Origin of the sequence: Streptomyces endophyticus, assembly GCF_035798155.1 — a bacterium.
GTDB lineage: Bacteria > Actinomycetota > Actinomycetes > Streptomycetales > Streptomycetaceae > Streptomyces > Streptomyces endophyticus.
Map to the genome: position 1 here is coordinate 1 of NZ_JAOZYC010000160.1, position 56,458 is coordinate 56,458.

At 71.6% G+C, this 56,458-nt stretch carries 51 protein-coding genes (1 of these 51 cut by a window edge); 29 read left to right on the forward strand and 22 right to left on the reverse strand.

Translation table 11 applies throughout. The features are described 5' to 3' along the window. From OKJ99_RS32260 to OKJ99_RS32280, 5 genes are all read left to right on the forward strand, one after another. A partial coding sequence (locus tag OKJ99_RS32260) for a helix-turn-helix transcriptional regulator (protein ID WP_326021542.1) occupies nt 1-1,895 on the forward strand: 1,895 nt, incomplete at its 5' end. Between the two features lie 98 nt (nt 1,896-1,993). Next, nucleotides 1,994-2,818 (forward strand): alpha/beta fold hydrolase, encoded by an 825-nt coding sequence (locus tag OKJ99_RS32265; RefSeq protein ID WP_326021543.1) that lies wholly within the window; start codon nt 1,994-1,996, stop codon nt 2,816-2,818. Nucleotides 2,819-2,899: 81 nt separating this feature from the next. Then, nucleotides 2,900-3,733 carry an alpha/beta fold hydrolase gene (locus OKJ99_RS32270; protein WP_326021545.1) on the forward strand — a complete coding sequence of 278 codons (834 nt, stop codon included), beginning with the start codon at nt 2,900-2,902 and terminating at the stop codon, nt 3,731-3,733. Nucleotides 3,734-3,768: 35 nt separating this feature from the next. Next, nucleotides 3,769-4,566 (forward strand): alpha/beta hydrolase, encoded by a 798-nt coding sequence (locus tag OKJ99_RS32275; protein ID WP_326021547.1) that lies wholly within the window; start codon nt 3,769-3,771, stop codon nt 4,564-4,566. Nucleotides 4,567-4,629: 63 nt separating this feature from the next. Then, nucleotides 4,630-6,180, forward strand: a complete 1,551-nt coding sequence (locus OKJ99_RS32280) for an acyl-CoA synthetase (RefSeq protein ID WP_326021548.1) — start codon at nt 4,630-4,632, stop codon at nt 6,178-6,180. Here the strand turns inward: OKJ99_RS32280 and OKJ99_RS32285 are convergent. From OKJ99_RS32285 to OKJ99_RS32295, 3 genes are all read right to left on the reverse strand, one after another. Continuing rightward, a complete protein-coding gene (locus tag OKJ99_RS32285; protein ID WP_326021550.1) occupies nt 6,170-6,565 on the reverse strand; it encodes a group I truncated hemoglobin in 396 nt (131 codons plus the stop codon). The two genes, OKJ99_RS32280 and OKJ99_RS32285, sit on opposite strands and share 11 nt — an antisense overlap. A 91-nt stretch (nt 6,566-6,656) precedes the next feature. Continuing rightward, nucleotides 6,657-7,958 carry a phenylacetate--CoA ligase PaaK gene (gene paaK / locus OKJ99_RS32290; protein ID WP_326021552.1) on the reverse strand — a complete coding sequence of 434 codons (1,302 nt, stop codon included), beginning with the start codon at nt 7,956-7,958 and terminating at the stop codon, nt 6,657-6,659. A gap of 108 nt (nt 7,959-8,066) precedes the next feature. Beyond that, a complete protein-coding gene (locus OKJ99_RS32295; protein WP_326021554.1) occupies nt 8,067-8,855 on the reverse strand; it encodes a GNAT family N-acetyltransferase in 789 nt (262 codons plus the stop codon). An 82-nt stretch (nt 8,856-8,937) separates the two neighbouring features. On the opposite strand from OKJ99_RS32295, the gene OKJ99_RS32300 reads away from it, so the two are divergent. After that, nucleotides 8,938-9,327 (forward strand): VOC family protein, encoded by a 390-nt coding sequence (locus tag OKJ99_RS32300; protein ID WP_326021555.1) that lies wholly within the window; start codon nt 8,938-8,940, stop codon nt 9,325-9,327. Nucleotides 9,328-9,382: 55 nt separating this feature from the next. On the opposite strand, the gene OKJ99_RS32305 is transcribed toward OKJ99_RS32300, so the two are convergent. Then, nucleotides 9,383-11,002: an acyl-CoA synthetase gene (locus tag OKJ99_RS32305; protein WP_326021556.1), complete on the reverse strand. Its 1,620-nt coding sequence runs from the start codon at nt 11,000-11,002 to the stop codon at nt 9,383-9,385. A gap of 199 nt (nt 11,003-11,201) precedes the next feature. Between OKJ99_RS32305 and OKJ99_RS32310 the strand changes: the two genes are divergently transcribed. The 6 genes from OKJ99_RS32310 (at nt 11,202) to OKJ99_RS32335 (ending at nt 16,652) form a co-directional block, all read left to right on the forward strand. Then, nucleotides 11,202-12,002, forward strand: coding sequence for a crotonase/enoyl-CoA hydratase family protein (locus tag OKJ99_RS32310; RefSeq protein WP_326021557.1), 801 nt, complete (start codon nt 11,202-11,204; stop codon nt 12,000-12,002). 52 nt (nt 12,003-12,054) lie between these two features. After that, the gene (locus tag OKJ99_RS32315; protein WP_326021558.1) at nt 12,055-13,017 is read left to right on the forward strand and encodes a Zn-ribbon domain-containing OB-fold protein; all 963 of its coding nucleotides are present in this window, start codon (nt 12,055-12,057) and stop codon (nt 13,015-13,017) included. Next, a complete protein-coding gene (locus tag OKJ99_RS32320; RefSeq protein ID WP_326021560.1) occupies nt 13,017-14,075 on the forward strand; it encodes a thiolase domain-containing protein in 1,059 nt (352 codons plus the stop codon). Before OKJ99_RS32315 ends, OKJ99_RS32320 begins: the two co-directional genes overlap by 1 nt. Next, complete coding sequence (locus OKJ99_RS32325) at nt 14,075-15,256, forward strand: thiolase domain-containing protein (protein ID WP_326021561.1); 1,182 nt, start codon at nt 14,075-14,077, stop codon at nt 15,254-15,256. The genes OKJ99_RS32320 and OKJ99_RS32325 overlap by 1 nt, the downstream gene beginning before the upstream one ends. Nucleotides 15,257-15,350: 94 nt before the next feature. Then, nucleotides 15,351-15,593 carry a DUF397 domain-containing protein gene (locus OKJ99_RS32330; protein ID WP_326021563.1) on the forward strand — a complete coding sequence of 81 codons (243 nt, stop codon included), beginning with the start codon at nt 15,351-15,353 and terminating at the stop codon, nt 15,591-15,593. Between the two features lie 144 nt (nt 15,594-15,737). Beyond that, nucleotides 15,738-16,652, forward strand: coding sequence for a universal stress protein (locus tag OKJ99_RS32335; protein ID WP_326021564.1), 915 nt, complete (start codon nt 15,738-15,740; stop codon nt 16,650-16,652). Between the two features lie 5 nt (nt 16,653-16,657). On the opposite strand, the gene OKJ99_RS32340 is transcribed toward OKJ99_RS32335, so the two are convergent. Further along, nucleotides 16,658-17,380 carry a leucine-rich repeat domain-containing protein gene (locus OKJ99_RS32340; protein WP_326021565.1) on the reverse strand — a complete coding sequence of 241 codons (723 nt, stop codon included), beginning with the start codon at nt 17,378-17,380 and terminating at the stop codon, nt 16,658-16,660. A gap of 130 nt (nt 17,381-17,510) precedes the next feature. On the opposite strand from OKJ99_RS32340, the gene OKJ99_RS32345 reads away from it, so the two are divergent. Then, on the forward strand, nt 17,511-20,393 hold the full coding sequence (locus tag OKJ99_RS32345; RefSeq protein ID WP_326021567.1) for an ATP-binding protein: 2,883 nt from the start codon (nt 17,511-17,513) through the stop codon (nt 20,391-20,393). Between the two features lie 99 nt (nt 20,394-20,492). After that, nucleotides 20,493-20,990 carry a hypothetical protein gene (locus tag OKJ99_RS32350; RefSeq protein WP_326021568.1) on the forward strand — a complete coding sequence of 166 codons (498 nt, stop codon included), beginning with the start codon at nt 20,493-20,495 and terminating at the stop codon, nt 20,988-20,990. A gap of 26 nt (nt 20,991-21,016) precedes the next feature. Here OKJ99_RS32350 and OKJ99_RS32355 read toward each other — a convergent pair whose 3' ends face one another. After that, nucleotides 21,017-22,990: an N-acetylmuramoyl-L-alanine amidase gene (locus tag OKJ99_RS32355; protein WP_407700811.1), complete on the reverse strand. Its 1,974-nt coding sequence runs from the start codon at nt 22,988-22,990 to the stop codon at nt 21,017-21,019. Nucleotides 22,991-23,201: 211 nt separating this feature from the next. Next, nucleotides 23,202-24,356: an aminoglycoside phosphotransferase family protein gene (locus OKJ99_RS32360; protein ID WP_326021569.1), complete on the reverse strand. Its 1,155-nt coding sequence runs from the start codon at nt 24,354-24,356 to the stop codon at nt 23,202-23,204. A 234-nt stretch (nt 24,357-24,590) separates the two neighbouring features. Between OKJ99_RS32360 and OKJ99_RS32365 the strand changes: the two genes are divergently transcribed. Then, nucleotides 24,591-26,090 (forward strand): DNA-binding protein NsdB, encoded by a 1,500-nt coding sequence (locus OKJ99_RS32365; RefSeq protein ID WP_326021570.1) that lies wholly within the window; start codon nt 24,591-24,593, stop codon nt 26,088-26,090. 13 nt (nt 26,091-26,103) lie between these two features. On the opposite strand, the gene OKJ99_RS32370 is transcribed toward OKJ99_RS32365, so the two are convergent. The 7 genes from OKJ99_RS32370 to OKJ99_RS32400 form a co-directional block, all read right to left on the reverse strand. After that, nucleotides 26,104-27,522 carry a PP2C family protein-serine/threonine phosphatase gene (locus OKJ99_RS32370; protein ID WP_326021572.1) on the reverse strand — a complete coding sequence of 473 codons (1,419 nt, stop codon included), beginning with the start codon at nt 27,520-27,522 and terminating at the stop codon, nt 26,104-26,106. 242 nt (nt 27,523-27,764) lie between these two features. Further along, nucleotides 27,765-29,351, reverse strand: coding sequence for a glycoside hydrolase family 13 protein (locus tag OKJ99_RS32375; protein ID WP_326021573.1), 1,587 nt, complete (start codon nt 29,349-29,351; stop codon nt 27,765-27,767). A gap of 48 nt (nt 29,352-29,399) precedes the next feature. Then, entirely contained in the window at nt 29,400-30,275 is an 876-nt protein-coding gene (locus tag OKJ99_RS32380) for a carbohydrate ABC transporter permease (RefSeq protein WP_326021614.1), read from the reverse strand. A 28-nt stretch (nt 30,276-30,303) separates the two neighbouring features. Then, on the reverse strand, nt 30,304-31,257 hold the full coding sequence (locus tag OKJ99_RS32385; RefSeq protein ID WP_326021575.1) for a carbohydrate ABC transporter permease: 954 nt from the start codon (nt 31,255-31,257) through the stop codon (nt 30,304-30,306). Nucleotides 31,258-31,294: 37 nt separating this feature from the next. Beyond that, complete coding sequence (locus OKJ99_RS32390; protein WP_326021577.1) at nt 31,295-32,707, reverse strand: ABC transporter substrate-binding protein; 1,413 nt, start codon at nt 32,705-32,707, stop codon at nt 31,295-31,297. Between the two features lie 183 nt (nt 32,708-32,890). Then, on the reverse strand, nt 32,891-33,892 hold the full coding sequence (locus OKJ99_RS32395; RefSeq protein ID WP_326021578.1) for a LacI family DNA-binding transcriptional regulator: 1,002 nt from the start codon (nt 33,890-33,892) through the stop codon (nt 32,891-32,893). Between the two features lie 41 nt (nt 33,893-33,933). Further along, nucleotides 33,934-34,791: a universal stress protein gene (locus tag OKJ99_RS32400; protein WP_326021580.1), complete on the reverse strand. Its 858-nt coding sequence runs from the start codon at nt 34,789-34,791 to the stop codon at nt 33,934-33,936. Between the two features lie 245 nt (nt 34,792-35,036). On the opposite strand from OKJ99_RS32400, the gene OKJ99_RS32405 reads away from it, so the two are divergent. From OKJ99_RS32405 to OKJ99_RS32415, 3 genes are all read left to right on the forward strand, one after another. Next, complete coding sequence (locus OKJ99_RS32405; protein ID WP_326021581.1) at nt 35,037-35,624, forward strand: Rv1733c family protein; 588 nt, start codon at nt 35,037-35,039, stop codon at nt 35,622-35,624. Nucleotides 35,625-35,881: 257 nt separating this feature from the next. Continuing rightward, entirely contained in the window at nt 35,882-36,340 is a 459-nt protein-coding gene (locus OKJ99_RS32410) for a Crp/Fnr family transcriptional regulator (RefSeq protein ID WP_326021582.1), read from the forward strand. A 128-nt stretch (nt 36,341-36,468) separates the two neighbouring features. Then, nucleotides 36,469-37,182 carry a response regulator transcription factor gene (locus OKJ99_RS32415; protein WP_326021583.1) on the forward strand — a complete coding sequence of 238 codons (714 nt, stop codon included), beginning with the start codon at nt 36,469-36,471 and terminating at the stop codon, nt 37,180-37,182. An 11-nt stretch (nt 37,183-37,193) separates the two neighbouring features. Here OKJ99_RS32415 and OKJ99_RS32420 read toward each other — a convergent pair whose 3' ends face one another. Then, the gene (locus OKJ99_RS32420) at nt 37,194-38,933 is read right to left on the reverse strand and encodes a sensor histidine kinase (RefSeq protein ID WP_326021585.1); all 1,740 of its coding nucleotides are present in this window, start codon (nt 38,931-38,933) and stop codon (nt 37,194-37,196) included. 77 nt (nt 38,934-39,010) lie between these two features. Then, nucleotides 39,011-41,362, reverse strand: a complete 2,352-nt coding sequence (locus OKJ99_RS32425; protein ID WP_326021586.1) for a helix-turn-helix transcriptional regulator — start codon at nt 41,360-41,362, stop codon at nt 39,011-39,013. A 284-nt stretch (nt 41,363-41,646) separates the two neighbouring features. On the opposite strand from OKJ99_RS32425, the gene OKJ99_RS32430 reads away from it, so the two are divergent. Further along, on the forward strand, nt 41,647-42,375 hold the full coding sequence (locus OKJ99_RS32430) for a PP2C family protein-serine/threonine phosphatase (protein ID WP_326021587.1): 729 nt from the start codon (nt 41,647-41,649) through the stop codon (nt 42,373-42,375). Nucleotides 42,376-42,488: 113 nt separating this feature from the next. Further along, the gene (locus tag OKJ99_RS32435; RefSeq protein WP_326021589.1) at nt 42,489-42,752 is read left to right on the forward strand and encodes a DUF5133 domain-containing protein; all 264 of its coding nucleotides are present in this window, start codon (nt 42,489-42,491) and stop codon (nt 42,750-42,752) included. 10 nt (nt 42,753-42,762) lie between these two features. Here OKJ99_RS32435 and OKJ99_RS32440 read toward each other — a convergent pair whose 3' ends face one another. Then, complete coding sequence (locus OKJ99_RS32440; protein ID WP_326021590.1) at nt 42,763-43,332, reverse strand: DUF4232 domain-containing protein; 570 nt, start codon at nt 43,330-43,332, stop codon at nt 42,763-42,765. A gap of 171 nt (nt 43,333-43,503) precedes the next feature. Between OKJ99_RS32440 and OKJ99_RS32445 the strand changes: the two genes are divergently transcribed. Both OKJ99_RS32445 and OKJ99_RS32450 read left to right on the forward strand, forming a co-directional pair. Continuing rightward, nucleotides 43,504-44,151, forward strand: coding sequence for a TetR/AcrR family transcriptional regulator (locus tag OKJ99_RS32445; RefSeq protein ID WP_326021592.1), 648 nt, complete (start codon nt 43,504-43,506; stop codon nt 44,149-44,151). Nucleotides 44,152-44,325: 174 nt separating this feature from the next. Further along, nucleotides 44,326-45,966 (forward strand): MDR family MFS transporter, encoded by a 1,641-nt coding sequence (locus OKJ99_RS32450; protein ID WP_326021593.1) that lies wholly within the window; start codon nt 44,326-44,328, stop codon nt 45,964-45,966. Nucleotides 45,967-46,037: 71 nt separating this feature from the next. Here the strand turns inward: OKJ99_RS32450 and OKJ99_RS32455 are convergent, their stop codons facing one another. After that, nucleotides 46,038-46,505: a pyridoxamine 5'-phosphate oxidase family protein gene (locus OKJ99_RS32455; RefSeq protein ID WP_326021594.1), complete on the reverse strand. Its 468-nt coding sequence runs from the start codon at nt 46,503-46,505 to the stop codon at nt 46,038-46,040. A gap of 84 nt (nt 46,506-46,589) precedes the next feature. Further along, on the reverse strand, nt 46,590-47,171 hold the full coding sequence (locus tag OKJ99_RS32460; protein ID WP_326021595.1) for a GNAT family N-acetyltransferase: 582 nt from the start codon (nt 47,169-47,171) through the stop codon (nt 46,590-46,592). Between the two features lie 98 nt (nt 47,172-47,269). On the opposite strand from OKJ99_RS32460, the gene OKJ99_RS32465 reads away from it, so the two are divergent. The 5 genes from OKJ99_RS32465 to OKJ99_RS32485 all read left to right on the forward strand — a co-directional run bounded on the left by OKJ99_RS32465 (nt 47,270) and on the right by OKJ99_RS32485 (nt 52,727). Further along, the gene (locus OKJ99_RS32465) at nt 47,270-47,947 is read left to right on the forward strand and encodes a maleylpyruvate isomerase N-terminal domain-containing protein (protein WP_326021596.1); all 678 of its coding nucleotides are present in this window, start codon (nt 47,270-47,272) and stop codon (nt 47,945-47,947) included. Nucleotides 47,948-48,132: 185 nt separating this feature from the next. Further along, nucleotides 48,133-49,449 carry an ABC transporter substrate-binding protein gene (locus tag OKJ99_RS32470; RefSeq protein ID WP_326021598.1) on the forward strand — a complete coding sequence of 439 codons (1,317 nt, stop codon included), beginning with the start codon at nt 48,133-48,135 and terminating at the stop codon, nt 49,447-49,449. Nucleotides 49,450-49,460: 11 nt separating this feature from the next. After that, complete coding sequence (locus tag OKJ99_RS32475) at nt 49,461-50,459, forward strand: carbohydrate ABC transporter permease (protein ID WP_326021599.1); 999 nt, start codon at nt 49,461-49,463, stop codon at nt 50,457-50,459. Next, nucleotides 50,452-51,333, forward strand: a complete 882-nt coding sequence (locus OKJ99_RS32480) for a carbohydrate ABC transporter permease (protein ID WP_326021600.1) — start codon at nt 50,452-50,454, stop codon at nt 51,331-51,333. Before OKJ99_RS32475 ends, OKJ99_RS32480 begins: the two co-directional genes overlap by 8 nt. A gap of 20 nt (nt 51,334-51,353) precedes the next feature. Continuing rightward, the gene (locus OKJ99_RS32485; RefSeq protein WP_326021601.1) at nt 51,354-52,727 is read left to right on the forward strand and encodes a GH1 family beta-glucosidase; all 1,374 of its coding nucleotides are present in this window, start codon (nt 51,354-51,356) and stop codon (nt 52,725-52,727) included. A gap of 10 nt (nt 52,728-52,737) precedes the next feature. On the opposite strand, the gene OKJ99_RS32490 is transcribed toward OKJ99_RS32485, so the two are convergent. After that, a complete protein-coding gene (locus tag OKJ99_RS32490) occupies nt 52,738-53,649 on the reverse strand; it encodes a LysR family transcriptional regulator (RefSeq protein WP_326021602.1) in 912 nt (303 codons plus the stop codon). Between the two features lie 82 nt (nt 53,650-53,731). On the opposite strand from OKJ99_RS32490, the gene OKJ99_RS32495 reads away from it, so the two are divergent. After that, nucleotides 53,732-54,676 (forward strand): DMT family transporter, encoded by a 945-nt coding sequence (locus OKJ99_RS32495; RefSeq protein ID WP_326021603.1) that lies wholly within the window; start codon nt 53,732-53,734, stop codon nt 54,674-54,676. Here OKJ99_RS32495 and OKJ99_RS32500 read toward each other — a convergent pair. Together OKJ99_RS32500 and OKJ99_RS32505 are read right to left on the reverse strand one after the other, a co-directional pair. Continuing rightward, nucleotides 54,633-54,905 carry a metal-sensitive transcriptional regulator gene (locus OKJ99_RS32500; protein WP_326021604.1) on the reverse strand — a complete coding sequence of 91 codons (273 nt, stop codon included), beginning with the start codon at nt 54,903-54,905 and terminating at the stop codon, nt 54,633-54,635. The two genes, OKJ99_RS32495 and OKJ99_RS32500, sit on opposite strands and share 44 nt — an antisense overlap. Beyond that, nucleotides 54,902-55,468, reverse strand: a complete 567-nt coding sequence (locus tag OKJ99_RS32505; RefSeq protein WP_326021605.1) for a rhodanese-like domain-containing protein — start codon at nt 55,466-55,468, stop codon at nt 54,902-54,904. Before OKJ99_RS32505 ends, OKJ99_RS32500 begins: the two co-directional genes overlap by 4 nt. Before the next feature lie 232 nt (nt 55,469-55,700). Between OKJ99_RS32505 and OKJ99_RS32510 the strand changes: the two genes are divergently transcribed. After that, nucleotides 55,701-56,458, forward strand: partial view of an SDR family oxidoreductase gene (locus OKJ99_RS32510; protein WP_326021607.1) — the 5' portion only. It continues 163 nt past the right edge of the window; only the first 758 of its 921 coding nucleotides appear in the window; the start codon lies at nt 55,701-55,703; its stop codon lies beyond the right edge, outside the window.

Here is a 56,458-nt window from a genome sequence, read left to right on the forward strand (position 1 = left end):
CCGCCGCGACCCTCGGGATCGGCGCGGACGCCTCAGGACCGGCCGAGGCGGCCCGGCTCGTGGTGCTGCGCGCAGGCGTCGAGTTCCGCCACCCGCTGGTGCGTTCAGCGGTGTACGCGGGCGCCACCAGCGTCGACCGGCGCCGTGCGCACCGCGCGCTCGCCGAGGTCACCGACCGCCCGGACGACAGCGACCGGCGCGCCTGGCACCGCGCCGCGGCCGCGCCCGGACCGGACGCCGCCGTCGCCGACCAGGTGGAGCGGGCGGCCGACCTGGCGGGTGCGCGCGGCGGCCACGCGGCCCGTGCCACCTTCCTGACCCGGGCGGCCGAGCTGACCCCGCAGGACGGCACACGCGCCGGAAGGCTGCTCGCCGCGGCCGAGGCCGCCTTCACGGCGGGCGCGCCGCTCCAGACGAAGGTGCTGCTGGACGCCGTCGACTTGGGCCTGTTGGACGGTGTGGCCCAGGGCCGCGCCCTTCTGGTGCGCGCCGGAGCCCTCAACGGCCTGGGCGAACCCGACTCGCACGCCAGGGCGGCGGCGCTGTGCCTGTCCGCGTCGGCGGCTGTCGGAACACGGGATCCGGAGCTGACCCGCGAGGCCCTGCTGCGGGCGGCCCAGTGGACGCTGACCGCGCGGCACCGGGCGCGGGCGACGACGGCCGCCGAGATCGCGAAGGCGGTACTGACACGTGCCCCGGAGCCCGGCCCCGCGGCGCCGTTGGACCTTCTCCTGAACGGATTCGCCGCCCTCGCCTGCGACGGCTACGAGCGGGCCGTTCCCCGACTGCGCGAGGCCCTCGACGCGCTGTTGGTACCCGACACCCCCGACGAAGTGGTCCTGCGCGGCTACCAGTTGGGAGTCTGGTACTCCACCCTCGTGTGGGACCACGAGGCCCGCAGCCGATTACTCCGGCGTGCCGACGCCGTCGCCCGCCGCAGCGGAGCCCTGTGGCACCTCGACGGCATCCTGTTGTGCGCCGCCATGGCCGAGACCACACTCGGCCACCTCGCCGCGGCCGACAGCCTGGTGGCCGAGAACCAGCAGATCCGCAGGGCGATGGGCCTGAGCGTCGCCCAGGGGCAGATCTGCCGGAACCCGGAGCTGCTCGCCTGGCACGCCGAGGACGAGACGGTCGACGACGAGCTGCGTCGGTCGCTGAGGACGGCGGGCGCCCTCGGCAACGGCGCGATGGAGTCCCTGGCGCAGAGCGGAGCGGTGGTCCTGGCGCTCGGCAGCGGCGACTACGCCAAGGCCCGGCCCGTCGCGCACGAGCTGGTCAGGAACGACGCGCTCGGGCTGCACTCCCGGCTCCTGCCGTCCGTGATCGAGGTGGGCGTCCGCAGCGGTGACCGGGCACTCGCCGCCACGACGCTGCGCACGCTCACGGACCGCGCCACGGCGGCCGGCACTCCCTGGGCGCTCGGTGTCCTGGCGCGCTCCAGGGCCCTGCTCGCTCCGGCGGACGGCGCTGAGCCGTCGTACCGCCGGGCCGTCGAGCTGCTGTGCGGTGCCGGCACCGAAGCGGACCTCGCCGTCGCGCATCTGCTGTACGGGGAGTGGCTGCGCCGGCGAAGGCGCCGCAAGGACGCGCGCGAGCAACTGCGGGCCGCCCTGGCCCTGTTCCGTGAGATGCGCGCCGCGGCCTACGCGGCCCGCGCCGCCCGGGAACTGGAGGCCACCGGAGAGCGCGTCGGTCCGCCGCGGGCCGGGGCCGCGAACCCGCTGACCCCGCAGGAACGGGCCATCGCCCGGCTCGCCGGAGACGGCGCGACCAACGCCGAGATCGCCGCCCAGCTGTTCATCAGCGCGAACACGGTCGACTACCACCTGCGCAAGGTGTTCCGGAAGCTGGACGTGACCTCCCGGCGGCAGCTCGGCCGGGCGCGCCCTTGAGGAACAGGCTCAGGACTACGCGCCGTTCGTGGTTCGCGTGGCCCTCCCGCCGGTGAACGATCGGGCTCCCGCACATCCCCTGCGATCGGGAGCCTCACATGCCATTCGTCACCGCAGCGGACGGAACCCGGATCCACTACAAGGACTGGGGCACGGGCCGTCCGGTCGTCCTGAGCCACGGCTGGCCGCTGAACGCCGACAGCTGGGAGTCGCAGCAACTGTTCCTGGCCACCCACGGATTCCGTGCCATCGCCCACGACCGGCGCGGCCACGGCCGCTCCGACCAGCCGTGGCACGGAAACGAGATGAACACCTACGCCGACGACCTCGCCACCCTCGTCGACACCCTCGATCTGCGTGACATCACCGTCGTCGGATTCTCCACCGGCGGCGGCGAGGTGGCGCGCTACATCGCACGGCACGGCACCGCCCGCCTCGCACAGCTCGTGCTGATCTCCGCGGTGCCGCCCTTCATGCTCAAGACCGCGGACAACCCGGGCGGGGTCCCGGTCGAGGTGTTCGACGCGATGCGCGCCGGCTCCCTCGCCGACCGCTCACAGCTGTACCGCGACCTGGCCGACGGGCCGTTCTTCGGCAACAACCGGCCCGGCGCCGACGTCTCCCAGGGTATCCGCGACGCGTTCTGGCGCCAGGGCCTGCAGGCCGGTCACCGGGGCGCCTACGAGTGCATCGCCGCCTTCTCCGCCACCGACTTCCGCGCCGACCTGGACGCCGTGGACGTACCCACCCTCGTCATCCACGGCGACGACGACCAGGTCGTGCCGTTCGAGGTGGGCGGCAAGGCCTCGGCGGCCCGGATCAAGAGCGCGACGCTGAAGGTCTACCCGGGTGCTCCGCACGGCATCACGGACACGCACAAGGAGCAACTGAACGCCGACCTCCTCGACTTCCTCAACTCGTGAGTCATGAATCCTGACTTCGGGCCCGGGGCACCGCGCTCCCGACCTCCGACTCCGGACCCCAGACCTCGAAAGGAACAACGGATGATCCCCGGACACCCTCCCCGCCGCCGTGTCCTCGGCGGGCTGTTCGCGGCCGGCGGCGCCCTCACCCTCGGCGCCGCGGCCACCCCCGCGCCGGCCGCCGCGGGCAAGGACACCGGCACCAGGCCGACCGTCGTCCTCGTCCACGGCGTGTTCGCCGACGCCTCCGGCTGGAACGCCGTCACCGCCCGGCTGCTGCGGGCCGGCTTTCCGGTCATCGCCCCCGCCAACCCCCTGCGGGACCTGGCAGGCGACGCGGCGTACGTCCGCAGCGTGCTCGACACGATCCCCGGCCCTTTGATCCTCGTCGGCCACTCCTATGGCGGGGAGGTCATCACCAACGCCGCCCGCGGCCACGCGGGCGTCAAGGCTCTCGTCTACGTCGCCGCCTTCGCACCCGACGAGGGCGAGAGCGCGCTGGACCTGGCCGCAAAGTTCCCCGGCAGCCGGTTGGAGAGCGCCCTCGTGCCCCGGCCCTACCCGATCCCCGGTGCGGAGCCCGGCGTGGACGGCTACATCGACCCCGCGAAGTTCCACGACGTGTTCGCCCAGGACCTGCCGCGCGCGCAGACCGACGTCATGGCGACGGCCCAACGTCCGGGCAGCATCGGCGGGTTGGGCGGGCCGAGCGGTGTACCGGCATGGAAGTCCCTGCCGTCCTGGTACGTCGTCGCGAGCGCCGACCGAGTCATCCCGCCCGCCGTGCAGCGCTTCATGGCCGAACGCGCCAAGAGCACGGTCGTCGAGGTCAAGAACGCCTCGCACGTCGTGATGATGTCCCGCCCGGACGTCGTCGTCCGCCACATCGAGGCCGCACACCGCGCCACCCGCTGACCTGTGCCACCCGCCGAACTGCGCCTGGAGGAGCCATGAGTGGCCCCGACACCATCGTCCTGATCCACGGCTTCTGGGTGACCCCGAGGAGCTGGGAGCACTGGATCGCCCACTACGAGAAGCGCGGATTCCGCGTCCTCGCACCCGCCTACCCCGGCTTCGAGGCGGAGGTCGAATCCCTCAACGCCGACACCGAGCCGATCGAGAAGGTCACCGTCCCGCAGATCGTCGAGAGCCTGGAAACCCTGGTCAGCGGCCTCGACAAGCCACCTGTCCTCATCGGCCACTCCGCCGGGGGCGTGTTCGTGCAGCTGTTGCTCGACCGGGGCCACGGCGCCGCGGGCGTGGCCATCTGCTCCGCGCCGACGGAAGGCGTCGCGGTGCTGCCGCTGAGCCAGCTCAAGTCCGCCTTCCCGGTGCTGAAGAACCCGGCCAACCGGCACCGCGCGGTCGGCCTGACCTTCGAGCAGTGGCACTACGCCTTCACCAACACGCTCCCGGAGGAGGAGTCCAGGGCGCTGTACGAGCGGTACGCGGTCCCCGCCTCCGGTGGCATCTTCTGGGACAGCGCACTGGCCACGCTGCGCCCCGGCCACCAGAGCACACACGTCGACTACCACAACGCCGCGCGCGCCCCGCTGCTGTTCCTGTCCGCGGAGATGGACCATCTGATGCCTCCCAAGGTGCAGCAGTCCAACGCCCGCCACTACAAGTCGACCGCGCTCACGGAGATCGAGGAGTTCCCCGGCATGCCGCACCTGGTGCCCGCCGCGCCCGGCTGGGAGGCCATCGCCGACCACGCCCTCGACTGGGCCGTCACGCACGCCCGGTAGAACCCGGTGCCGGGGCGGCGCGACCACCTTGACCCGGCGCCCGTCACCGCACAGGATCACGCCATGACGAGGTCACTTTTCCCCAAGCTCTCGGCTCCGCTCGAGCAGGGGAGGCCCCATTCCGAGGCCGCCAGCAGCACCGTCGACGGAGTCCTGCGCCGCAGCGCGCGCCGCACCCCGGTGCGCGTCGCCCTGCGGTACGGGCCGCGCTCATGGACGTACGAGGAACTGGACGACGCCGTGTCCCGCGCGGCCGGGGCCCTGCGCGCCGAGGGCCTCGCGCCGGGTGACCGGGTCGGTGCCTATGGGCACAACTCGGACGCGTACCTGATCGGGTTCCTGGCCTGCGCCCGCGCGGGGCTCGTGCACGTCCCCGTCAACCAGAACCTGACCGGTGACGACCTCGCGTACATCGTGCGCCAGTCCGGCGCCTCGCTCGTCCTCGCCGACCCAGACATCGCGGACCGGCTCCCCGGTGACGTGCCGGTGCTGCCGCTGCGCGACGCGGACGACACGCTGCTCACGCGGCTCGCGGCGAGCGCGCCGTACGACGGGGAGTCGCCGGGCGCCGACGAACTGGCGCAACTGCTCTACACGTCGGGGACCACCGCGCTGCCCAAGGGCGCCCGGATGACGCACCGCGCGCTCGTCCACGAGTACGTGAGCGCCATCCACGCGCTCGACCTCAAGGACACGGACCGTCCGGTGCACGCGCTGCCGCTGTACCACTCGGCGCAGATGCACGTGTTCCTGCTGCCGTACCTGGCGGTGGGCGCCACCAACACGATCCTCGACGCGCCGGCCGCCGACCGGGTCTTCGACCTCGTGGAGGCGGGGGAGGCGGACAGCCTGTTCGCGCCGCCGACGGTGTGGATCGGGCTCTCCCAGCACCCCGAGTTCGCCGCCCGCGACCTGAGCGGGCTGCGCAAGGCGTACTACGGAGCCTCGATCATGCCGGTCCCGGTCCTGGAGCGGCTGCGTGCGCGGCTGCCGGGGCTCGCCTTCTACAACTGCTTCGGGCAGAGCGAGATCGGGCCGCTCGCCACCGTCCTCGGGCCCGATGAGCACGAGGGGCGGATGGACTCGTGCGGGCGGCCGGTGCTGTTCGTCGAGGCGAAGGTCGTCGACGACGAGGGCAAGGACGTGCCCGACGGCACACCCGGCGAGGTCGTCTACCGCTCCCCGCAGCTGTGCGACGGCTACTGGGACAAGCCGGAGGAGACCGAACAGGCCTTCCGGGACGGCTGGTTCAGGTCGGGAGACCTCGCGGTGCGCGACAGTGAGGGCTACTTCACGGTCGTCGACCGGGTGAAGGACGTCATCAACTCCGGCGGCGTCCTCGTCGCTTCACGCCAGGTCGAGGACGCCCTCTACACCCACCCGGCCGTCGCCGAGACCGCCGTGGTCGGCCTGCCCGACGAGCGCTGGATCGAGGCGGTCACGGCGGTCGTGGTGCGCACCGCGGACGTCACCGAGGAGGATCTCATCGCCCACGCGCGCGAGCGGCTCGCCCACTTCAAGGCGCCCAAGAGGGTCGTCTTCGTGGACGAGCTGCCGCGGAACGCCTCCGGCAAGATCCTCAAACGGGAGCTGCGGGACCGGTTCAGGCGGTGACGATGTCCTTCCGTAACGGGCTCAGCGACGTGGCGATCGTGCCGATCGTGTCCTCGTCGACCCCGGCCTCGGCGAGCGCCGCCCCGAGGTGCTCGATGACGAGGTCGAAGGCGGTGTCCGTGACGGACACATACGCGTGGGCGTCGGCCAGGGTGCGCCCGCTGTAGGGCTCGGTGGAGCCCAAGGCCTGACCGATGAAGAGCCGTTGGTGGTCCTTGAGCCCCTCCAGGCCGATGTCCGTGAAGTAGTGCGCGAGTTCGGGGTCGGCGAGGACCTTGTCGTAGAAGAGATCCACGACGGCGCTGACCGCTTCATCGCCACCGATCTGCTCAAAAATGTTCGAACTTCCTTTGCCCATGGGTGAGTTGGGTGAAAGTTGAGTCATGTTGCTGAGCGTAAGAGGCGGTGGGCGCCGGGTCACCGGATTCGTGCGAACGACTGTGTGAACCTTCATACGGCGTGTGGTGTAGACCGCATCAACGCTTCCGCTCGTCCACAATCCGCTTGATCTTCCCCACCGACCGCTCCAGCGACTCCGGTTCGACGATCTCCACGCCCACCGTCACCCCCACCCCGTCCTTCATCCCCGCCGCGATGGCGCGCGCCGCCGCCTCCCGCTCCTGCGGCGTCGCGTCGGGCCGGGCCTCGGCGCGCACGGTGAGTGCGTCCATGCGGCCCTCGCGGGTGAGGCGGAGCTGGAAGTGCGGAGCGACGCCCGGCGTGCGCAGCACGATCTCCTCGACCTGCGTGGGGAACAGATTCACGCCCCGCAGGATCACCATGTCGTCGCTGCGCCCGGTGATCTTCTCCATGCGCCGGAAGGCGGGACGGGCCGTCCCCGGCAGCAGCCGCGTCAGGTCCCGCGTCCGGTACCGGACGATCGGCAGCGCCTGCTTGGTCAGCGACGTGAAGACCAGCTCGCCGTGCTCACCCTCCGGCAACACCTCACCCGTGATCGGGTCGACGACCTCCGGATAGAACTGGTCCTCCCAGATGTGCAGCCCGTCCTTGGTCTCCACGCACTCCTGGGCCACACCAGGACCCATGACCTCCGACAGGCCGTAGATGTCGACCGCGTCGATCCCCGCCCGCTCCTCGATCTCGCGCCGCATCTCCTCGGTCCACGGCTCCGCGCCGAAGATGCCGACCTTCAGGGAGCTGGTGCGCGCATCGACGCCCTGGCGCTCGAACTCGTCGAGGAGCGTGAGCATGTACGAGGGCGTCACCATGATGATCTCGGGCTTCAGGTCCAGGATCAACCGCACCTGCCGCGACGTCATGCCGCCGGACGCCGGAATCACCGTGCACCCGAGCCGCTCCGCCCCGTAGTGCGCGCCGAGCCCGCCGGTGAACAGGCCGTACCCGTACGCCACATGGACCTTGTGCCCCGGCCTGCCGCCCGCCGCGCGGATCGCCCGCGCCACCATGTCCGACCACATCGACAGGTCGGCCTCGGTGTACCCGACGACCGTGGGCAGCCCCGTCGTGCCGCTCGACGCGTGCAGACGCCGCACCTCGGACTGCTCCACGGCGAACATCCCGAAGGGATAGTTGTCCCGCAGGTCCGCCTTGGTCGTGAAGGGGAAGCGCCCCAGGTCCGCCAGGGTGCGGCAGTCCTCGGGCCGCACGCCCGCCTTGTCGAAGGCCTCGCGGTAGAACGGCACCCACTCGTACACTCGCTGCAGCGTCCAGCGCAGCCGCTCCAGTTGCAGCGCCCGCAGCTCGTCCGCGCCCAGCCGCTCGCCCTCGTCCCGCCAGTCCGTCGCCATCGACGCCATCGCACGCTCTCCCGAAACTCCCGACCGATCATTCGGTTGCCCTGCTGTCGATCAGTAATTCAAGGAGTGACCGCAGTCGTCAAGACATACGACGCGCCGGTTCCGGTGTCAGCGGGTGACCTGGGGTTCCCAGACGTACGGCGTGGTGGTCCCGAGCGCCACGAACCCCAGGCGTTCCAGGATCGGCCGGCTGTACGAGGACGCGTCCACCTGGACGTAGGCGAATCCGTGCTCGGCGGCGATGCGGACGCGGAAGGCGACGAGCGAGCGGTAGATCCCGCGGCCCCGCCACTCGGGGACAGTGCCGCCGCCCCACAGGCTCGCGAACGCCGTCCCCGGGTGCAGCTCCATACGGGCGGCGCTCACCGGCTCGTCGCCGTGCAGCGCCACGACCGCGGGGACCGTGGCCGGGTCCTGGGCGAGCTGGGCGCGGAGCTGGTGGCCGATGGCCGAGCGGCCGGAGTCGAAGGCCAGCTCGTGCACCCGCTCCACCAGCCCCACCTGCGCCTCATCGGTGACCGGGAGCAGCCGGATCCCTTCAGGCGGTGCGGTGTCGAGGGGCAGCGCGGCCGTCTCCGCGACGAGCAGCGTCTCCGGGTCCTCCGGTACGAACCCGGCGGCCTTGAGCCGGTCGGCAAGGTCGGCCGGCGCATCGTGCGCGTACGTCTTCCACTCGAAGGTGCGGCCCAACCCGCCGAAGAACCGGACCTGTTCGGCGATCGCCGCGCCGGCGGACCGCTCGTGGAGCCCCGACCACAGCACCCCGTTCCAGCCCGCCGCCGGGCCGACGTGGCACACCACGTCGCCGACCCGCTCGACCCGCGCCCCGGCCTCGTCGGGCCGCGCCTCGCACCGCATCTGCCGGTCGAACAGGGCCAGCACTGCATCGTGATCCATCCGGTCACTTCAGCACCGGGGAAGGGGCCAGGCAACCGAAAATTCCTGCCGCGAAACAGAACACCATTGCTAGGGTGCGCCGATGACCACGATCAAGAAGGTCCAGATCACCTTCGACTGCGCGCAGCCCGTGCGGGTCGCCCGCTTCTGGTGCGAGGTGCTCGGTTACGTCATGCCGCCCGGGGCCGACGAGGACGAGGCCTGGTCCGCCGCAGCCGACCCCAAGGGCGAGGGGCCGCGCCTGTACTTCCAGCGCGTCCCCGAGGGGAAGGTCGTCAAGAACCGGGTGCACATCGACGTACGGGCCGGCATCGGACTCGTCGGCGACGAGCGGCTCGCGGTGCTCGAAGCCGAGGCGGAGCGCCTGTACGCGCTCGGCGCGACGCATGTACTGACGCAGCGCGCCGACGACGAGAACGAGTCCTGCATCACGCTGCAGGACGTCGAGGGCAACGAGTTCTGCCTCGACTGAACCCGTTCTGAACTCGCTGCCTGAACCCGCTGCCTGAACCTGCTGCGGAGGGGGCCTACGCGTCGCCCTCCGCAGCCACCTGCCGCGCCCACCGGTAGTCCGCCTTGCCGCTCGGGGAGCGCTGGATGCTGTCCGTCACCACCAGCTGGCGGGGGATCTTGTAGCCGGCGAGGTGGCTGCGACAGTGCGTCTGGACGGTGTCCAGGGTCAGCCCGTCCGCGCCGTCCATGAGCTGGACGACCGCAGCCACATGGTTGCCCCACTTCTCGTCCGGCACACCGGCCACCAGCGCGTCGTAGATGTCCGGGTGGGACTTGAGGGCCTGCTCGACCTCCTCCGGGTACACCTTCTCGCCGCCCGTGTTGATGCACTGCGAGCCGCGCCCGAGGACCGTGACGATGCCCTGCTCGTCGACCGTCGCCATGTCACCGAGCAACACCCAGCGCTCGTCACCCTTCTGGAAGAACGTCTCGGCGGTTTTCGCGGGGTCGTTGTAGTAGCCGAGCGGGACATGGCCGCGCTGCGCGATCCGCCCCACCTCACCGACCGCCACCGGCTCGTACGTCGCCGGGTCCACCACCTGCGTACGGGAGTTGACCCGGACGTGGAAGCCGGAGCCCGCGCCCGAGTCGGCCGTCGCCGTGCCGTTGAAGCCGGACTCGGACGAGCCGAAGTTGTTGAGCAGCATGGTGTTCGGGACCAGCTCCTGGAACTGGGCGCGCACCGTGTCCGACATGATCGCGCCCGAGGACGAGACACTGAACATCGACGAGCAGTCCGTGCCCTTCAGCGGCCCCCTCAGCGCGTCGATGAGCGGGCGCAACATCGCGTCGCCCACCAGGGACATGCTGGTCACCTTCTCCTTCTCGATGGTGCGCAGCACCTCCTCAGGAGCGAACTTGCGGTGGATGACCACGCGCTGGCCGAAGTTGAAGCCGATGAACGCCGTGAGCGTCGAGGTGCCGTGCATCAGCGGGGGAGTGGGGAAGAACGTGATGCCGTCACCGCCCGCCGCCACCCGCTCGGCCAGCTCCTCGGGCCGTGACACCGGCTCACCCGTGGGCGCCCCGCCGCCCAACCCGGCGAAGAACAGGTCCTCCTGACGCCACATCACACCCTTCGGCATGCCCGTGGTGCCGCCGGTGTAGATGATGAACTGGTCGTCGGGAGAGCGCGGCGCGAAGCCGCGTTCGGGGGAGGACTGCGCGGTCGCCTCCTCGAAGTCCACCGCCTTCAGCGCCGGCGCGTCCGCCTCGGGGGCGCCCACCCGCACCAGGTGGCGCAGCTTCTCCGCGCGCGGAAGCGCCGCCGCCACGCGCGGCGTGAACTCCGTGTCGAAGACGAGCGCCGCGAGATCCGCGTCCTGGTAGAGGTAGGCCAACTCCTCCTCCACGTACCGGTAGTTCACGTTCACCGGGACGACCCGCGCCTTGAGGCAGCCGAGCGCCGTCTGCAGGTACTCGACGCTGTTGTAGAGGTGCAGCCCCAGGTGCTCGCCGGGGCGTATCCCGGCCGCGATCAAGTGGTGTGCGACCCGGTTGGCCGCCGTGTCCAGCTGGGCGTATGTGAGCCGGCGTTCCGCGCCCGTACCGGGATGATCCACGTAGACGAGCGCCTCGCGGTCCGGGACCACGTCGACGACCGACTCGAACAGGTCGGCAAGGTTGTACTCCACCGCGCTCCTCCTGATCCAGATGATCCAGGGCCGGATGTCTCCCGGGCGCCTCCTGGCCGTCATCAGAACAGAACGGGGGGTAAGGGGGAAGGGGCCCCGCACAAGAAAACTGACTGAGTGTCAGAAAACTCTTGAACTGGCACGTGCCCTACTGCAACCTGTTCCAGGTCCGAGGCTGCGGCTGACTGGAGGACCCCTCATGGGTGGGACCGAACATCTCGACGTCCGGCGCGAGGGCGCCACGCTCGTACTCACGCTCAACAGGCCGGAGGCCAAGAACGCGCTGTCCCTGCCGATGCTCGTCGGCCTCTACGACGGGTGGGTGGAGGCCGACGCGGACGACTCGATCCGCTCCATCGTGCTCACGGGGGCGGGTGGTGTGTTCTGCGCGGGCATGGACCTCAAGGCCCTCGCGGGCAAGGGGATGGAGGGCGAGCACTACCGGGACCGCCTCAAGGCCGACCCCGAGCTGCACTGGAAGGCGATGCTGCGCCACCACCGGCCGCGCAAGCCCGTCATCGCGGCGGTCGAGGGGCACTGCGTCGCGGGCGGCACCGAGATCCTCCAGGGCACGGACATCCGGGTGGCGGGGGAGTCGGCCACCTTCGGGCTCTTCGAGGTCAAGCGCGGCCTCTTCCCCATCGGCGGCTCGACGGTGCGGCTGCCGCGCCAGGTGCCCCGTACCCACGCCCTGGAGATGCTGCTGACCGGTCGGCCCTACCCGGCCCCGGAGGCCGCGGCGATCGGGCTCGTCGGCCGCGTGGTGCCCGACGGAACGGCGCTCGACGCGGCGCTGGAGATCGCCGAACAGATCAACGCGTGCGGCCCGTTGGCCGTCGAGGCGGTCAAGGCGTCCGTCTACGAGACCGCCGAGATGACCGAAACGGACGGCCTCGCCTCGGAGTTGAAGCGCGGCTGGCCCATCTTCGACACCGCCGACGCGAAGGAGGGCGCCCGCGCGTTCGCGGAGAAGCGGCCCGCCGAGTTCCGGCGCGAGTGAGGCCCGCAGCCGTGCCATTCCGTCCCGTACGCCCATCCGTCAAGGAGGCCTCATGACATCCACCGCCCAACCGGAGGTGCTGCGCGCGCCGTTGGTCGTGGAGTTCCCCTTCACCCGCTCCCTCGGCCCCGTCCAGTCCGCCTTCCTCAGCGGTCTGCGCGACCGCACCGTCCTCGGCGTGCGGACCGGCGACGGGAAGGTCATGGTGCCGCCGGTCGAGTACGACCCCGTGACCGCCGAGGAGATCCGCGACCTCGTCGAGGTCGGCGCCACCGGCACCGTCACCACCTGGGCCTGGAACCCCGAGCCGCGGCGCGGCCAGCCCCTCGACACCCCCTTCGCCTGGGTCCTGGTCACCCTGGACGGCGCCGACACCGGACTGCTGCACGCGCTCGACGCCCCGGGCCCCGACGCCGTGCACTCCGGCATGCGCGTCCGCGTCCGCTGGGCCGAGGAACGCGAGGGCGCCATCACGGACATCGCGTGCTTCGAACCCTACGAGGGTGACTCACCGCAGACCCAACCGGCCCCGCACAGCGGCGAGTTCGAGGACGCCGTCACCGGCATCGTCGCCCCCGCCCGCCTCGACTACACCTACAGCCCGGGCGGCGCCCAGACCCGCTACATCAACGCCCTCGCCGAGCGCCGCACCGTGGGAGAGCGCTGCCCCTCCTGCCACAAGGTGTACATCCCGCCCCGCGGCGCCTGCCCGACCTGCGGCGTCGCCACCACGGACCAGGTCGAGGTCGGTCCCGGCGGCACCGTCACCACGTACTGCATCGTGAACATCAAGGCGAAGAACCTCGACATCGAAGTCCCGTACGTCTACGCCCACATCGCCCTCGACGGCGCCGACCTCGCCCTGCACGGCCGCATCGGAGGCATCCCGTACGACCAGGTCCGGATGGGCCTGCGCGTCGAACCCGTGTGGACGGAGGGCGGGCGCTACCCCGACCACTACCGGCCCACCGGTGAACCCGACGCCGACTACGAGACGTACAAGGAGATGGTCTGATGCGGCCGCCGATCCGGGACATCGCCGTCGTCGCCTTCGGGCAGACCGACCACACACGTACCTCCGACGAACAGTCGGAGGTCGAGATGCTGATGCCCGTCCTGCACCAGGTCCTCGACGCCACGGGCCTGAAGACCAGTGACATCGGGTTCACCTGCTCGGGATCGAGCGACTACCTCGCCGGGCGCGCCTTCTCGTTCACCATGGCGCTCGACGGCGTCGGCGCCTGGCCGCCGATCTCCGAGTCGCACGTCGAGATGGACGGCGCGTGGGCCCTGTACGAGGCGTGGACCAAGCTGCTGACCGGCGAGGCCGACACCGCGCTCGTCTACGCGTACGGGAAGTCCTCGCCGGGCTCCGTACGCGACGTCCTGACGCGTCAGCTCGACCCGTATTACGTCGCCCCGCTGTGGCCCGACTCCGTCGCGCTCGCCGCCCTCCAGGCGCAGGCGCTGATCGACGAGGGGCACACCGACGAACCCGCGCTCGCCGGCGTCGCCGCCCGCAGCCGCGAGTCCGCCACGGGAAATCCGCACGCCCAGCTGCGGGGGAGCGTGCCGCACGGCGATTACGTCGTAAATCCGCTGCGCACCGGGGACTGCCCGCCGATCGGGGACGGCGCCGCGGCCGTGATCCTCGCCGCGGGCGACCGCGCCAGGGAACTGTGCGAGCGGCCCGCCTGGATCCGTGGCATCGACCACCGCATCGAGGCGCACAGCCTCGGGGTGCGCGACCTCACCGACTCGCCCTCCACCCGGCTCGCCGCCGAGCGCGCCGGAGCCTTCGAACGGCCCGTGGACACCGCCGAGTTGCACGCCCCGTTCACCTCGCAGGAGGTCGTCCTGCGCCGCGCCCTGAGCCTCGGCGACGACGTCGCCGTGAACCCCTCCGGAGGCGCGCTCGCCGCCAACCCGGTGATGGCCGCCGGGCTCATCCGCATCGGCGAGGCCGCCGCCCGCATCCACGCCGGGGGCTCCGACCGCGCTCTCGCCCACGCCACCTCCGGGCCCTGCCTCCAGCAGAACCTGGTCGCCGTACTCGAAGGGGAGGACCAGTGATGTCCAAGGCCGTGTCCCACAAAGAGCCGGTAGCCGTCGTCGGCATCGGGCAGACCAAGCACGTCGCCGCCCGCCGGGACGTGTCGATCGCCGGGCTCGTCCGCGAAGCGGCCCAACGAGCCCTGGAAGACGCCGAGTTGACCTGGGCCGACATCGACGCCATCGTCATCGGCAAGGCGCCCGACTTCTTCGAGGGCGTCATGATGCCGGAGCTGTACCTCGCCGACGCGCTCGGCGCCGTCGGCAAGCCGATGCTCCGCGTGCACACCGCCGGATCCGTGGGCGGCTCCACGGCGCTCGTCGCCGCCAACCTCGTCGCCGCCCGCGTCCACGGCACCGTACTTACCCTCGCCTTCGAAAAGCAGTCCGAGTCGAACGCGATGTGGGGCCTCTCGCTGCCCATCCCGTTCCAGCAGCCACTGCTCGCCGGAGCCGGCGGCTTCTTCGCACCGCACGTGCGCGCGTACATGCGCAGGACCGGCGCCCCCGACACCGTGGGCTCGGTCGTCGCCTACAAGGACCGCCGCAACGCGCTGAAGAACCCCTACGCCCACCTCCACGAGCACGACATCACCCTGGAGAAGGTCCAGGCGGCGCCCATGCTCTGGGACCCCATCCGCTACTCCGAGACCTGCCCCTCCTCCGACGGCGCCTGCGCGATGATCCTCACCGACCGCGCGGGGGCGGACCGCTCGCCGAAGCCGCCCGCCTGGATGCACGGCGGCGCCATGCGCAGCGAACCGACCCTCCATGCGGGCAAGGACTTCGTCTCCCCGCAGGCCGGCAAGGACTGCGCCGCCGACGTGTACCGGCAGGCCGGGATCGCCGACCCGCGCCGCGAGATCGACGCCGTCGAGATGTACGTGCCGTTCTCCTGGTACGAGCCGATGTGGCTGGAGAACCTCGGCTTCGCGGACGAGGGAGAGGGCTGGAAGCTCACCGAAGCGGGCGTCACAGAACTCGACGGGGACCTCCCCGTCAACATGTCGGGCGGCGTCCTGTCCACCAACCCCATCGGCGCCTCCGGGATGATCCGCTTCGCCGAAGCGGCGCTCCAGGTGCGCGGACAGGCCGGAGAACACCAGGTCGACGGCGCGCGGAAGGTCCTCGGGCACGCCTATGGAGGCGGCTCGCAGTTCTTCTCCATGTGGCTCGTCGGCTCCGAACCACCCACCCGATGAACGCGCGTTGACCTTCAACCCCTTCGCGGCCTGTGCGCGGCACGGGCCGATCGCTAGGCTGGCGCACGGACGACGAACCGGGAGGAGCACGGACGTGGCCGAGAGCACCATCGACCAGCACCCGCTCATGGGGTGGCAGAAGCCGGACCTGGACCTCAGCAAAGCGGATTGGCGGTCCAGCAGCGGAGGACAGGGCGATGTCCAGATCGCCTTTGTCGAGGGCTTCATCGCGATGCGCAACGGCGGACACCCAGAGAGCCCGTCCCTGATCTTCACGCCGGCCGAGTGGGGGGCGTTCGTGAGCGGTGCCCGAGGGGGCGAGTTCGACCTCACGTAGCCGCTTTCGAGACTCTTTGCTTACGTAGTTCCGACACAGGACCAACGGCCCTGTCCTGTGGCCCCGGCATTTGCGAGCCTGGCCACAGGAACAGCCGGTCAATGAGGGCGCGGCGACGCGCCCAGCGTCGGAGGCGAAGAGATCATGCCCACCCCGCACCACCTGCCCGTCCTCGCCGCGGTAGACGGCTCCGACGACAGCCTCCGCGCCCTGGAGTGGGCGCTCGCCGAGGCGGACCGGCGCGGCGCCGAGCTGCGCGTCGTACATGTGCAGCAGTACGCGCCGTTCCTCCAGGCCGAAGTGCTCGTGGCGGACTTCGACGAGGGGCCCGAGAACGACACCGTGCTCGCGGAGCTGCGCAAGGATCTGGAGGCGCGCGAGGGGCTGCCGCCGCTCGAGTTCATCAGCCGGATCGGGCTGCCGGCCGTGGTGCTGTCCGAGATGAGCGCCGAGGCCCAGCTCCTCGTCGTCGGCTCGCGCGGGCGCGGCGGCTTCGCGGGCCTCGTGCTCGGCTCGAACAGCGTGTCGGCGGCGCGCGACGCGGCCTGCCCGGTCGTCGTCGTGCCGCGGCCGGGGCGCGAGGTGCACGGTGACGCGGCGGTGCCGCAGGGGCCGCGCGTCGCGGTCGGGCTCAAGGCGGACGCGCCGGACCACGCGACGCTGGCCTTCGCGTTCGCGCACGCGGCCCGTACGGGTGCCCGGCTGCAGGTCGTCGTCGCCTATCCGTGGCCGGTCCTGGCGTGGACGGCGTACGGGGACTTCACGCCCACGGCCGTCGACCAGGAGGCGACCGAGCGCGACACGCTTCGAGTGGCCGATGAGACCCTCGCGGAATTGCGGGACTCTCACCCTAAAGTCGAGGTTGAGATTTTGGTGGTGCCGGGGGACGCGGCGGGCCATCTCGTCGAGAACTCGCGCGACGCGGAACTGGTCGTCGTCGGCCGCCACCGCCGCCGCCTGACCCGCCCCGCCCCCATGCTCGGCTCGGTCACCCACGCGGCCCTGCTGCACGCGGCGAGCCCGGTGGCGGTGGTCCCGCCGGAGCCGGACGCGGACTGAGCCGCTCAGCGCAGCACGACACAGCCCCGCCCGGCCAGCTCGTCGAGCAGGCCGGGCGCGAGGCGCACGTCGTTCCAGCGCAGGTCGAGCTTCTCCAGTCCGGGCAGTTCCGCGACCCATCCCGGCACCTCGCGGAGCCGATTGCCGCGCAGGTCGAGCCGGCGCAGGCGGGGCAGCCCGCGCAGCGCCTCGGGCACGTCGGCGAACGCGTTGTCCCGCAGCTCCACCTCCCGCAGCTCCGCCAGCTCCCGTACGGACGCGGGAAGCGCGGAGAGGTGGTTGCCCCGCAGCCACAGCTCCCGGAGCGCCGTGAGCCCGCCGATCCCGTCCGGCAGCGCATCGAGGCGGTTGTGCTGAGCGCGCAGCTCCACGAGGCCGGTCATCGCGCCGAGCGTGGAATGCAGCCCCGTCAGCCGGTTCTCGCCGACATTCAGATACGCGAGCCGGTCGAGGGAACCCAGCGAATCCGGCAGCCCGGTGAGCCGGTTGTCGTGCAGATACAGGAAACGGTTCAGGCCGGTGAGCGCGCCGAGCTCCGCCGGGACCGAGGTGAGCCGGTTGTGCCCGAGGTCGAGGGTGTGCAGACGCGTCAGCGTGCCGATGTGCTCGGAAAGATGTGCGAGTCGATTGTCGGCCAACAACAGCACCCGCAGCTCGGGGTGGCGCCACACCTCGTCGGGCACGGCGTCCAGGTCGCCCCGCCAGTAGTCGAGCACCGTCACCGTCATGGACCCGTACCTTAACGGCACCGGGTTTCGTACCGAGAATGGCGCATCACGCTCCGGCGGGAGCACCCCGGCGTACGCTGAGGTGCCTGGAAACCGTGGTGCGCGACCGCGCCGCGGGTGGGGGTGCGCCATGGTGCGGAGCGATGGCAGGGGCAGGCGGAAGCTGTTCGAGCGGGACAGTGAACTCGCCGTCGTGGACGCGGTGTTGAACGAGGTGACCGGGATCCCGCGGGACGGCGGCGAACCCCCGGACCGGCCGCATGGCGCGCTGCTCGCCGTCGCCGCGACCGCCGGACTCGGCAAGACCAGCCTCCTCGCCGAAGTGCGACGCAAGGCCGCAGCCAAGGGCTGCACCGTCCTGTACGCACGCGGCGGCGACCAGGAGCAGGGCGTCGCCTTCCACGTCGCGCGCCAGCTCCTCCAGCCACGCCTCGCGGGCGCCTCCGCCGCCGACCTCCGCGCCACACTGGGCAGTTGGTACGCGATCGTGGGCCCCGCCCTCGGCCTGTGCGCCCCCACCGAAGGCGCACCGCCCGACCCGCAGGGCCTGCGCGACGGCCTCGACTGGGTACTCACCCACCTCGCCGTGCAGCAGGCCCCCATGGTCCTCGTCCTCGACGACGCCCACTGGGCCGACCCGGAGTCCCTGAGCTGGCTCGCCGCGTTCGCTCCGCGCGCCGAGGAACTGCCACTCCTGCTCGTCGTCGCCTACCGCCCCGAGGAACTCCCGGACCACGCCGAGGCCCTGCGCGGCCTTCCGGGCCGCTCGGGCCGGCGCGCCCTCGGACTCGAACCGCTCAGCGCCACCGCCATCGCGGGACTCGTCCGCGATTCGCTCGGCGGCCACGCCGACGACGCCTTCTGCCGCGAGTGCTGGGCCGTCACCGCGGGCAACCCCTTCGAGGCGGTCGAGCTGACGGCCAAGGTCCGCGACCGCGGCCTCGTCCCCACCGAGAACGGCGCCCACCTGCTGCGCGACCTCGCCGCCGCCGCGAAGGGCAGCGGACTCGTCGCCCGCATCGAACGCCTCGGCGCCTCCACCGTCCGCTTCGCCTGGGCCTGCGCCGTGCTCGGCACCGAGATCGTGCCCGAACTCGCCGCGAACGTCGCCGGGTTGGGCCCCGAAGAGGCGGCCGACGCCACCGACCGGCTGCGCACCGCCCGCGTGCTCAAGGGCGTCGAGTCGCTCGAATTCGTCCACCCGCTCATCGCCACCGCCGTCTACCGCGCCATCCCCGGCGGCATCCGCGTCGCCCTGCACGGGCAGGCCGCCTGGACCGTCCTCGACGCCGGCCTCGGCCCCTGCGCCGCCGCCCGGCACCTCCTGGAGACCCACCCCGAAAGCGACCCGTGGGTCGTGCGGCAGCTGCGCGCCGCCGCCGCCGAGACCGTCCGCGCGGGCGCCCCCGACGCCGCCCGCCGCTACCTCGCCCGCGCCCTGCGCGAACCCCCGGCCTTCGACGACCGCGCCGCCGTCCTCTACGAACTCGGCAGCGCATCCCTGCTCACCGAGCCCGCCACCACCGTCAACCACCTGCGTGCCGCCCTCGAAGAACCCATCACCGACCCCGCCCTGCGGCACGGCATCGTCTACCGCCTCTCCCAAGTCCTCGCCCACACCGACCGGCTGGCCGAGGCCTCCGAGACCCTCGCCCGCGAGATCCGCGTCACCGACGACCCGCGCGTACGCCTGCGCATGCAGGCCGAACAGTTCATGTGGGACGCCTTCCGCTCCGACGAACCCGACTCCCCGGCCCGCTCCCGACGCCTCGCGAAACTCGCCGACCGGCTCACCGGACGCGACCTCACCGAGCGCTACCTCATCGGCCTGCGCACCTGGGACGCCACCCTGCGCGGCGAGCCCGCCGACACGGTGATCCAGCACGCCGAGCGGGCGCTGGCCGGCGGGCTGTGCTGGGCCGCCGACGAGGACCGCGGCTTCGAGGTCCCCGTCCTCGTCGCCATGGCCTTCGTCTACGCCGACCGTCCGGGCCGCACCGAGGAACTCTTCGTCGAGGGCATCGCCGACTTCGAGCGGGCGGGCTGGCGCGGCGCCCACCTGTCCTTCGCGTACACGCTGCTCGGCTACATCCGCTACCGCCGCGGGCGGCTCGCCGAGGCCGAGGACTTCGTGCGCGCGGGCCTGGGTCTCGCCCGGCGCGTCGGACCCGGCACCCCCGCCCACTGGTACGCCGTCGGCACCCTCGTCGAGGTGCTGCTCGCGCGCGGCCGGGCGCCCGAGGCCAAGGAGGTGGCGGAGGAGCACGCCTTCGGCCCGCCGTTCCCCGCCGCCGTCGTCTTCCCCGACGCACAGACCGTCTACGGCGAACTCCTCCTCGCGCTCGGCCGCACCGAGGCCGCCGCCGAGGAGCTCGCCGCGGCGGGCCGCCGCCTCGACCCGCGCGGCATGCGCAACCCCGCGTGGTGCCCCTGGCAGCTGCACCTCGCCCGCGCCGAGGCCTCGGCCGCGCCCGAGCGGGCCCGGGCCCTCGCGGAGGACGCCGTCGAGCGGGCCCGGCACTACGGGGCGCCGTCCGCCGTGGGCCAGGCCCTGCGCACCGCGGCCGAGGTCTCCTCCGGCACCGAGCGCGCCAAGCTCCTGGAGGAGTCCGTCGCCCACCTGGAGCGCTCACCCGCGGGCTACGAGCTGGCCTGCTCGCTCGTCGCCCTCGGCGCGGAACTGCGCCGTAAGGGCCACGCCAAGGAGGCGGCGGAGCACCTCTACCGGGGACTCGACACGGCGGTCGGCTGCGGAGCCGACGGCCTGGCCCAGAACGCCCGCGACGAGCTGGCCGCGGCGGGTCTGCGGCCGCGGCCCCTGCACGGCGCGGTCACCGACACGCTCACCGCACGGGAGCGGGCGGCGGCACGGTGCGCCGCGCACGGCCTGTGCCCGTCCGAGGTCGCGCGGGACCTCCACGTGGACGAGCCCACGGTCGTCCGTCTCCTGTCATCGGCCTACCGCAAGCTGGGCACCGACGCGAAGGGGCTGGCGGCGGCGCTGGGGGAGTAGGCCACCGCTGTGTCCCCGGGGGCGGCGAAACGAGGGCTACGGCGTCAACGTGGACGACCCGAGACCGGCCCACGCGGAGCGTCGACGTACCATTGCGGCATGTCCTTCCTCCGCCGCCGCGCTGCGACCCCCGCGGGTCCCGACTTCGACGTCCTGGCCATGGATCCGGGCGACTGGCCGGGAAACCTGGGCGCCGGTCTGCTGCCCGCCCCCGACGGAACCTGCCAGGGCGTGTTCCTGCGCTACGACCTGTTCGGCGGCCGCGGCCCCGCCATGGTCATCGGCAACCTGCCCGAGGGCTCCCCGGCCCGCGAGGTGGACGACGGTGACATCCCCTTCGAGGTCGCCCAGCTCCTCGTGGCCCTCGAGAACGACGAGGAAGTCACCGTCACCGACGTGGAGGACGTCCCGGTGATGCAGGGCGACAACCTCCTGGTGGTGCGCCGCCTGAAGCTCTCCGAGACGCGGATCTCCTGCGTCCAGTTCGACCGCAGCGACAATGTGCTCGTGACCATCGCGTCCTGGGACCGCCCGATCACGGACGACCTGTACGCGCTGCTCAAGCCGCTGCCGGCGGAGCTGTTCCAGCAGGGCTGAGCAGCGCGCACAGCACGCGTCGGGCGTTACGACACCGTCGAGGGCAGCACCTGCACATCCGCTGCCCGCACCCATGCGACGCGGTGCCCGAACTGGATCTCGTAGTACACGTCCTTGCCCTTGACCACCTTGTGCGACGAGGTGTCGAACGTGGGGGAGTAGAAGTACTCGCCCCTGGTCGTCCCACCCGTCGCGTAGCGCTGGCCCGAGAGCAGCTTGTACGGCAGCGGCGAGATCGCCTGCGGCGTCATGCCCGAGGGGTAGGCCTCCTTCTCCGGGTAGGCCCGCCCGTACACCGGTACCTCGCTCGCGCCGGGCTTCGGCGTGACCACAAGTCCCTTGGCAGGCACGGCGGTCGGCTGCGTGGCCGGGTTCTTGAACCAGGCCTTCTGGCCCAGGTACCAGATCGCCGTCCAGTCGCCCTCGCGGCCGGCGATCGCGTACTGCTGGCCTGCCGAGACCCGCGACGCCATGTCATTGACGTCGATCGTCGAGGGCTCGCCGCCCGGGCGCAGCCCGATGTCCTTGATCAGCGCGGCGTCCTCGCTGGGCTCCGTGTAGAGGCGCACGGCGCTCGAACCGTGCGGCGCGCAAGCCACGCCCGCCTTCTCGCAACCGGTGAACTCCGGCTGGTTCTCGTCGAATTCGGGGGCGACGGTCACGAGCCCGCCGTCCGGCCCCGCCGACTGGTGGAACGGCTTGCCCATCAGGGCGAAGTAGTGCGACCAGTCCCAGTACGGGCCCGGGTCCGTGTGCATCGACTTGATGGTGGACGTCGTCGGGCCCGGCACCGTGTCATGACCCAGGATGTGCTGCCGGTCCAGCGGGATGCCGTACTTCTTCGAGAGGTACTTCACCAGGCGCGACGAAGACCGGTACATCTCCTCCGTGTACCAGGAGTCCGGCTGTGCGAGGAAACCCTCGTGCTCCAGGCCGATCGACTTCGCGTTGACGTACCAGTTGCCCGCGTGCCAGCCGACGTCCTTGTTCTTGATGGACTGCACGATGTGCCCGTCCGTCGAGCGCAGCGAGTAGTGCCACGCCAGATACGTCTTGTCCTGGACCAGCTTGAGCGTCTGCTCCCACGTCGCCTCCGTGTCATGGATGACGATGTAGTCGATGCTCTGGTCCTTCGGACGGTCCGCGAGATCGTGATTGCCGTAGTCCCCGTCGCCGAACTCCTCGTACGGCGCCGGGATCCACTCGCACGACACCGTCTTCGGGCACTCGGTCCCGCCCGCGTCCGCCTTGCGCAGGCCCATCTTCTCGATCTGCGCGGCCTGCGGCCGGGCGTCCGGCCGGGCGCGGAGGGTGACCTGCTGACCGGCGTCCGTGGTGCGCCGCTCGCCGTCGCGGATCACCGCGAACACATCGTTCGCGTACGTGCCCGCCGTCGCCGCGTCGTCCGCGCCGGAGAACTTCGCGACCGCCGCGTACCAGTCGGCGGGCCGGTCGCTGAGCGGCTTGCCGAGCTTCTTCTGGGCGGCCGCGAGGAGGGCGGCGCCGCCCCGCACGTTCGCCGCCGGGTCGCCGCGCAACTCCTCCGCGGAGAGGCCGGTGAGCTCCGCGGCACGCGGCAACGTCCGCAGCCGCGAAGGGAGTTGGGTGTTCTTCGGCACGGCCTTCGATGCCCTGAGCGGGGCTCGTGAGTCGTCCCCGCGCGGATCGCCCGCCGCCTCGCTGTGCCGCGTCGCGTTCGCGAGCGCGGTGCGCGCGTCCGTCAGGTGCATGGGGCCGTAGCCGCCGGTGACGCTCGGCGCCCCGCCGTGCGCGTCCCACCGCGACTGCAGGTACGACACACCGAGGAGCACGCTCTGCGGTACCTGGTACTCGGCCGCGGCCGAAGCGAACGCGCCTTGCAGCCGGCCCGAAGGGGCCTCGGCCGAGGTGCCGGGCGGGGCCGCGCCGAGCAGCGGCAGCAGCAGCGCCGCCACACCGAGGGTGCCGCCCGCCACCCGCACACCCGCACGGGAACGTCTTTCGGTGAAGTATCGGGACAACGGTGCCTCCTGGGAACGCCGGGTTCGGGATGCCGCGCGGTGCCTGCGGGCCGATGATGGCTCAGTGCTATCGGCCCGTCGACGATCCGTCAATCATGCGGTGCCCAGCGGAGTTTCCCCCGGATTTCCGGCCCGTGCCCCTCGGCCCGGACACACAAAGATCCGCGGTGCGCCCTGTTCCTTCCGGGCGTCCCGCGGATCTTCGTCCCCGTCAGCGAGTGCCGACTGCCGCTCGCACCGCCTTGCGGGCCATATTGCAGTCGTCGTGCAGGCGGCGCAGCAACAGCCGCTGCTCCTCACCGGACGGCGCAGCACCGGGATGGGCCTGAACCGACGGTGCCGCCGGGGTCTGTTCGTGCAGGGAACGCTGCACGGCCGTCTCGTACGTACGGATCTCCCGTGTCAGTACGAGCATCAGGTTGACCAGGAACGCGTCGCGTGACGCGGGCCCGCCGGACTGTGCGAGCTGACTGATCTGACGCCGCGCCACCGGAGCGTCGCCGAGCACGGACCAGAGCGTCGCCAGGTCGTAGCCCGGCAGGTACCAGCCCGCGTGCTCCCAGTCCACGAGCACCGGACCGGTGGGAGCCAGCAGCACGTTCGACAACAGGGCGTCGCCGTGGCAGAACTGGCCCATCCCGCCGCGGCCCGCGCTGTGCGCGATCCCGTGCAGCAGCTTCTGCAGATCGCCCATGTCCCGGTCCGTGAGCAGGCCCAGGTCGTGGAAGCGATTGATCCGCGTCGCGTAGTCCAGTGGCGCGTCGAAGGTGCCCGCCGGCGGCCGCCACTGGTTGAGCCGGCAGATCGCACCGAGTGCGGCGCGCACGTCCGCCCGCGGCGGAGCCTCGGCCGGGTGGCGCTGCAGGGCCGCCACCCGGCCGGGCATCCGCTCGATCACCAGCGTGCCGTTGTCGGGGTCCGCGGCGATGAGCCGGGGCACCCGCACCGGGGGCCGGTGTCGGACGAACGAGCGGTATGCGGCTATCTCGTGCCGGATCCGCGCCATGTAGGCGGGAGCGTGGTCCAGTAAACACTTCGCGACGGCGGCGCTGCGCCCTGTCGTTCCGACGAGGAGCACGGAGCGCGGAGAGCGGCGCAACACCTGCACCGGATGGAACTCCGGGCAGATCCGGTGCACCGACGCGATTGCCGTGCGCAGCTGGGCGCCCTGAGGGCCGGACAAGTCGAGTCTCCCGCTGAGCGGTTGCGTGCCGAGCCCCGGGGCGCGACGCGGCCGGGCGATGCCGTTCAGCGCCGGGGCCGCGGGCCGCGCGGGGTCGAGGTACGGGCCGCTTCCGCCGACCGCCGGACGGGCGGGGCGGAGCGGCCGGGGTGGGGCGGACACGGAGGACGATGCTGCGTACATGGGCGAAACAGATCCCTTCGTGTGCCAGTGAGTTGCCTGCGCCGTCCCGGCCCGGCCGATTCGGTACACCCTGGGGAATGCCCTGCTGCGACCGGGTCGGGGTGGCGCACTCCTACCTGACACCAGGCGCCCGAGAGCACAACAGCTGGCGCACCCTGGCGAACCCTGGCGAATAGTCGCCCTGCAACTGACAGAGGGCTACTGTCAATTTCAGCCGAGAACCTGGGGGCTTACGTGAACGGACAACCCAACACCCGCCTGAACGACCTGTTCGGCCTGGCCGGCTGGTCCAAGGGCGAACTCGCGAGACTGGTCAACCGGCAGGCCGCGGCCATGGGCCACGCGCAGCTGGCGACCGACACCTCGCGGGTGCGGCGGTGGATCGACATGGGAGAGATCCCGCGCGATCCGGTGCCCAGGGTGCTGGCGGCGCTGTTCACCGAGCGACTCGGCCGTGTCGTGACCATCGAGGACCTCGGTCTCGTCCGACACGGGCGCGTAGGGAAACGGCAAGGCGGCGGCCCGGAGGAACAGGGCCCCGATGGCGTGCCGTGGGCGCCCGAGCGGACAGCGGCGGTCCTCACCGAATTCACGGGAATGGACCTCATGCTCAACCGACGCGGCTTGGTGGGCGCGGGTGCCGCGCTCGCCGCAGGCTCCGCACTCAGCACCGCCATGCACGACTGGCTGCACACCGATCCGGCCCTCGTGGCCGATGCCCCCAGGACCAACGATCCGCTGTCCCCTCCGGCCAACGCCGACGCGGCCGGGTTCGACCGATACGAGGCGGCCCCCATCGGGTCCCAGGAGATCGAGGAACTGGAGCGCTCGGTCGAGGTGTTCCGGGCCTGGGATGCCTCCCGCGGCGGCGGGTTGCAGCGCAAGGCGGTCGTGGGCCAGCTCAACGAAGTGGGCGGAATGCTCTCCTACCGCCACCCCGACCATCTGCAGCGGCGCCTGTGGGGCGTCGCCGCCAATCTCGCCGTCCTCGCGGGCTGGATGTCCCACGATGTCGGCCTGGAACCCACGGCTCAGAAGTACTTCGTCATCGCCGCGCACGCCGCGCGCGAGGGCGGGGACCGGCCGCGGGCCGGCGAGGCCCTGTCGCGGGCCGCCCGCCAGAAGATCCACCTCGGGGCGCCCGGTGAGGCGCTCGACCTGATGAAGCTCGCCAAGTCCGGCGCCGGTGACCAGGTGTTGCCGCGTACGAAGGCGATGCTCTACACCATCGAGGCCTGGGCGCAGGCGTCCCTCGGCAAGGGCCAGGCGATGCGCCGCACGCTCGGCCAGGCGGAGGAGCTCTTCGTCTCCGACCGGGGCGATGTGCCGCCGCCGAGCTGGATGCAGATGTTCGACGAGGCGGATCTGCACGGCATGCAGGCGCTCGCCTACCGCACGCTCGCCGAGCACGAGCCGGCCGCCGCCGTCATCGCGCAGCGGCACGCCGAGGAGGCCCTGGCGCTGCGCGCGGGAGGCAGGGACCGCTCGAAGATCTTCGACCATCTGTCGATGGCCTCGGCGTGCTTCATCGCCGACGACCCCGAACAGGCGGACAGGTACGCGCGGTTGGCGCTCAACTCCATGGGCTCCAACTCCTCGCACCGCACCTGGGACCGGCTGCGCGAGATGTACCGGCTCACCGGTCAGTACGCGGACTACCCGAAGATCGACGACCTGCGTCAGGAGATCAAGCTGGCGCTGCCGAGGTCGACGGGGAAGCGGGTCCAGGCCTGACCGCAGGAATTCGTCAGGAACCGATCCTGGCGACGAGAACACAGGCGTCGTCCTCGCGATCGCCCTGGCCGAACTCGTCCCTGAGCACGTGCACGCAGTCCTGTGCGTCACGGGCCGCGGTCAATGGCTCCGCCAGCGCGAGCAGTCGGCCCACGGACGCGGTCGAGCCACGCCGTGCCACGAGTCCGTCCGTGTGCAGGAGCAGCAGGTCTCCGGCGCGCAGCGGCTCTTCGGCCTGCCCGTAGACGGCGCCGGACGTGGCGCCGAGGAGGACGCCGGCGGGTGGCGCGAGCGCACGCCCCGTTCCGTCGCGGAACAGTAGCGGGGCGGGGTGTCCCGCCTGCGCCCACGCCAGTGTGCGGTCCGCGGGGTCGTAGCGGCAGCACAGGGCGCTGCCGAGAGCGGGCTGCACGGACGAGTCGAGGAGGTGGTTGAGGGAGCCGAGCAGTTCGCCGGGTGGTGTGTCGCGCATCGCCATGCCGCGGACCGCGCCGAGCAGCATCGCCATGCCGGAGGTGACGGCCACGCCGTGCCCGATGAGATCGCCGACGGTCAACAGGGTGCGTCCGCCCGGCAGTTCGAGTGCGTCGTACCAGTCGCCGCCGACGAGGTTGCCGACGGAGGAGGGGAAGTAGTGGGCGGCGAGATCGAGGCCGCCGGGACCGCTGTGCGGGAGCCGCAGGGAGCCACGCCACGGCGGTAGCACGGCTTCCTGCAGCTCGACCGCGAGCCGGTGTTCGGTCTGCGCGATGTGCCGCTGGCGCTGGAGCGAGTCACGGGTCTCGCTCACCGCGCGTTGGCTGCGGCGCAGTTCGCTGACGTCGCGTACGACCGCCCACATCGAGGCGGTCGCGCCGTCGGCGTCGAGCACGGGCTCGCCCATCATGTGCACCGTGCGCACGGATCCGTCCGGGCGCACGACGCGGAACTCCCCGTCGATCGGCTTGCCGTCGATCAGGCAGTCGGTGACCATCGCGGTCAGCCTCGGCTGGTCGTCGGCGTGCACCAGGGCGGGCAGCTCGTCGAGCGTGAGCGCGGGCGCGGCGGGGTCCCTGCCGAGGATCTGGTACAGCTCGCCGGACCAGGTGGCCTCGTCGGTCAGCAGGTTCCACTCGGCGCTGCCCACCCGGCTCAGCAGCGAGCCGGGGGACGGCGGCGCGGTGGTCCGCTGGGGCGGTGGGCCCGCGAGGGGAGCGGGGCCCTCCCGCAGCTGTGCCAAGTGCCGGTCGAGGTCGCTGAGTTGGTGCACCGCCAGTTCGTACAGGGCGCGCTGCCAGCGGGACTCGGGGTCGGCCTCGTCCGTCGTCACCGAGTCGCGGCGCACCGCGTCGACGTCGCCGAGCAGGCGACGCGTCTGCGAGATCAGCGCGTCGACGGCGCCCCGCTCCGGCGGTTGGCCGGCGGGGCGGTCCGCGAAGGCATGGGGCGGCATGAGGAAACTCCGATGCGGGCACAGGTGGCCAGGGCTGACGGAAGGACCGCTAAAGACTTTGGCACAGGCCGCGGTGCCCCGTAAGGGATTTGGCCATACACGATGCGGTGGTGCTTATGGCATATGCCCTTGTCCTCCGGGAGGACACCTTCACGGGCCACGTTCGAACGCACGCCCGGGCATGGCGTATGCCGGGCTCATACGTACGGTGATGCGTACCCCACCGATCGACGTAGCCAAACCTACGTACGCAGCCAGGCCGCCGTATCGCCCGGCAGCCGCCCGGCGCCGTCGAGTGGATCGCTGGTCAGCAGCACCTCTTGGTGGGGCGGAAGACGGGTGGGCTCGGGGCCGAGGTTCACGACACACACGAGGCCATGCCCGCGGGCGAACGCGAGTACCCCTTCGGGCGCGCTCAGCCACGTCAACTCATCCCCGGGAAAGCCCGGTTGGCATGCCCGCAGGTGCAGTGCGCTCCGGTACAGCGAGAGCATCGAGCGCGGATCCTCCTCCTGACGCTCGGCGGCGTACGTCCCCCAGTCCGGCGGCTGCGGTAGCCAGGCCTCACCGCCGTCCCCGAAGCCGTACGTCGCTCCGACCGTGGTCCACGGCAGTGGCACGCGGCAGCCGTCGCGGCCGGGGTCGACGCCGCCCGAGCGGGCGTGCATCGGATCCTGGATGTGTGAGCGGTCCACCGCCACCTCCGGCAGGCCCAACTCCTCGCCCTGGTACAGGTACACGGATCCGGGCAGCGCGAGCGAGAGCAGCGCCGCCGCGCGCGCCCGGCGCAGCCCGAGCCCGAGATCCGTGGGTGTGCCGAACCGTTTGGTGGCGAAGTCGAAGCGGGTGTCGGCGCGGCCGTATCGGGTGACCGTGCGGGTCACGTCGTGGTTGCACAGCACCCAGGTCGCGGGCGCGCCCACCGGGGCGTGGTAGGCGAGCGTGCGGTCGATGGACGCGCGCAGCTCGGCGGCGTCCCAGGGACGGCTCAGGAAGTCGAAGTTGAAGGCGGTGTGCAGCTCGTCGGGGCGCAGATAGCGGGCGAAGCGCTCGGGATCCGGGACCCACAACTCGCCGATCAGGACGCCGTCGTAGTCGTTGGCGACGGCGCGCCAGGAGCGGTAGACGGCGTGCAGTTCGTCGCGGTCGACGTAGCCGCTCGTGTCGTCGTCGCCGGTCGCGTCCGCGAGGGCCGGGTCCTTGGCGAGCAGCGCCGCGGAGTCCACGCGCACACCGGCCGCGCCCCGCTCGAACCAGAACCGCAGTACGTCCTCGTGCTCCTGACGCACCACCGGATGCGCCCAGTTGAGGTCCGGCTGCTCCGGCGTGAACAGGTGCAGGTACCACTCGCCGTCCGGCACCCGGGTCCAGGTGGCGCCCGAGAACTGGGACGGCCAGTTGTTCGGCGGCAGCTCGCCGTGTGCGCCGCGCCCCGGCCGGAAGTGGAACAGCTCGCGCTCCGGGCTGCCGGGGGCCGCCGCCAACGCGGCCCGGAACCAGGGGTGTTGGTCGGACACATGGTTCGGCACGATGTCGACGATCACGCGGATGCCGAGGTCCCGTGCCTCCGCGATCAGCTTCTCGGCCTCGGCGAGGGTGCCGAACGCCGGGTCGATCGCCCGGTAGTCCGCCACGTCGTAGCCGCCGTCCGCGAGCGGCGAGCGGTACCAGGGCGTGAACCAGATGGCGTCCACGCCGAGCCCGGCCAGATACGGCAGGCGGGCCCGGACGCCGGCGAGGTCGCCGGTGCCGTCCCCGTCGCCGTCGGCGAAGCTGCGGACGTACACCTGGTAGATGGCAGCACTGCGCCACCAGTCGTCGGCCAGCACTAAGGGGTCCTTTCGCGCGGGAGTGTGGGGTGATCAGGAGCGGGCGGGTCAGCCCTTGAGGCCGCCGGCGGTCAGACCGCTCATGATGTTCCGCTGGAAGAGCAGGAAGAGAATCAGCGTCGGCACGGACGCGATGGTGAGCGCGGCGATCAGCTGGTTCTGCGGGACGCCGTTGGACAGCGAGTAGATGCCGACGTTCAGCGTCTGCTTCGCCGGGTCCGGCAGCGTCAGCAGCGGCCACAAAAAGTCCTTCCACACGCCGACCACCGCGAAGATGGAGACGACGCCGAGGATCGGCCGGGAGATCGGCAGCACCACCGAGCGCAGTGTGCGCAGCGCCGAGGCGCCGTCGATGGACGCCGCGTCGAGCAGCTCCTGGGGGATCGAGTCGAAGAACCGCTTGAGCAGGAAGATGTTGAAGGCGTTGGTGACGGACGGCAGCCAGATCGCCCACGGGCTGTTCAGCAGATTGCGCTCGAAGATCGGCACGTCGAGGACCGTCAGATACTGCGGGACGACGAGCACGGTCGCCGGGATCATCAGCGTCGCCAGCATCATGCCGAGGATGACGTTGCCGAACAGCGGGCGCAGCTTGGAGAGCGAGTACGCGGCGGCCACGTCGAGGACGAGCTGGAAGGCGAGCGCGCCGAACGCGTAGTACAGCGTGTTGAACAGGAGCTTGGCGAGGTCCATGACCTGCCAGGCGGACCGGTAGTTCTTCGGGTGCACGCTGTCGGGCACCAGGGTCGGCGGGGACTGGACGATCTCCGCGGTGGTCTTGAGGCCGCCGGTCACCATCCAGTACAGCGGGCCGAGGAAGACCAGCGTGAACAGGGTCATGGTCACGCCGAAGACGGTCCAGTAGAGGATCCTGCCCCGTCGCCGGCCGAGCTGGGCGGGGGAGATCAGGGTGCGGGGGCGCATCGTGTCGGTGGCCATGGGTGCCGTCTCCTCAGTCGTCCGATGCGCGGCTCAGCCGTACGTACACAGCGGAGAACGCCGCGAGCAGGACGAGCAGGACGAGGCCCAGGGCCGCCGCGCCGCCGTAGTTGTTGAAGTTGAAGGCGTACTGGTAGATCAGATAGACGACGGTCGTGGTCGAGCCCTCCGGGCCCGCGCCGTTCGTCAGCAGGAACGGCTCCGTGAAGACCTGCATCGTCGCGATGATCTGCATCAGGAACATCAGCGAGAGGATCAGCCGCGTCTGCGGGATCGTCACGTGCCAGATCTTGCGCCACAGTCCCGCGCCGTCCAGCTCCGCGGCCTCGTACAGCTCGCCCGGGATGCCCTGGAGCGACGCCAGATAGATGAGCGTCGCACCGCCCATGTTCATCCACGTCGCCGCGATGACGACGGACAGCATCGCGGTGTCGGTGGACTGCAGCCACTGCTGCTCCGGTATCCCGAATACTCCGAGGATCCGGTTGAACAGGCCGTAACCCGGGTCGTAGAAGTACTTGAACAGGAGCACGGAGGCGACCGGCGGCAGTATCACCGGGAGGTAGACCAGCATCCTCAAGTAGCCCTGGCCGTGCCGGAATTCATTGAGCAGCACCGCCACGAGGAACGGCACGGCGAAGCCCAGGAGCAGGGCCAGGGCGGTGAACAGGAGGGTGTTGCGCCAGGCCTGCCAGAAGGCCGGGTCATGGAAGACGTACGTGAGATTGGACCAGCCGGCCCAGGTGGTGCGGCCGTCCTTCGTCTTCTGGAAGGCCAGCAGGAACTCCCTGACCATCGGATACCAGGAGAAGAAGGAGAAGCAGAGCACCGCGCCGATCAGGAAGCCGTGGGCCGACAGATGGCGTTTCACGGTGCGCGTGAACGAGCCGTCGCGCGGGGTGAGTTGATGCCTTCGTGCGGGTGATGCGGACTGCCGGGGCTTCGCGGGAAGCGTCGGGGCCGACATGGTCACTCCTCGGGGGCACAGGTGGTGGCTGGACGGCTTACTGGTTGGCCAGCACCTGGTTGACCTGCTGCTCCGCGGTGGACAGGAGCTTGTCGACGTCAGCGTTCTTGTTGGTCAGGACACCGGACATGACGTTGTCGAGGACCTTGTAGACCTCCTGCGCCTTCGGCGGCTCCGCCTTGCCGCGCACCGGGTTCGCCATGAACGGCTCGAAGTTGCGTACGGGCATGGTGGCGTTGTTCGTCCGCGACTTGAGGTCGTCCGCCTTCACCGCGCCGGTGAAGAAGTTGGGCTGCGGCAGGCCGACCGGGAGCTTGTCCTCCTTGGTCCGCGCCCAGTCGAACTGGCCCTTGCCGGGGGTGAGCGTCTTGAAGTTCAGCCAGGCGATCGCGGCCTTGATCCTGTCCGGCGAGGAGCCCTTCTTGATCATGTAGTCGTTGCCGCCGAAGAGCGTGGCCTTGCCGCCGGGGATCGGGCCCATCCCGAAGTTGTCGTAGTCGGCGCCCAGTTGCTGCACCATGTACGTCACGTCGTCAGGCGCGGCTAGGAACATGCCGAGCTTGTCCGACGCGATCTGCTTCTGCAGGTCGCCCCACTTCAGCAGCTGCGTCCTGCCCATGCTGTCGTCCTTCCAGCGCATGTCGTGCAGCTGCTTGGCGACCTGCTGTCCGGTGGCGTCGTTGAAGGCGGCCTTGGTGCCGTCGGAGGAGACGACGTCGCCGCCGAGCCCGTACATCGTCGCCGTGAAGTGCCAGCCGCCGGTGTTCTCCGCGCTGTACTCGCCGTACCCGGAGATGCCGCCGCCGAGCCCGGCGATCTTCTTCGCGGCCGTGCGCACGTCGGCCCAGGTCGTCGGCGGCCTGTCCGGGTCGAGGCCCGCCCGCTCGAACAGCTTGCGGTTGATGAGCAGGCCCATCGTGTAGTTGCTGGTCGGCAGGCCGTAGAGCTTGTTGTCCTTCTTCAGCGCGCCAAGCACGCTCGGGTCGATCGAGCCGAGCGCCGGGACGGTCTTCTTCGTGACGTACGGGGTGATGTCCTCGGCGCCGTCGTTGTCGAGCACCTGCTGGAGATCGGTGAAGTACGTGTAGAAGACGTCCGGTTGGGACTTCGCCTTGAGCGCCGCGGTGAACCGGGCCGGCTCCTCGCACTGGCCTGCCGTGGACTTCCCGTTGATCGTGACGTTCGGATACTTCTCGTTGAACGTCTTGACGTCCTCGATCCACTGCCGCCGCTCTGCCGCCTTCGCCTTCGGCGGCATGCAGTCGATGGTCAGCGAGACCTTGGTCTTCGGGTCGAGCGGGGCGCTGATGTCGGCCTTCGAACCGGCGCCCGCCCCGTCGCCGTCGTCGGAGCTGCTGGTGCCGCAGGCCGCGAGCGAGCCCAGGGCCAGGGCCGTGGCGATCGCCACGGCGGACGTACGGAGGGCAGGACGCGGCCAGGTGCTTCTCATCGGTGGGTCCCCTTCGGGCCTGAGCCTGTGCAGGCAGGAACGTGGAGGCCCACGGCACCGCGTCGGCGAGACCGGGGCGCCGGGGCGAGCCACACTCAAGCACCGCCACCAGTTCAGCGCAAGATGTCGCGCGTATTCCGCAAAAAGCGAACAGGTGGCGTTCTTGGGGGAGTTGGTTCCTTCCTACGCGGCCCGGGTCGGCGGCGCCGTCGACCCGCGCACCACGAGTTCGGGCTCGAACAGCAGCTCACCGGGCGGAACCGAGCCGCCCTGGATCTGCGCGACGAGCAGCTCGACGGCGGCCCGCCCCATCGCCTCGATCGGCTGGCGGACCGTGGTCAGCGGCGGCTCGGTGCAGTTCATGAACGCCGAGTCGTCGTAGCCGACCACCGAGACGTCCCCCGGCACGGAGAGCCCCGCGCGCCGGGCGGCCCGCACCGCGCCGAGCGCCAGGGGGTCGCTGGCGCAGATGATGCCGGTGATGCCGCGGGAGAGGAGCCGGGCCGCCGCGGCGTGCCCGCCCTCCAGGGAGAACATGGCCCGCTCGACCGCCGAGTCCGGGAGCTTCCCCTCCACGGCGCGGGCCGCGGCGAGTTTGCGCTGCGAAGGCATGTGGTCGTCGGGGCCGAGTACCAGGCCGATGCGCTCGTGGCCCAGCGAGGACAGATGCCGCCACGCCTGCTCGACGGCGACCGCGTCGTCGCACGCCACGCACGGGAAACCGAGCCGCTCGATGGCGGCGTTGACGAGCACCACCGGCACCTGGCGCTCGGCGAGCCGCTGGTAGTGACCGTGCTCGGCGTCTCCTTGCGCGAACAGGCCGCCCGCGAACACCACGCCGGAGACCTGCTGTTGGAGCAACAGCTCCACGTAGTCCGCCTCCGAGACGCCCCCCTTGGTCTGGGTGCACAGCACCGGGGTGAGGCCCTGCTGGGCGAGCGCTCCACCGATCACTTCCGCGAACGCGGGGAAGATCGGGTTCTGCAGCTCGGGGAGGACCAGGCCGACCAGGCGGGCCCGCTCACCGCGCAGCTGGGTCGGCCGCTCGTAGCCGAGGACGTCGAGCGCGGTGAGCACCGACCGGCGCGTCGCCTCCGACACCCCGGGCTTGTTGTTGAGCACCCGGCTGACCGTGGCCTCGCTGACCCCGACCTTCTTCGCCACCTGAGCAAGTCTGCGCGTCATGGAGCGCAAGATTAGCGCAAAAACTTGCGTGCCTTTGGCGGTCAGCCGTGCGGGACGATCGCGACCGGGCTGGTCACATGGTGCACCACCGAGTGCGCGGTGCAGCCCAGACGGGACGCGTCGGTCCGCCGCCCCACCACCGTGAGGCTCGCCCCGGTGGCCGCCTTGAGGAGATGGTGGCCCGGCTGCCCGTACAGGAGCCGCTCCTCGACCCGCACCTCCGGATACTTCGTGCGCCAGGCCTGCACCGCCTCCGCGAGGGACCGGCGCAGCCGCTCCTCCTGGCGCGCGGCGTCGCCCGGCCCCGCCCCGCCCGGTTGCAGGCCGCGCAGCGGCGGCAGCGTCCAGGCGTGCAGCGCGTGCAGCGGGGCGCCGCGCAGGGCCGCGGCCTCGAAGGCGTACGAGAGGAGGTCGTCGACGGGCGCCGTCACGTCGAGCCCCACGACCACGGGACGGAAGTCGGGGCCCTCCCACTCGTCCTCCGGTAGCCCGCCGGCCCGCACCAGGACCACCGGGCGCGTCGCCCGCGTCGTGACGGCCAGGGCGACCGAACCGACGAGGAATCCCGAGTAGCCGGTGAAGCCCCGCGTACCGAGCACCAGGGCCTCCGACTCCGCCGCGGCGTCCAGCAGAGCCTCCACCGGCTGCTCCGCACGGCGCCGGGCGATGATCTCAAGGGCGGGATGGGCGTACGAGAGCCGGAGCGCGACCACGTCGAGGACACCGCGGTCGGGCAGATCGACGTCCGGGAGCCGGGGCGCGGGCCGCTCCGTGCCCGCCGCCTGCACGAGCCGCAGCGGCAGGCGGCGGCGCAGTGCCTCGCGCGCCGCCCAGTCCGCGGCGTGCACGCTCTCGCGTGAAGCGTCCGTCCCGACGCTCAGTACGCGGCTAGTGGTCATGACGGGAACCTCTCCGTGGCGGTGACGCGGACGGTGTGCCTCCGGTGCGGGTTCCACGCCAGGCGGTGGTCACTCGTGTGGAGCACGGACGGATCGGGGGCTCGTGGGCCCCGATGTCCGGGACCCTCTCACCGGTCCGACCTGCGCAGGGAGAGGCGAACCGGCCCTCGGCGAGGGGCCGTTCGGCCCCTGTCCCGGACCGCCCGGGAGCGCGAGCGTGGCTTTACGCTGGCAGGGAGGTGACGATGACGACCTGCAAGAAGTTCAGGCAAGCCAAGGGCAACCCCCTGCGGCGCGGGTCGGACGCGGTCGAGGGCTGGGCGGCGCTGCTGCTCGGACTGCTCGCCCTCCTGGTGGCGCCCGCCGCGGGTGCCGCGGCGGGCTGGGCGGCCCATGCCGACGCCACCGGGCACGCCCGCGCCCAGGTGGAGCAGCGGCATCCGGTGCGGGCCAAACTGGTCGAGGACTCCCCGGACTACGTGCCGTCGCAGAGCGGCGTGCAGAACACGGTCACGTACCCGGTCAAGGTGCGCTGGACCGATGAAGGACGAGGCACCGTCGTGGCGACGGCGCCCGTCTCCGCCGGACTCGAACGAGGCGATCGCACCACCGTCTGGCTCGACCGGCACGGCCGGGTCACGACGGAACCCTGGGGTTCCGAGGCCATCTGGGCCCGCGCGCTCACCGCGGCCTTCCTGGTCACCGTCACCACCGCCACCCTCGCCCTCCTCGCCCGCTTCCTGCTGCGCCGCGCACTCGACCACCGAAGGATCGCGGCCTGGGAGCGCGACTGGCGCCGAGTGGGGCCGGAGTGGAGCCGGCGGCACGCGTAGGGCGGGGCCGCTGCGCCGCGGAGCGCCTGCTCAGGGACCCGACGGACCCCTCGCCAGAGCCGACAGGGCCCCGCGCCGGAGCCGTTCGGCCCCTGCCCGCGCGGGCGTGGACCCGGCATCGTCGAGGTATCGCAAGGACGCCGTCCGGAAGACGCGATGACGCCGCCGAAGCCCCGCTCCGCCGACAGTCGGGCCCCGGCGGCGCCCCGAAGGGAAGCGCTCCCGGCCGTCGCCGGAGCTCCCGAAGGAGGCCGCTCATGACCACCACGGCACCACGGATGAGTCAGACCCTGCCCGAGGAGTACCGCGGTCGGATGATGCGCTTCGCGCGCGACGTGAGCTTCCCTGAAGGCACCCGGCTCTTCGACGAGGGCTCCCGCGCCGACCGCTTCTGGATCCTGCGCAGCGGCAGCGTCGCCCTCGACATGCGCGTGCCCGGCCGGCACGCCCCCGTCGTCGAATACCTCGGCCACGGCGAACTCATCGGCTGGTCATGGCTGTTCCCGCCGTATGTGTGGCAGCTCGGCGCGCGGGCCGAGACCCGGGTCAGGGCCCACGAGTTCGACGCCTTCACGATCCGCCTCCTGTGCGCCTCCGACCCCGGCCTCGGCTCGTTCGTGGCCCAGTGGGTGGGCGGGGTGCTCGCCCACCGGCTGAGCGTCACCCGCACCCGGCTCCTCGACCTCTACGCCCCCTACGGATCCGGGGCCGCATAGCACCGACGGCGGGCCGCCAGGGCCGGGTGAACGGTACCGTTCGGCCCTGGCGGATCAGTCCGTCCGGCCCCAGGATCTAGACGGGTTCGCACCCATCCGTCTGGGAACACCACATCCGAGGGGGCCGTATGCCACAGCCACGTACTTTCTCAGCGGACCGGCCCATTCGCATCCTGTTGCTCGACGACCACGAAGTGGTGCGGCGCGGCCTGCGCGACCTCCTCGGAGCGGAACCCGACATGACCGTCGTCGGCGAGGCCGCCACCGCCGCGCAGGCGATCGCGCGGGGACCCGCGCTCCGTCCCGACGTGGCCGTGCTCGACGTACGCCTCCCCGACGGCGACGGCATCACGATCTGCCGCGAACTGCGCGTGCTCATCCCGGACGTCAGCTGTCTGATGCTGACCTCGTTCGACGACGACGACGCGCTGCTCGACGCCATCATGGCCGGCGCGGGCGGCTACGTACTGAAGCAGATCAAGGGGTCCGACCTCGTCTCCGCCGTGCGCACCGTTGCCGCGGGCGAGTCCATGCTCGACCCGGCGACGACGGCCCGCCTGATGCGCAGCCTGCGCGGCCCGGAGCAGGGTGGGCCGACCGCGCAGGACGCCGCGGGAGGGGCGGTGGCCGAGGGCGTCGAGCTGACCGACCGGGAGCGGGACATCCTCGCGCTGGTGGGGGAGGGGCTCACCAACCGGCAGATCGGGCGGCGGCTCTTCCTGTCGGAGAAGACGGTGAAGAACAACATCTCCCGGCTGCTCGCCAAGTTGGGCGTGGAGCGCAGGATCCAGGCCGCCGTGATCGCGACGAGGCTGTCGCAGGACGACAGGTTCCGGCCGTGACCGCCACCGGCTCACGCGCCCTGCGCCGGTGAGGTGAGCGGCACCGTCCACTCCAGGAGGGTGCCGCCGCTGTCCTGTGCCGCGGCCGTCAGCGTTCCGCCGCGCCGCCCCGCGCGGGCCGCGAGGTTGGCGAGCCCGCTGAGATGGCCTTCCGACTCCGCGGCGATCCCCACGCCGTTGTCCGCCACGGTCAGCGTCAGCGCACCGCCGCGCACCACGAGGGCCACATCGGCGGACGAGGCGTGCGCGTGCCGGGCCACGTTCGTGAGCGCCTCGCCGAGCACGGCGAGCGCGTCGTCGCCGAGGGGACCCGGGACATCCGCGTCGATCAGGCCCTCCATGCGCAACGACGGGGTGAAGCCGAGGACGTGGGCCGCGTCCTCCACCGCCCGCACGACCCGCACCCGCAGGCCGGATCCGGTCGGCGGGGCGCCGCGCTCGCGCAGGCCGAAGATCGTCGAACGGATGATCTTGATGGTGGTGTCCAGGTCGTCCACGGCCCGCAACAGGCGCTCCGCCGCTTCCGGGTGCTGCACGAACCGCTGCGCGCTCTGGAGCGTCATGCCGGTCGCGAACAGCCGCTGGATCGCCAGGTCGTGGAGGTCGCGGGCGATCCGGTCGCGGTCCTCGAGGAGGCTCATCTGCTCCGCGTCCCGCCGCCGGTCCGCGAGCTCCAGGGCGAGGGCCGCCTGCCCCGCGAATCCGCTCAGCGGTATCAACTCCGCGGCGGAGAACGGGAGATGGTCGGCGCGGCGGGCCAGCATCAGCACCCCGCGCACGCCCTCCGACGTACCGATCGGCACCGCCACGGCCGGCCCGAGCCCCTCCCAGCGGTCCGGCTGGTAGGTGATCCGCGGGTCCTTGCGGATGTCGTCCGATGTGACCAACTCGCCCGCGGCGAGCGCCGTTCCGGCGAAGGTGCCCTCGCGCGGCAGCGTCACGTCGGTGTGCGCCGGGGCGCGTTCACCGAGCGCCAGCATCTCGTGCAGCAGATGGTCGCCGGGGACGAGGAGCGCCACCACCCCGAGGTCCGCCGCGGTGATCTCGCGCGCCCGGTCCACCATCAGCCGCAGCACCTCGGCCTCGTCGGCGCCCGACAGCAGGCTCCCGGTGAACTCGGCGCTCAACTGCAGCCAGCGCTCCCGGAGTCGGACCTCCTCGTACAGGCGCGCGTTCTCGATCGCCACGCCCGCCGCGGCGCCGAGCGTCTGCAACACTGCCACGTCCTCGTCGTCGAAGTCGCCGCCGCCGCGCTTCTGCGTCAGATACAGGTTTCCGAACACATCGTCGCGGACCCGGATCGGCACACCGACGAACGTGTGCATCGGTGGATGGTGCGGCGGGAAGCCGGCGGAGGCGGGGTGCTCGGCGAGCTCCGACAGGCGCAGCGGCTCCGGGTGCCGGATCAGCTCGCCCAGCAGGCCGTGCCCCGATGGCAGGTCACCGATCTCCGCGCGCAGTTCGTCGCTGAACCCGACCGGCAGGAACTGCGACAGCTTGCGCCGGTCCTCGCCGATCACCCCCAGCGCCCCGTACTCGGCGTCCACCAGGATCACGGCCGCCTCCACGATCCGCCGCAGCACCTGGGAGAGATCCAGCTCCTGGCCCACGGAGAGGACCGCCTCGAGCAGTCCCTGGAGGCGGTCTCTGGTACGCCGGACCGCGCCGACGCGTACCTGGAGTTCTTCGAGCAGTTCGTCGAGCCGCAACCTCGGCAGCGGGCCCGGCCCCCGTGCACCGTCCTCGGCCATCGGGCCTCCGTGGGCCTCGGTGAGGTGTCGTTCCGTACTCAAGGTAGCGGCTGTTCGCGCCCTTACGGCCCGCTTCGTCACACCTCGGACGGCGGAACGACGGAGTCCGCCGAGGATGTGGCGTGCAGGGCGGCGATCTGCGAACGGGAGGTGAAACCGAGCTTGGTGAGGATGTGCTCCACATGGGAGTCGATCGTCCGCTTCGACACCACGAGCTTCGCCGCGATCTCCCGGTTGGTGCAGCCGTCGCCGACCAGAGCGGCCACCTGACGCTCGCGGGGCGTCAGCCCGTCCGTGGGGCCCGAGCGCTGCGGAGGCACGTCGGGGGACGGCGCCGACTCGTCGTCGAGCGCCAGCTCCACCACGACGACGAGCGGCAGCGCCGCGCCCTCCTCGAACGAATGGTGGTACCCGTCGGCACCGAGCACCTCGCGGGCCAGGTCCGCCGCCTGCGCGTGCAGTTCGTGCAGCACGGGGAGGCCGAACCTGGCCTCCTTCGCGGCCCGGCGCCACAGCGCGTCGGCCGCGCCCTGCAGCGCCGCCACCCGCTCGAAGCGCCGCAGCTGCGCCGCGTGCCAGGCCAGGCCCTCCAAGAAGTGGGCGAGCCCCATCAGGTCGTGCAGCGCCGCCTTGCTGCGGATGCCCTCGCGGGCGCACTCCACGGACGCCTCGTGATCGCCCTTCAGCCACAGGCCCACGCTCTTGACCCACAGGGCCCAGCTGCGCGCCCACTGCTCGCCCGGATGCGCGGCGCCGCGCGCGAGCGAGTCGTCGCACCAGGCGATGCCCTTCTCGTGGTCGCCGGTGATGATCAGCATGAAGCCCGCGTAGAAGCCCAGCATGAGCAGGCCCGTGTCATCGCCGAGCGCCGTCATCCGGGCCCGGACCTCGTCGAAGTCGTCGGCGCAGCCCTCCATCTGACCGAGGAAGTACCGACGGTGGACCTGGAAGGAGAACGTCCACGTGGCGCCGATCCGGTCGCCGATCCGCGCGGCGATCTGCTCGGCCTCCTTCAACAGCGCCTCGTTCTTGCCCCGTTCCCCCTGGATGTCCATGTACCAGCTGATCAGCCACAGTGCCTTGACGCGCTGCGGCGTCTCGTCGCGGCAGCCGTCCAGGGTGCGGCGCAGCCAGTAACGGCCCTCGGTGAGCAGCCCGGTCGCGTGCCAGTAGCCCCACAGCGCCGTCGCCATCTCCAGGCCGTCGCAGTGCAGCCGGGGCGTCGCGACACAGTGCTCCAGGGCGATCCGGACGTTGGCCTGGTCCCGCACGAGCGCCCGCAGCAGGGGGATCTGCGCGTCCCCCGTCCACTCCTGGTCGAAGGCGCGCGCCGCGTCGAGGAAGTACTCCAGGTGCCGGCGCCGGGTCCGCTCCTCGCCGCCGAGCGCGGCGAGCTGCTCCTGTCCGTACTCACGGATCGTGTCCAGCATCCGGTACCGCGTGCCCTCGGGGGTCTCGACCCGCACCACGACCGACTTCTCGACGAGCCCGATGAGCGAGGTCAGTACGTCGTCGACCGGCAGGACCTCCTCGTCGGCGCACACCACCTCGGCCGCCTGGAGGCTCAACTCGCCCGCGAACACGGACAGCCGGGCCCACAGCAGCCGCTCCGCCGCGGTCGACAGGTCGTGGCTCCAGCCGATCGCCGTACGCAGCGTCTGATGGCGCGGCACCGAGGTGCGGCGCCCGCCCGTGAGCAGCCGGAACCGGTCGTCGAGTCGGGTCAGCATCTCGTCGAGCGACAGCACGCGCAGCCGGGAGACCGCGAGTTCGATGGCGAGCGGGATCCCGTCGAGCCGGCGGCACAGCGCCAGCACGTCCGCCCGGTTGTCCTCGCTCACCGTGAACCCCGGCACCGCCGCGGACGCCCGGTCCGCGAACAGCGCCAGCGCGTCGCACTCCCGCCCCGCGCCGTCCGCGGGCTCCGGCATGCTCAGCGGGCCGATCGCCAGGACGTGCTCCCCGGGCACGTCGAGCGGCTGCCTGCTGGTGGCGACGATCCGCAACCGGGGCGCGCAGCGCAGCAGTTCGTCGCAGAGCACCGCGCACGCGTCGACCAGATGCTCGCAGGTGTCGAGCAGCAACAGCAGCTCGCGGCCCTCCAAGTGGTCGGCGATCACCTCCAGGGCGGGCCGCGCCGCCTGCTCCGGCAGGTCGAGCGCCGCCGCCACCGCGTTCGCGAGCAGGGCCGGGTCGTGCAGCGCGGACAGCTCCACGAGCCGTACGCCGTCGGGATACGTCCCCCGCAACTCGCGCGCCGCGCGCACCGCGGTCCGGGTCTTGCCGACGCCGCCCGGCCCGGTCAGCGTGACGAGCCTGGCCCGCGTCAGCACGTCCGCCACCTGGCCCAGCTCCCTGCGCCGCCCGACGAAACTGGTGGTCTCGGCGGGCAGGTCTCCCGGCGTGCGCCGGGTGGGACTGAGGTTCATGCGGGGCTCACCTCGTGCGGTGCGGATGGTGGCGACTGCCGTCGCCAAGGCTAGGCCGAATCGGGCGTGATCGGACCTCCTTCACGGGACGACCACCCGAACGGAAAGGGGGACAAGGGTAGTTGGCGCGCGTCCCGCGAATTTCGCACGCACTTCGGCAAAACCGTCACACGGCGCGCCCGGCTGACTACACTTCCGGGAACGCCGCGGCCGCCGCGCCGATCGAGCCGCGCCCCACCGGCACAACCGGAGCCGAGGCGTCCAGCCCCTCCCGAAAGGCCTTTATGACCACCCGTCCGTCGTCGACCACCCCCCTGACCGAGACGTTCGGCACGCTCGACGTCAGCGCCCGGCGGCTGGCGGCGGGCTCGGGGGCTGACGGCGGCGCGGGCGGCGATCTGCACGGCGTCGTCGACACGCCGTACGGGACGCGGCTGCTCATCGGGGACGTGATGGGCAAGGGCGCCGAGCTGTCCCGCACGGCCGACACGGTCCTGCGTACGTGGCGCCGGCTCGCCTGCGTGCAGCGGACGTTGGAGGTGCTCGCGGTGCGGCTGCACTCGCTGGTCTCGCACTCCGAAGAGCCCGACCGGTTCGTCACCGCCACGCTGGTGACGGTCGCCCCCGACGGGTCCGCCGAGGTGGTCTGCTGCGGGCACCCGCCGCCCCTCCTGATCCGTGCCGGGGCCGCGGTACCGGCCGCCGTGCCCGTTCCGGCGCCGCCGCTCGGGCTGCTCGACCTCGCGCACGGCTGGTGCGGAGCCGAGCAGATATCCGCGGCCGCGTGGGACCGCATGCTGCTGCACACCGACGGCGCCACCGAGGCCCGCGACGCGGACGGCGAGTTCTACCCCCTCGCCGAGCGCGCCACGGAACTGAGCGCGCTGCCGCTCGCCCCGTTCACCGCCGCGCTCTCGGCCGACCTGCTGCACCACGCCGGAGGCCGCCTCCAGGACGACGCCACGTTGCTGGCGCTGGAGCCGGCGAACTCCTCGCCGCCCGCTTCGTCCTGATCCACGTCGGCGCGCCGAAATCCCGTCCCCGAGGTGTGTTTTCGTCTCCAGTGACAGGGGAGTCGGAGGGCGGACCGTGTGACAGAAGACGACGACGGAAGGGAGTGGCGGACATGCTCCTCGCCCATCCCGCCCTGTTGACCGACCTCATCCACGAGTACGAGATGCTCAGCGCGCTCGACGCCGACGACGGAGGGCCCGCCGCGCAGCGCCGGCTCGACGACATCGGGTACAGCCTCTGCGTGGCCACCGGCACGGGTGACGTGGACGCGGCGCTCGTCGCGGCCAGGCACCGGCTGCCCGGGGCGGGCGTGCACGACGACTCGGTGCTCACCGCGCACCCCCACAGGACGTCACGGGTGCGGCGCCACCGGTGAGAGAGGGGCCTCAGACCGCAAGCGTGCCGCGGCCCGTGGTCTCCTCCATCAGCACCTGCCGGGCCTGCGAGGAGGACGACTGCCACAGCGTCGTCACCGGCTCCCACACCCGCACCCCGGTCGGCGAACCGAGGGTCAGTGCCTGGAAGCTGCGGCCCTGGTGATCGGGGACCGCCGCGACCGTCACGTACATGACGGCGGGCGCCTCGTCCTTGGCGTCCTCCGGGTTGGAGACCGACAGGACCGCCGCGTACGCGGTGTGGTGCGCGGCCAGCGTGCGCCCGGCGTGCGGCACTGTCGGCAGGGGTAGCGCCGCCCCGTCCAGCTCCCCGTACGTGACGGTCGGGACGCGGTCGACGAGGCAGGCCTTCGAGGAGTCGTTGCGCACGCTCAGCTTCAGGATGTCGGCGTTGTCGTCGGAGGGGTCGGCGCGCACGGTCACATCGTTCTCGCCGCAGCGCGCGAGTGCGGCGGGCGCGGCGGAGCCCGCGGCTCCCGAGGCGGGCACGGTGAGTGCGGTCAGAGCGAGGGCGGCGGCGACGGCCGCCGCGGCGTGACGCGTGACGTGACGAGCGCGCATCGGAAGTCCCCAGTCCGTGGTGGGTCCGTCGTGGTCGTTTCCTGCCGCCAAAGGAATGAAATACGGCGAATGCAGGCATACGACACTAACGCGAATGTGTGACCCGGGGCACATCGCCCGGCGGGGGGTGCAGTGCGCGCAAGGTTTGCACGCTGTGCAAGAATCACGCTCGTGACCGTCTCAGACCCGCAGCCGAGCGCCCCCGCAGAGGGGCTGCGCGCGCGCAGGCGCCGCCAGACGCGCGCCGAGCTGCACGCGGCCACGGTCCGGCTGGCGCGCGAGCACGGCTTCGCGCAGGTCACGGTCGAGATGATCAGCAAGGAGGTCGGCGTCTCACCGCGGACCTTCTTCAACTACTTCCCCAGCAAGGAAGCCGCCCTCTTCGCTCTGTTCGGCACCGTGCCGCCCGCTCTGGCGGACCGGTTCGCCGAGGGGGAGGGGAGCGGGACCGACGCCGTGCTGCGCGACCTCGGCGACATTCTCGCCGACCACCTCCAGGAAGCGGCTCCCGAGCCGCAGGAACTGGAGGACTCGCTGCGCATCGCGGAAGGCGTGCCCTCGGTCCTGGCCACGTTCCTCGCCCAGTGCGAGGCGGTCGAACGGGACCTCGCCGGACTCATCGCCCGGCGCACCGGCACCCCGCCCGACGGCGAGGCGGCCGAACTGCTCGCGGGCGTCGCCATGGCGACGGTGCGCAGCGGGATCAAGCGCTGGCACCAGTCGGGCGCGCACGCCGACGAAGGCGAAGGACCCGCCGAGCGCGTACGCGAGTCCTTCGACTCGCTGCGCACGCTGCTGGGACCGGCCGCCGTGCAGTAGGCGCGCCACCCGTGTGACCACCTCCCCCTCGCGGTCACCCACGGATCTCCCCTCTCCCCGAAGCTTCTCCCAGAAGCGGCACCACTGAAGCACCCCGTACGCGGCAACCGCTCTCCCCGCCGCAGGGTCAGCCCTGTTCCACTCCACTCGCACACCACATCGGAGAACACCGCAATGACGCACGCCCCCGCTTCCGAGGGCATCGACTCCGGCCCGGACCCGGCCAAGGGGATCGACGGGAACGCAGAGATCGAAGAGGGCACTGTCAAGCCGCACAACTTCGGCCTGATCTTCGCCGCGCTGATGCTGACCATGCTGCTCGGCGCGCTCGACCAGACCATCGTCTCGACCGCCCTGCCGACCATCGTCGGCGAGCTCAACGGCATCGAGCACATGGCCTGGATCACCACCGCGTACATCCTCGCCGCCACCATCGGCATGCCGGTCTACGGCAAGCTCGGCGACCTCATGGGCCGCAAGAACATCTTTCTCGCGGGCATAGCCCTGTTCCTGGTGGGCTCGGTGGTCTGCGGACTCGCCCCGAACATGGGCACGTTGATCGCAGGGCGCGCCCTCCAGGGCCTCGGCGGCGGTGGCCTCATGATCACCTCGCAGGCGATCATCGCCGACCTGGTGCCGCCGCGTGAGCGCGCCAAGTACATGGCCCCCATGGGCGCCGTGTTCGGTCTCTCCTCCGTCGTCGGGCCGCTGCTCGGCGGCTGGTTCACCGACGAGCACTCCTGGCGCTGGGCGTTCTGGATCAACCTGCCGCTCGGCGTCCTCGCGTTCTTCGTCGCCGTCGTCGCGATCAAGCTGCCGCGGAAGGCCGTCAAGGTCACGCTCGACTACCTCGGCACCGCGCTGATGGCCGCGGCCGTCACCTGCACCGTGCTCTTCGCGAGCTGGGGCGGCACGCAGTACGAGTGGTCCGACCCGCTGGTGATCGGCCTCGGCATCGGGGCGGTCGTCGCCTGGGTGCTGTTCTTCTTCGCGGAGAAGCGCGCCGATGAGCCGGTGATCCCGCTGCACCTGTTCCGCAGCCCGATCTTCAACGTCGCCACGCTGCTCGGCATGATCGTCATCGGTCTCGGCATGTTCGCGATCGTCGGCTACATGCCCACCTACCTTCAGATGGTCTACGGCAAGTCGGCCACCGAGTCCGGACTGCTGCTGATCCCCATGGTCGTCGGCATCATGGGCACCGCCCTGCCGTCCGGCGCGATCATGTCCAAGACCGGCAAGTACAAGGTCTATCCGATCGCCGGTACCGCGATCATCATGCTCACCGCGTACCTGATGTCGACGCTCGACGTGTCCGACCCGGTCTGGCTGGTGTGCGTGTACGTCGGTCTCGCGGGCGCGGGCGTCGGCCTGATGATGCAGACCCTCGTGCTGGCCGTGCAGAACGACTTCCCGGCCTCGGAGGTCGGCACCGCCACCTCCGCGAACAACTTCTTCCGGGAGATCGGCGCCACGCTCGGCGTCGCCGTCGTCGGCGCCGTGTTCGCCAGCCGCCTCACCGACAAGCTCGCCGCCGGCATCCCCGCGGAGGCCGCGGCCAAGGTCGGCGACAGCGACTCGCTGACCCCGGCGCTGGTCCGCGCGCTCCCTGCCGACCTGCGGGACACGGTCGTCAACTCCTACCAGGAAGCGCTCGTCCCGATCTTCCTGTACCTGCTGCCCGTCTTCGCGGTCGGCCTGGTCCTCGCCTTCGTCCTGAAGGAGAAGCCGCTCGCCGACAACGCCGACTGGCACGCGGAGAACTCGGAGAACGCGGGTCCCGCGGCGGACAAGGAGCCGGAGCCGGTCGGCTGACCTCCGTCCCCGTCCCGTACGACAGGTGCCCCCGCCGCGCTTTCCGGAGCGCGACGGGGGCACCTGTCGCATCAGTCGGCGTCCAGCCACACCCCGTCCCGCATCAGGTCACGGCCCGCCAGCTCGTTCGCCTCGCGCCAGGCCTGGATGCGGACGGGCCGGATACGGAAGTACACGTACGGGCCGTCCGCCGCACGCGGATCGAACCCGGCAGCCGCCGCGAACGCGTCCGCGAACTCGTCGGAGACCTCGGCGTCCGGCAGCGCCTCGCAGCGCCCGGCGATGTGCACGACGTCCCGCGTCGGCCCGATGCCGAGGTGCACCTGTCCGCTCGCCACGAGGTTGCGCGCCACCGGATTGGTGGCCCGCGTCGACACGTACAGGCACTCGTCCCGCCACAGGAACGACAGCGGCATCAGGTACGGCGCGCCGCCCTCGGGCCCGGCCGTCGCGACCCACGCGTCGACCTCCCGCGCCAGGCGGTCGAGGGTGTCCTGCTTGCGCTGCTTCGCGGAACGGGCGGGCGCGGTGTGCGGCATGCGATTCTCCTTCACGGCGAACAAACGAATAGGGGTGGCGCACTGTCATGACACGTCATCACGGAGGAATGTGACAGATGGCCGTCACCGTGCTCGATGTCGAGGTCGACCTTGAGGGTGCCCGCCCCTGCGCCGCCGCGGACGCCCGGCCTCCCGCGGCCAGTCCTCGGGCGGCGCCGAGTAGCACCTGACGGTCACCAACTCGCCCGGCCCCCACTCCTGTTGGCCCTGCGCGAGGAAGCGCCACCCGAGCCGTTCGTACAGCGCGATCGCGGCGGAGTCGGTGGCGACGACGTCGAGCACGGCCAGGGCGCCGTGCCGACGGGCCTCGCGTGCGGCCCGGCCCAGGAGCGCCGCGCCGAGCCGGTGACCGCGCGCGGACGGCGCCACGAACAGCCGCCCCACGACGGCGACAGGTGTGTCCGCAGGGGCGAGGGTGGGTGCGACGTCGCCCGGGTCGGGCCGGGTCAGCAGGACGTGCCCGACGACGCGCTCGCCGTGGCATCCGACCCACGCGCCCACGACGTCGCCGCCACGCAGCCAACCCACGGGATCCTGCGGCCAGTTGGTCGGATAGCCGTCCGCGTGGTGCACGGCCCGCAGGGCTTCGGCGCAGGCGGCCAGATCACCGCTCCGCCGCGCCCTGACCCACGTATCCCCGCTCACACCCGCACACCCGTCTCGCCGCCCGTCCCGTCGAGGGCATCGAACCACACACCCCGAATGCGCTTGTCCGGTATCCACGGCCCGATTAGCGTGCCGCCGTGGATCACTTCTCGCGTTCGGCGGATCTCTTCTCGCGCTCATGGGCCGCGCTGCGCACGGCGGTCGCCGACCTCCCGGAGCAGGCCTTCGAGCAGCCATCGGGCTGCACCGGCTGGCTGGTGCGCGACCTGGTGTGTCACCTGGTCATCGACGCGCAGGACGTGCTGATCACCCTCGTCACCCCCGCGTCGGCGGAACCGACCGTCGACGCGGTGACGTACTGGCAGGTGAGCGACGAGCCGCCGACCGGCGATGACCCGCTCGACGCTCTGACCGTCCGCCTCGCCGCCGCCTATCAGGACCCGGCGCTGCTCACGTTCCACCTCGACGACGTCGGGTCCGCGGCGGGGCGTGCCGCAGGGCTCGCCGACCCGGATGCCCTGGTGGGCACGCAGGAGCAGGTCCTCACGGTGGGCGACTACCTCACCGCGTACGTCCTGGAGTGGACCCTGCACCACCTCGACCTGATCGCCCACCTCCCGGACGTGCCGGGGCCGCCCGCGGAGGGCCTGGCACGGGCGCGGGCGCTCCTGGAGGGAATCGCCGGCGCCGCGTTCCCCGCGTCGTGGGGCGACACGGACGTGCTGCTCGTCGGAACGGGGCGCCGACCTGCGACGGAGCGGGAGAAGGGCGAACTCGGCGCGGCGGCGCGGAAGTTGCCGCTCGTGATCGGCTGACCGGGCGGCGCGGTACGCCACCGGGTCCGAGTCTTGAACCCGCCGCGCTCGTTCCTGCACGGACCTTGTCGAAGTCCTTGACGCCTCGACCCCCCGGCGCTTAACTCACGTCCTAAATTAAGTCCTGACCGCGTTCAGTTCCTGAACGCGTCGGACCACCCTCCGGACAAGGGACGCCTGGAGCCATGAGCAGAATCCAAGCCGCCTGTGCCTGTGCCGTCACGATCTCGCTCGCCCTCGCCGCGACCGCCTGCGGCGGCGGCTCGCCGACCGGTGGCGGATCCGACGACTCCCCGAAGACCCTCACGTACTGGGCCTCGAACCAGGGCGCCAGCGTCGAGGTCGACAAGAAGGTCCTCCAGCCGGAACTCGACAAGTTCGAGAAGCGGACCGGGATCAAGGTCAAGCTGGAGGTCGTTCCCTGGTCCAGCCTCCTCGACCGGATCCTCACCGCGACGACCTCGGGCCAGGGCCCGGACGTCCTCAACATCGGCAACACCTGGAGCGCCTCGCTGCAGGCCGGCGGCGCCCTGCTGCCCTGGGACGCCAAGAACTTCGCCAAGATCGGCGGCAAGGACCGGTTCGTCGCCTCCGCGCTCGGGTCCGCGGGCGCGCAGGGCAAGGACCCGGCAGCGGTGCCGCTGTACTCCATGGCGTACGCGCTCTACTACAACAAGCAGATGTTCAAGGACGCCGGGATAGCGAAGCCCCCGGCGACCTGGGACGAGGTCGTCGCCGCCGGCAAGAAGATCTCCAAGGGCGGCAAGTGGGGCATCGGCGCCGAGGGTTCGAACCTGTCCAACAACATCCACCAGGTCTTCGTCCTCGCCAAGCAGCACGGAGCCGACTGGTTCACCGCCGACGGCAAACCCGACTTCACCTCGGCCGGAGCGGTCGCGGGCGTGAAGCAGTACGTCGACCTCATGGCCAAGGACAAGATCATCGCGCCGGGCAACGCCGAGTACGCGCAGAACCAGTCCCTGAGCGACTTCTCCAAGGACAAGACGGCGATGGTGCTGTGGCAGACCGCCTCCGCCACCTTCAAGACGCAGGGCATGAAGGAGGACGAGTGGGGCGTGGTGCCCGCGCCCGTCCAGTCCGGCGCACCGGGCCGGGGCCGCAGCACCAACTCCATGGTCGCGGGCATCAACATGGCCGTCTTCAAGGACACCGACAACCTCGACGGCTCCCGGCAGTTCGTGAAGTTCATGACCAGCGACCCCGAGCAGAAGATCCTCAACAAGGCCTACGGGTCCATCCCGCCGGTCAAGTCCGCGCAGAACGACCCCGCGTTCAACGTCCCGGCCGTCGCCACGCTCAAGCAGACCATCGCCACGAGCGCGGCGCCGCTGCCCCAGGTCGCCGACGAGTCCCAGTTCGAGACCGCCGTCGGCACGGCCGTGAAGGAACTCTTCGCGGACGCCGCCGCGGGCCGGGCCGTCACCACCGCCACCGTCAAGGCCAAGCTCGCCAAGGCCCAGCAGCAGATGCCGAGCAAGTGAGTACCCGGACCATGACGACCACGACCGCCGAACGGCCCGCTGAGGAGGCCGTCGGCACCAAGTCCCCCCGGGCGGCGGGCGGCCGGGGCCGCCGCCCGGGACGGATCCGCCGCATCGCCCTGCCCTACCTCCTGCTCCTGCCCGCCCTGGTGCTCGAACTCCTCGTCCACCTCGTGCCCATGGCCATGGGCATCCTGATGAGCTTCAAGCAGCTCACCCGCCTCTTCCTGCGCGACTGGACCACCGCCCCCTGGAGCGGCCTCGACAACTTCAAGGTGGCCGTCGACTTCGACGGCGCCATCGGCGAAGGGCTCCTCAAGTCCTTCCTCACCACCTGCCTGTTCACCGTCGCCTCGGTCGCCCTCTGCTGGGCGATCGGCACGGCGGCCGCGGTCTTCATGCAGGAGGCCTTCAAGGGGCGCGGCCTCCTGCGCGCCCTGTTCCTCGTCCCGTACGCGCTGCCCGTGTACGCCGCCGTCATCACCTGGGTGTTCCTGTTCCAGCACGACAACGGCCTGGTCAACCACGTGCTGCACGACCAGCTCGGCCTCACCGACAAGCCGTCGTTCTGGCTGATCGGCGACAACAGCTTCGTCGCGCTGCTCACCGTCTCCGTGTGGAAGGGCTGGCCGTTCGCCTTCCTCATCGTGATGGCCGGGCTGCAGAACATCCCTAAGGACCTGTACGAGGCCGCCGCCCTCGACGGCGCAGGGCTGTGGCAGCAACTGCGCCGCATCACACTGCCCTCACTGCGCCCCGTCAACCAGGTCCTCGTCCTCGTCCTGTTCCTCTGGACGTTCAACGACTTCAACACGCCGTACGTGATGTTCGGCAAGGCGGCACCCGAGGCCGCCGACCTGATCTCGGTCCACATCTACCAAGCCTCGTTCGTCACCTGGGACTTCGGCACCGGCTCCGCGATGTCCGTCCTGTTGCTGCTGTTCCTGCTCGTCGTGACGGGCGTGTACCTGGTGCTCACGTCCAGGGGGAGGAAGACCGCCGATGTCTGACACACAGCCGGTGCGGGTGCGGTTCAGGTCGCCGACGGCGCCGCCGCGCTCCTTCCTCTGGGCCCGCCGGATCTTCCTCACCCTGCTCACCGGCTTCGTGCTGCTGCCCGTCTACGTGATGGTGTCCAGCTCGCTCAAGCCGCTCCAGGACGTGCAGGGCGCCTTCCACTGGATCCCGAGCAGCCTCACGATCCGCCCCTACATCGACATCTGGTCGACGGTCCCGCTGGCCCGCTACTTCATGAACTCCCTTGTCGTGGCGGGCACGGCGACCGTCTGCTCGGTGATCGTCGCGGTCTTCGCCGCGTACGCCGTCAGCCGCTACCGCTTCCGCGGCAAGCGCGTCTTCACGGTGACGGTGCTGTCGACGCAGATGTTCCCCGGCATCCTCTTCCTGCTTCCGCTGTTCCTGATCTACGTCAACATCGGCAACGCCACCGGCATCGCCCTGTTCGGCTCGCGCGGCGGGCTGATCCTCACGTACATGACGTTCACGCTGCCGTTCTCGATCTGGATGCTCATCGGGTACTTCGAGTCGGTGCCGCGCGACCTCGACGAGGCGGCCCTCGTCGACGGCTGCGGGCCGCTCGGCGCGCTCTTCCGGATCATCGTTCCCGCCGCCATCCCCGGCATCGTGGCCGTCGCCGTCTACGCGTTCATGACCGCGTGGGGCGAGGTCCTCTTCGCCTCCGTCATGACCAACGACACCACCCGCACGCTCTCCGTCGGCCTCGGCGCCTACGCCAACCTCAACGACGTGTACTGGAACCAGATCATGGCGGCCTCGCTCGTCGTGAGCGTGCCCGTCGTGGCCGGCTTCCTGCTGCTCCAGCGCTACCTCGTGACCGGACTGACCGCGGGCGCCGTCAAGTGACCGCCACTGAAAGGAATTTCGTGTCCGACCCCCACCCCACTGTTGATGTCTCCGCCTTCCCGCACGACTTTCTGTGGGGCACCGCCACATCGGCGTACCAGATAGAAGGAGCCGTCGCCGAGGACGGCCGCACGCCCTCCATCTGGGACACTTTCGCGCACACACCCGGGAGGATCGACGGCGGCGACGACGGTGACATCGCCTGCGACCACTACCACCGGTGGCGCGAGGACATCGGCCTGATGCGCCAACTCGGCACCAACGCCTACCGGTTGTCCGTCGCCTGGCCGCGCATCGTCCCCGGCGGGTCGGGTCCCGTGAACCCCAAGGGGCTCGCCTTCTACGACGAGTTGATCGATGCGCTGCTCGCCGCGGACATCACCCCGTCCGTCACCCTCTACCACTGGGACCTGCCGCAGGCGCTCCAGGACCGCGGCGGCTGGCCGGTGCGGGAGACCGCCGAGCACTTCGCCGCGTACGCCGCCGTGGTCGCGGAGCGCCTCGGGGACCGGGTGAAGCACTGGACGCCGCTGAACGAACCGCTGTGCTCGGCGTGGATCGGCCACCTCGAAGGCCGGATGGCCCCCGGGCTCACCGACCTCACGGCCGCCGTCCGCGCCTCCTACCACCTGCTCCTCGGCCACGGCCTCGCCACCCGGGCGATCCGCGCCGCCGTGCCGGGCGCCGAGGTCGGCATCGTCAACAACCTCGCCCACGTCGAACCCGCCACCGAGCGTCCCGAGGACCACGCCGCCGCCCGCCGCATGGACGGCCACGCCAACCGCTGGTGGCTCGACCCGGTGCACGGCCGCGGCTTCCCGGCGGACATGCTGGAGGTCTACGGAGTCCAACTCCCGCAGAAGACGGGCGACATGGCGGCCATCGCCGAACCCCTCGACTGGCTCGGCCTGAACTACTACTTCCCCTCGGCCGTCGCCGACGACCCGTCGGGCCCGGCCCCGTACGCCGCAGCCGTGGCCCGCCCCGGCCTCCCGCGCACCGGCATGGACTGGGAGGTCGACGCCCACGGCATCGAGGCCCTGCTGCTCCGCCTCACCCACGACTACGGCGCCCGCAAGCTGTACGTCACCGAGAACGGCTCCGCGTACCCCGACGTCGTACGCCCCGACGGCACCGTCGACGACCCCGAGCGCGCGGCGTACCTGGAGCAGCACCTGGCGGCCTGCGCCCGCGCGATCCGCCAAGGCGCTCCGCTCGCCGGGTACTTCGCCTGGTCGCTGCTCGACAACTTCGAGTGGGCGTACGGCTACGACAAGAGGTTCGGCCTCGTCCACGTCGACTACGCGACGCAGAAGCGCACCATCAAGGGCAGCGGCCACCGCTACGCGGACCTCGTGCGCCGCCACGGCGCGCTGGCGCGGCGGGCCGCCTGAGGCCACCGGCTCAGCGGGGCCGGCCGGAAGCGGCCTCGCTGAGCCGGTCCAGTACATACGCGACATCGGGGTGCCCGGCCGTGCCCGCCCGGTACACCGCCCGTACGGTACGTCGCACGGGGGAGTGCAGCGGATGCAGGGAGACACCCTCCAGCATTGCGGGCAGGGCTAGTTGAGGAACCAGCGCCACGCCCGCACCCCGCGCCACCAGGGCCGTCAGGACCCCGAAGTCGCTCGCCCGCGCCACCGCGCGCGGCACGAACCCGGCGGCCCCGCAGGCCCGTTGGGTCATCTCGTGGCAGGCGGTGTCGGCGCCGGGCACCAGCCACGCCTCCTGCGCGAACGCGGCGAGGTCCGCCTTGTCGCCCGGCGCGAGCCCGTGCCGGTCCGCCGTGTCGGGATGCAGCGCCAACTCCACCGGCTCGTCGAAGAGATGACGCTGCTCGCAGCCCGGCGGCAGCGGCCGGGGGAGCAGGCTGTACGCGTGCGTGACCGCGACGTCGACCGCCCGCTGTCGCAGCGCCTCGTCGGCGGCGTCCGGCTCGTGCTCGACGAGGTGCAGCCGGGGCGCCTGCGCGCCCGGCTCCGGCCACACCAGAGGGAGCAGCACCCGCGCCGCCGACGGGAACGCGGCGATGCGCACCGCGCCCGGCCGCCCCTGCCGCAGCGCCGCCACATCGGCCTGCGCCGCGGCCAGATCCGCGAGCACCACCTGCGCGTGCTCCACGAGGAGACGCCCGGCGCCGGTGAGCCGCAGCGCCCGGCCGTGCTTCTCCAGGAGCGTGAGCCCTGTCTCCTTCTCCAGCGCCGCCAGCTGCTGCGAGACCGCGGGCCCCGTCAGATGCAGGGCCTCGGCCGTCGCCGCCACCGTGCCGTGCGTCGCGAACTCCGCGAGCAGCCGCAGCCGCCGCACCTCCAACACCAAAGCTCACCTTCTCAATAGGCGAAGAAAGAGTAACTGGACCTTTCTCATTCTACGGAGCAGGGTCGGGAGGGTGAAGTCCGTGACGTTCGACAAGACCTCCCTCGCCCTCGCGGCCACCGTGCTGCTGTGGGCCTCCGCCTTCCCGGCCATTCGCGTCGCCCTCGACGGGTACGGGCCCGCCGCGCTCTCCTTCGTGCGGCTCGCCTCCGCGTCGCTCGTGCTGCTCCTGGTGGCGCCGTTCCTCGGCGTGCGCAGGGCGCGCCGGGCCGATCTGCCGCGCATCCTCGTCGTCGGGGCCTGCGGCATGAGCGCGTACCAACTCCTGCTGAACTGGGGCGAGACGAGGGTGCCCGCCGGAACCGCGAGCCTGATCGTGGCGTCGGTGCCGGCGATCAGCGCGCTGCTCGCCGTCGCGTTCCTCGGGGAGCGGCCGACCTGGCACACGGTCGCGGGGTCCGCGACGGCGCTCGCCGGCTGCGCGCTGATCGCCCTCGCGGGCGGGGAGGCCGGCTACACGGCCGCCGCCTGGGCCGTCATGGGCGCGGCCGTCGTGCAGGCCGTCTACCACTTCGCCATCAAGCCGCTGCTGCGGCACTGCACGGGTCTTGAGGTCGCCTGCTACGCGATGTGGGCAGGCACGGCGCTGCTGCTCCCGCTGGCGCCGGGCGCGCTCGGCGAGCTGGTCCGGGCCCCGGCCGATGCCACCGTCGCCGCGCTCTACCTGGGGCTGCTGCCGTCGGCCGCCGGATTCGTGGTGTGGGGTTACGCGGTGGCCCGGCTGACCGTGACCGCGGCGACCGCCGCGCTGTACCTCGCACCGGGCGTGGCCCTGGTGGTCGCTTACCTGTGGCTCGGGGAGACGCCGACGCCCGTGGAGGTCGTCGGCGGGATCGTGGCGCTCGCGGGAGTCGTTCTCCTCGGACGTACCGCACCGCGGAAGCGCGGCGCACCGAAACGGTGCGCCGCGCCCACGGACGATGTCACGCCAGCGACAGGAACAGCTTCTCCAGCTCGTCCTCGCTGAGCGGCGGCTGTTCGCCGTCCGCCGCGTTCATGCAGTCCCGCATGCCGGAGGCGATGATCTTGAACCCGGCCCGGTCCAACGCGCGGGAAACGGCGGCCAGTTGGGTGACCACGTCCTTGCAGTCGCGGCCCGCCTCGATCATCGCGATGACGCCGGTCAGCTGTCCCTGCGCGCGGCGCAGCCGCTTCAGGACGGCGTCCATCGCCTCCGGGTTGCCCGTACCGCTCATGAGCGCAGGGCCTCGCGGGCGGTGTCGAGCGCGCCGGGCGCGGGCTGGTTGAAGGGAAGCTTGCCGAGCATCGCCGCCATGCCGCACGTGTTGCTCACGCCGGAGTAGACGAGGCCGGAGGCGATGCCCACGGCGAGCAGCCGGCCCTTGGGGGCGCGGCGGCCGAGCGCCAGGCCGAGCAGGACCAGCGAACCGGCCGCGAAGCGGACCTGGCGGTCCATCGCCCAGACGGCGCGCTCGGGACGCTCCGCGGTGTCGACCGGCAGCCCCTCGGCGGTCCAGGCCTGGGTGCCACCGTCGAGCCCGACGGCGTCGACGCCCGCCTCCGCGAGCTTCGCGCAGGCCGCGGCGGAGCGCTGCCCGGCCGCGCACACGACGACGATCCGGCGGCGCCCGGCCGCGTCACGCAGCTCGGGGAGCAACTCGTCGATGAGCTCCGCGGGCACGTTGAGGGCGCCGGGCACGTGCCCCGACGCGTACTCGGCCGGTGCGCGCACATCGAGGACGAGGGTGTCATCGGCGGCCCTGCCGTGCAGCTCGGCGGGGGCGAGGGTGGTGCTCATGTCTCTCCTGTCTCTCTGGTATACCCCGGAGGGTATCACCGCGTACCCCCGGAGGTATGTGGCCCGATCGTCCGGGCAAAGTCCCACCGAAAGCAGGACAAGAGATGTCGGGATTCCGGGACATGCTCGTGAGAGCGAGCCATTCGGCGACCACGCGAGCCACATGGCAATCACGCGAGACACCTGGAAACGAGCGGGAGACGACCTCATGCCTGACGAAATGTCTGACGAAATGTCTGACGAACACCCCCTGACCGGCAAGATCGCCCTGGTCGCGGGGGCCACCCGCGGTGCGGGCCGCGGCATCGCCGTCGAGCTCGGCGCGGCCGGCGCCACGGTCTACGTCACCGGCCGCAGCACCCGCGCCCGCCGCTCGGAGTACGACCGCCCGGAGACCATCGAGGACACCGCGGACCTCGTCACCGCCGCGGGCGGCCACGGCATCGCCGTCCCCACCGACCACCTCGAACAGGACCAGGTGCGCGCCCTCGTCGAGCGCATCGACCGCGAACAGGGCCGCCTGGACATCCTCGTCAACGACATCTGGGGCGGCGAGAACCTCTTCGAGTGGGAGACGCCCGTCTGGGAGCACGACCTCGACAACGGGCTCAGGCTGCACCGCCTGTCCGTCGAGACGCACGCCATCACCAGTCACTTCGCGCTGCCGCTGCTGCTGCGCAACCCCGGCGGCCTGGTCGTCGAGGTCACCGACGGCACGGCCGAGTACAACAGCACGAACTACCGGGTGTCCTTCTTCTACGACCTGGCCAAGAGCACCGTCCTGCGCATGGCGTTCGCCCTCGGCCACGAACTCGGCTCGCGCGGCGCCACCGCCGTCGCTCTCACTCCCGGCTGGATGCGCTCGGAGATCATGCTCGGCCACTACGACGTCACGGAGGAGAACTGGCACGACGCGGTGCGGGTCCAGCCGCACTTCGCCATCTCCGAGACGCCCCGCTACACCGGCCGCGCCGTCGCCGCGCTCGCCGC

Bases quoted from the DNA above. Each gene is read 5' to 3' on its own strand.
- OKJ99_RS32480 (WP_326021600.1), top strand. From the start codon at position 50,452: ATGTCTGACACACAGCCGGTGCGGGTGCGGTTCAGGTCGCCGACGGCG.
- OKJ99_RS32345 (WP_326021567.1), top strand. From the start codon at position 17,511: ATGGTGCGGAGCGATGGCAGGGGCAGGCGGAAGCTGTTCGAGCGGGAC.
- OKJ99_RS32450 (WP_326021593.1), top strand. From the start codon at position 44,326: ATGACGCACGCCCCCGCTTCCGAGGGCATCGACTCCGGCCCGGACCCG.
- OKJ99_RS32310 (WP_326021557.1), top strand. From the start codon at position 11,202: ATGGGTGGGACCGAACATCTCGACGTCCGGCGCGAGGGCGCCACGCTC.
- OKJ99_RS32335 (WP_326021564.1), top strand. From the start codon at position 15,738: ATGCCCACCCCGCACCACCTGCCCGTCCTCGCCGCGGTAGACGGCTCC.
- OKJ99_RS32360 (WP_326021569.1), bottom strand. From the start codon at position 24,356: ATGTACGCAGCATCGTCCTCCGTGTCCGCCCCACCCCGGCCGCTCCGC.
- OKJ99_RS32300 (WP_326021555.1), top strand. From the start codon at position 8,938: ATGACCACGATCAAGAAGGTCCAGATCACCTTCGACTGCGCGCAGCCC.
- OKJ99_RS32470 (WP_326021598.1), top strand. From the start codon at position 48,133: ATGAGCAGAATCCAAGCCGCCTGTGCCTGTGCCGTCACGATCTCGCTC.
- OKJ99_RS32380 (WP_326021614.1), bottom strand. From the start codon at position 30,275: ATGCGCCCCCGCACCCTGATCTCCCCCGCCCAGCTCGGCCGGCGACGG.
- OKJ99_RS32315 (WP_326021558.1), top strand. From the start codon at position 12,055: ATGACATCCACCGCCCAACCGGAGGTGCTGCGCGCGCCGTTGGTCGTG.
- OKJ99_RS32420 (WP_326021585.1), bottom strand. From the start codon at position 38,933: ATGGCCGAGGACGGTGCACGGGGGCCGGGCCCGCTGCCGAGGTTGCGG.
- OKJ99_RS32430 (WP_326021587.1), top strand. From the start codon at position 41,647: ATGACCACCCGTCCGTCGTCGACCACCCCCCTGACCGAGACGTTCGGC.
- OKJ99_RS32275 (WP_326021547.1), top strand. From the start codon at position 3,769: ATGAGTGGCCCCGACACCATCGTCCTGATCCACGGCTTCTGGGTGACC.
- OKJ99_RS32475 (WP_326021599.1), top strand. From the start codon at position 49,461: ATGACGACCACGACCGCCGAACGGCCCGCTGAGGAGGCCGTCGGCACC.
- OKJ99_RS32440 (WP_326021590.1), bottom strand. From the start codon at position 43,332: ATGCGCGCTCGTCACGTCACGCGTCACGCCGCGGCGGCCGTCGCCGCC.
- OKJ99_RS32280 (WP_326021548.1), top strand. From the start codon at position 4,630: ATGACGAGGTCACTTTTCCCCAAGCTCTCGGCTCCGCTCGAGCAGGGG.
- OKJ99_RS32410 (WP_326021582.1), top strand. From the start codon at position 35,882: ATGACCACCACGGCACCACGGATGAGTCAGACCCTGCCCGAGGAGTAC.
- OKJ99_RS32270 (WP_326021545.1), top strand. From the start codon at position 2,900: ATGATCCCCGGACACCCTCCCCGCCGCCGTGTCCTCGGCGGGCTGTTC.
- OKJ99_RS32350 (WP_326021568.1), top strand. From the start codon at position 20,493: ATGTCCTTCCTCCGCCGCCGCGCTGCGACCCCCGCGGGTCCCGACTTC.
- OKJ99_RS32340 (WP_326021565.1), bottom strand. From the start codon at position 17,380: ATGACGGTGACGGTGCTCGACTACTGGCGGGGCGACCTGGACGCCGTG.
- OKJ99_RS32325 (WP_326021561.1), top strand. From the start codon at position 14,075: ATGTCCAAGGCCGTGTCCCACAAAGAGCCGGTAGCCGTCGTCGGCATC.
- OKJ99_RS32415 (WP_326021583.1), top strand. From the start codon at position 36,469: ATGCCACAGCCACGTACTTTCTCAGCGGACCGGCCCATTCGCATCCTG.
- OKJ99_RS32370 (WP_326021572.1), bottom strand. From the start codon at position 27,522: ATGCCGCCCCATGCCTTCGCGGACCGCCCCGCCGGCCAACCGCCGGAG.
- OKJ99_RS32285 (WP_326021550.1), bottom strand. From the start codon at position 6,565: ATGACTCAACTTTCACCCAACTCACCCATGGGCAAAGGAAGTTCGAAC.
- OKJ99_RS32500 (WP_326021604.1), bottom strand. From the start codon at position 54,905: ATGAGCGGTACGGGCAACCCGGAGGCGATGGACGCCGTCCTGAAGCGG.
- OKJ99_RS32265 (WP_326021543.1), top strand. From the start codon at position 1,994: ATGCCATTCGTCACCGCAGCGGACGGAACCCGGATCCACTACAAGGAC.
- OKJ99_RS32320 (WP_326021560.1), top strand. From the start codon at position 13,017: ATGCGGCCGCCGATCCGGGACATCGCCGTCGTCGCCTTCGGGCAGACC.
- OKJ99_RS32295 (WP_326021554.1), bottom strand. From the start codon at position 8,855: ATGGATCACGATGCAGTGCTGGCCCTGTTCGACCGGCAGATGCGGTGC.
- OKJ99_RS32505 (WP_326021605.1), bottom strand. From the start codon at position 55,468: ATGAGCACCACCCTCGCCCCCGCCGAGCTGCACGGCAGGGCCGCCGAT.
- OKJ99_RS32400 (WP_326021580.1), bottom strand. From the start codon at position 34,791: ATGACCACTAGCCGCGTACTGAGCGTCGGGACGGACGCTTCACGCGAG.
- OKJ99_RS32390 (WP_326021577.1), bottom strand. From the start codon at position 32,707: ATGAGAAGCACCTGGCCGCGTCCTGCCCTCCGTACGTCCGCCGTGGCG.
- OKJ99_RS32455 (WP_326021594.1), bottom strand. From the start codon at position 46,505: ATGCCGCACACCGCGCCCGCCCGTTCCGCGAAGCAGCGCAAGCAGGAC.
- OKJ99_RS32385 (WP_326021575.1), bottom strand. From the start codon at position 31,257: ATGTCGGCCCCGACGCTTCCCGCGAAGCCCCGGCAGTCCGCATCACCC.
- OKJ99_RS32435 (WP_326021589.1), top strand. From the start codon at position 42,489: ATGCTCCTCGCCCATCCCGCCCTGTTGACCGACCTCATCCACGAGTAC.
- OKJ99_RS32395 (WP_326021578.1), bottom strand. From the start codon at position 33,892: ATGACGCGCAGACTTGCTCAGGTGGCGAAGAAGGTCGGGGTCAGCGAG.
- paaK (WP_326021552.1), bottom strand. From the start codon at position 7,958: ATGGCGTCGATGGCGACGGACTGGCGGGACGAGGGCGAGCGGCTGGGC.
- OKJ99_RS32405 (WP_326021581.1), top strand. From the start codon at position 35,037: ATGACGACCTGCAAGAAGTTCAGGCAAGCCAAGGGCAACCCCCTGCGG.
- OKJ99_RS32425 (WP_326021586.1), bottom strand. From the start codon at position 41,362: ATGAACCTCAGTCCCACCCGGCGCACGCCGGGAGACCTGCCCGCCGAG.